Raw genomic sequence first — 55400 nt, 5'->3', positions numbered from 1 at the left:
GAGGACTCCCGGTTGTGCCGCCGCTGTCGCCGGGGTGTTTATGGGTATGCAGTACCTTACCGTTTGATGAGAGTTCACCGCCGGTGTGTTCAATGTTGCCGCGCATCGTCCCGCCCTTCTGCACTTCCAGCGTGCCGGTAGTCAGCTTGTTTGTGCAGACCACCTCCGGCGTGTCCAGAGTGACGCGGGTTGATGCTTTCACCGTGACCACCGGCACCGTGGCAGTAACAGAATCAGAAGCCGTCACGCTGGCCGTTTTAATTCCGCTTACCGTAAGCGCACTGGTTTCGGGTTCATACTCAATCACCGCCCCGTCAGGGAAACGGATATGCAGGGCATCCGCCGACGCAGACGGCGCGGGGTTATCGCCGGAATAAATCCCCGGCAGAACGAACGCCGTGTCGAGTTCACCGCCCACGGCCAGAATCAGCACCTGCTCCCCCACGGAAGGTGCCCACCATGTGCGCGAACGACCGGCACGATGGGTCAGCCACTGAAGCCAGTCAGTGCACATGCCGCCGGTCTGCACACGGCAGCGACCGGCGTTAAGGTCGGTTTCGACGACAAGGCCGGTGCGAATCATGTTGCGCAGTACGCGCGCGAGTTCCTGAATATTTGCGAGATTGTTCATAACGGGAAGGATGCCGCCGGGTCATACCGGCGGCAATGTGACGATGAGGTGTCGGGAATGGCACAACTAACGGTCGAGGTGCGCCAGAATAATCTCTTCAATCATCTGCACATCCTCACCGGTAAAGCCGAGCAGGGGACGCGCCGGATAATCAATTTTCTTACCGTCTTTCCGGTTTTCTTCCGACAGACCGAACTGATGCACACTGGCGATTTTCGGTGACTTTCCGCCGTAAAACTCCATTGATGCCTGTTCCGGGCTGGCGCGGATATGCAAAAAACGACTGGTGATAAGTTTCGCAAACATTTTTCGCTTAACGCGACCGGTCTTTTTTCTGGCGCTCTGCTGCTGGCGTGGTGCGTAGGGTGTGCCGTCCGGGGCTTTCTGTGCCATCACCCGGCGCTGCTGACTCTGCCGCAGACGTTTCGCCAGTTCGGCGCTCAGTCGCCGACGCCCTGACGGTGACAGCGATTCAATAAGTCCGGTCAGCCGGTCTTCAAAACGCTTAAACTCATTCATCCCACTTGCTCACCAGTTCGCCATTGATATACAGCTCCATCGGGCGGGTGACCGGCTCTGGCGGCGGGGGTTCCGGAATATTCTTCACATGCAGTGCGCCGTCCACCTCACTGACCAGCGTGCGCTCGGTCAGCATCAGGCTGATGCTGATATCAAAGCTGCTGTCATTGTTGATGTCTGCATAAAACGTGAAGCCCTTTTTCTGGCCTGCGTCGGTGGTCATGATGTCGGGCTGATTTTCCCGCAGCCACGCCAGCACCGGCACGATGAGCAGGTCAAAATCACCGGTAAAGTCGGTCACAATGACATTGAGCGTGTAACGCTTTTCGAATGACAACGACGCCGCCAGCGTGGAGGCAATACTCCCGTTATCCACGAATATCCGAAGCATCTCTGGACTGGTTTTCAGCACCGTGACGGCATCAGTCAGCGCCCTGCGCAGGCTGTCGGGTTTGAGCATCGTTTTCGTCCTGACAGTGTTTAATCATTTTTACCTGGCTGGCACAGCGTGCCAGCACGTTCTCAAGCTGCCGGATATCGGCACTTAAATCGCCGTTCGTCTCCGGGTCACTGCCCGGCATCGGGCAAAGACTCACTTTCGGGCAGGCGTTGTGGACAATCACTGGCGTCGGTGCAGGCGGGGCGCTGGTGCAACCGGCGCACAGCATCAGGCAGGCCAGCACCGTACCAGCGGCGAAAATCTTCGTTTTCATTGAGTAACCTCGTGATGGTTTTCTCGCGCTGTGCTTCACGCTTCGCGGCGTTTTCCAGCTCCTGACGCAGTGCCACCTGCGCCAGCTCGTTTTTGTTTGCCCTGGTGAGGGCAACATGAAGCTGATTTTTCAGCATGGTGATGGTCGTCTGCTGCCCGCTGGCGACGTTGTTCGCCCTGTCCAGCGAGGCGCGCAGTCTGGCGTTTTCATGCTTCGCCAGAAACAGCCCCGCCACCGCCAGCGATAACAACACAACCAGCACAATCATCAGCCTTGACATGGTTCCCGCCCCTCAAAACGCTGACGGCAGGCCGTACGTATCAGCCGGAAGAACAGCGACGCCACGAGGTAAATCAGCGCGGTAAAAATCCACCCGGCAGCGACCAGCGAGATAAACGTCACCACCATCACCACCAGAGCCGCCACCCGTCTGCGCCACGGCACCGGCTGCAAAAACAGCGACGTGACAATCTTCACGGCCAGCGATTCCGGCGGCAGCTCCCGCCCGTAGCGTTCCAGCACATACTCAGTGGCATACACCCCGACACCACCGGCAACCACACAGATAACCGTCTCCAGAATCGCCCAGGCGGCGACAAAATTGACGGCCACGCTCTGCGGGTAAATCAGGGACAGTGCCAGCATCAGCGCCAGCGACACGTTCAGCATCAGTGAAAGGGATAATTTCTTCATGGTGTTTACTCCATTTAAGCCGGTACGCCGCCAGCGGTACGCCAGACGGTGACCAGTTTTTCCAGTGAATGCTCACGCTGACCGTAACCGGCTCCCGGCAGGGACGCCCAGATATTGCGACAGCGTGAAATGGCGCGCTCAATGCGTCCCGCCCGGATGTCATCCAGCGCACCGCGTTCGCGGATCAACTGAATGGCGAGCCTGTCCTGTGACAACGGACTGAAATCCGGCAGGGCAAGCTGTTTGCGGTAGTGCGGCCAGAACAGGTAAAGCTGCTGATAGCGACCGGAGGCCGTGGATTTTTCACCGCGACGGTTAAACACCTTCGCCGGTCGGCCATGTGCGAACGGGTGGTCACTGTAGTCGGTGAAGATTTCCGGCTTCCCGTCCAGTCCGGTGACTATCACGTCATAGCCCCGGTGTTTCGTCAGCGGGTGATTCGCCGTTCCTTCGGACACGGCCAGCATGTCGAGAAAGGCGGCGATATTCTGATGCGTGTTAATTACCGGCATTACTGTTTCCCCCTGCCCTTAAAACGGCGCTGAATGGCAATCTCAATCACCTGATAACCGGCGATACCCAGCATGGAGCCGATGCCGCACACCGCAGGCAGTGACAGGTCAGGAAACTGCACCAGAACAACACCAGCAACCATCGAGACAAAACCACCGAGCAACATGCGCCCGATAAACAGACGCGGGGTGATGGGTTCACCACCGGCAAGCACCTTGCCGACAACAATCAGCACCCCAATCATGAAAAGCGACAGGACGCTTTTTTCTTCTGCTGTCATGCGTTACTCCCACAGATTGACAGTTTCAGCCACGGGCGCGGTCTGAACGTCGGGCAGTTCGACGGCGGTGCCGTGCGGCAGCACCGCCCCCAGTTCAGCCAGTCCCGGATTTGCGGCGAGCACGGTCTCAACCACGCCCTCAGTGCGCCCGTAATACCGGACACAGATGGCGTCGAGCGTGTCGCCCTGTAGCGCAAAGGTTTTCATCAGATTTGACTCACGATGCAGCGCGGCTTGTCCTGGATACGCGCCACCGCCCAGCGCATATCCCGCCACAGCTCATCAATGGTGCTGTCAATGCTGTCGGCCTTCTTGTCGCCTTTCGCACTGGCATCCACGCCGCGATAACGCTCATAAAGCGACGCGGTCGCCATCGCACACACGGCGCGCTCGTAGTAAAAAACTTTGATGCTTTCACCGTCGATATCGTCCGCCGGGACGTCCGCCAGACGCGTAAAACCGGCGGCAATTTTCTGTTCGCGGTACTCGTACAGCTCCGCATTTGTTTCCGCCATGCCTGACTTGATGGCCTCACGCAGACGGGCGGGGGCGACGGTCTGCTCAAGGCGCATACGTTCCCGGACGCGCTTCGGGTCGATATCGGGAAAAAAGAACGTGTTTTTAATCACCGGCTCGTCGCCTGCCGGTTGCGGGATGACCACCGTACCCTCACCGGATACAGGAGCCTCCTTTCGCGGAATAATCAGCGTCATCATGACTACCTCTGAAAAGTCGGGCGGTGGACGCCGGTGCAGTGTCAGATGATTCACCCTCACTGACCGGCGTGCCGCCCTGGTGCGGGGCGCATTCGGTTGTTAACTGGCTTTCTTTTTCGGGCGTCCACGTTTTGCCGGTGTCACGCTCCGGGTCTTACGCGGGGCGCGGGTGGCCGCTTTTGGCTGCGGCTCCGGCTTCGGTTTCAGCTCCCGCTCCAGTCGTTCAATCTCTTTTTTGACGCCTGCCTGACAGTCGAGCTGTGTCGCACGTTGCAGGTGCGCCAGCGCACCGGCGGCATCACCAGCGTCACGCAGAAACAGACCGGTGATTTTGTGCAGCTTTGCGCGCACTTCATCAGGCATGTCAGCCGTGGCGGTCAGTTCAAGGGTGTCCGTCAGCAGGCGGGTATCCACAGACTCACCGGCAGCGTGGGCGCGCATGGCCGCGAGCGCGACCTCCTCGGTGAACATGTACGGCGGGGTACGGCGGTGTTTACCCGGCATGGTCAGACCGTACCTCAGGGCATAACGGGCAATCTCCAGCGCACCGGCAATATCGCCGGTATCCAGACGCCACAGCATCACCGTCATCAGAATGTCATCCTGTGCGCCTTTGCCCTGCTCCAGCACGCCGTTCACCCACGGCAACCAGAACGGCAGCAGTTCGCGCTTTTTCGCGGCCTTCAGCTCTTTTGAATAAATCGCTTTCAGTGTGCGCTGGTCTGCGGCGAGCTTAACCAGCATCTGCTCATAGACAGTTGCATGTCGCAGCGGGGCGGCGTCCCGCTGCGCGGTCATCGCTGCCGAGACCCGCATCATGTGGCGCTGTGCGGGACTCGTCATCGTTTACGCTCCCGGCTCTGCGGTCGCCTTAGCCGGTGTGGAGAAATCACCGACCTTAATTTTTTCCACCAGACAACCGGCGGCGTAGTCTTCCACCACGTAATCAATGTTCATTGACTCGTAGTTCTCCACGCGGTCGAGTTTCGGGTTTTCCACAATCACGCGGCGATGGCTGTCATCCATGTAGTAGATGGACAGGTTTTCCAGCTTCGTGATGAGCATCGCATCCGCCGGGAAGTACGGGACGCGTACCGCCGGCAGGTTACCGATGCGTTTCTGGCTGATGATGACGTCAGCGGCCAGCATTTCGCTGTTGTCCTGCTCCTTGTTAACGATGGGGAAATACTTGTCCGCCAGTAGCTGACGACCCACAATCACCACAAGGTCAGGGTCTTCCTGATACCACGGTTCAATCAGGTTGTTGGTCGCATCCATCACCAGTGCATCGAGGCTGGCATAATCACCGCCCTTACCTACGCGGATGACCTCAGAGGTCGTGTGACCTTCCTCGTCAGTAACCTTGCTCATCACGCGCGCCGGGGCTTCATTGCGGTATTTCTGCAGCCAGCCGACTGCCACATCCTGCAGCATCGGATTGCTGCTGCGGTCAGAGGTTTCGGCACGCTTCACGCCGTTAAAACCGGCCATGATGAAATCAAGGGACTGGCGTTTGATAATGGCGTTACGGACACGGAGCTGGAAATCCTGATAACGCGCCCACAGGTCAAGCGTTTTGTAGCGGATATAAAAATCGAAGTTAATCTGGTCGCATTCGTACTTACTGGACGCCAGCTTCGAGAAGTCCTTCGGCTGACGCTCGGTGCCACCGGCGGTGTCGGTGGTGCTGGCGATGGAGCCGGTGACACCGATGCCAATTTTTTCCCCTTTCATTTCGCTGACCGGCACAATGTTGATGCGGGTCAGAAAGTCAGAGGACTCCTGCATGGTGTTCATCAGGGTCTGGGTGACCGACGGTTCAACGGTGAATTTTTTCGACACATCACCGGCGTCGATGCCGTTCAGTTCGGCAACACGGGACAGGTAAGCATTAAATTTAAAGCGGGTTTCCTGGCGCATAGTTTTTCCTGAAATTAAGGGTTAATCGTGAAGGTTTTTCCGGACTGACTGACGCCGGTCAGCAGTTCGTCATCAGGGCGTCACCGCCACCACCGGTGGCCTTGCTGCGGCGCTGCTGGGTCAGACTTTCGGTGTGGTCGAGACTGTTTTTCAGGCGGGTGAATGCCTGGCTGGTTTCATCCGCCCTGTCAGTCACCTCCTGCTTAAGTGCGGAAAAGGCGGTTTCCATCTCAGCGAGGCGCTGCTCAGTGGCGCTCAGTTTTTCCTGCACATGTTCAGCAACAGCGGTCACCGCTTCATGCACGTCATTCAGACGGGCGTCATCGCTGGCCTGTTTGCGGCCAAAAATGGATTTCACCTTTTCGGTCAGGGCGGTGAACACGGTTTCAGGCAGGTCTTCAAATTCCAGCTCAACGGGCGTTGCCACTGAAATCAGGTTTTCAGGGCTTAATTTGAAGCGGTTCAGAGGGTTGTGTTTTGCCGTGCGGCAGAATTCCAGGTATTCCGTGCCGAGGCTTGCCGGGTCATCGGTGACGGCCAGCCCCACCAGATAACATTTGCCGGTGTTGGCAAAGTTCGGCTGAATTTCCATTGAGGTATAGACCTTCTGCGCGGCCTTGTTCATCGCGATAAGGTCATCGGTCGGGGTGATTTTCGCAAACAGCGCCCATTTGCCTTTCAGCGCCGAATCGTCATCAATCTTTTCGGCCTTCAGTTCGACCACATCGCCATAACGTTTAAAAATACCGTCAGGCAGGATGCCGCGCAGATGTTCCAGGTTAATGCGGCAACCGTAGACACGCGGGTCAAAGGTTTCAGCCATTTCCTGAATATCCTGCGCACTGATGACACGCCCGTCACAGGTGTCACCCTCAACGCCGATACGAAAGAATTTTGAGACTTTTTTTGCCATTGTCAGGAGTCCTGAATAGTGATTAGAGGAGTCACATGTCGGCATCAGTTTCCCGACGATGCGCATCCTCCGCCATCAGTCCCGGATGGCTTATCACTGACACAACAGCACCTTAGCGAATCGCGGGGCGCGACTCAGTAGCCTTGCCGTGTATTCATCACGGCGAGGTATTCATGACCATCACCACAGACACCACTCTTTTACACGACCCGCGTCGTCAGGCGGCGCTGCTGTACTGGCAGGGATTTTCCGTGCCGCAGATTGCCGCCATGTTGCAGATGAAACGCCCGACGGTGCAGAGCTGGAAACAGCGCGACGGCTGGGACAGTGTTGCCCCCATCAGCCGTGTCGAAATGAGCCTGGAAGCGCGGCTGACCCAGCTCATCATCAAACCGCAGAAAACCGGCGGTGACTTCAAGGAAATTGACCTGCTGGGACGCCAGATTGAACGACTGGCACGGGTAAATCGTTACAGCCAGACCGGCAACGAGGCAGACCTTAATCCGAACGTCGCTAACCGCAACAAAGGCGGGCGGCGCAAACCGAAAAAAAATTTTTTCAGTGACGAGGCCATCGAAAAGCTGGAGCAGATTTTCTTTGAGCAGTCTTTCGACTATCAGTTGCACTGGTATCGCGCCGGGCTTGAGCACCGCATCCGCGATATCCTGAAATCCCGCCAGATTGGCGCGACGTTTTATTTTTCCCGCGAGGCGCTGCTGCGCGCCCTGAAAACCGGCCATAACCAGATTTTTCTGTCGGCCAGTAAAACGCAGGCGTATGTGTTCCGCGAATACATCATCGCCTTTGCCCGTCTGGTTGACGTTGACCTGACCGGTGACCCGATTGTCCTGGGCAATAACGGCGCAAAACTGATTTTTCTCGGCACCAACTCCAACACCGCACAGAGCCATAACGGCGACCTGTACGTCGACGAGATTTTCTGGATCCCGAATTTTCAGGTACTGCGTAAGGTGGCATCAGGTATGGCCTCACAGAGCCACCTGCGCTCGACCTATTTCTCCACCCCGTCCACGCTGGCGCACGACGCCTACCCGTTCTGGTCGGGTGAACTGTTTAACCGGGGACGCGCCAGCGCCGCCGAACGCGTGGAAATCGACGTCAGTCATAACGCCCTTGCCGGTGGGCTTCTCTGTGCGGACGGCCAGTGGCGGCAGATTGTCACCATTGAGGACGCCCTGAAAGGCGGCTGCACGCTGTTCGACATTGAGCAGCTCAAACGTGAAAACAGCGCCGACGATTTTAAAAACCTGTTCATGTGTGAATTTGTTGACGACAAGGCGTCGGTGTTCCCGTTCGAGGAGCTGCAACGCTGCATGGTCGACACGCTGGAAGAATGGGAAGACTATGCGCCGTTTGCCGCCAATCCGTTCGGCTCACGTCCGGTATGGATTGGTTACGACCCGTCACACCGTGGCGACAGCGCCGGATGCGTGGTGCTGGCACCGCCGGTGGTGGCCGGTGGCAAATTCAGAATACTTGAGCGTCACCAGTGGAAAGGCATGGACTTTGCCACTCAGGCTGAATCCATCCGCAAACTCACCGGAAAATACAACGTCGAATACATCGGTATTGATGCCACCGGCCTCGGTGTCGGCGTGTTCCAGCTCGTGCGCTCGTTCTATCCCGCCGCGCGCGATATCCGCTACACACCGGAAATGAAAACCGCAATGGTGCTCAAGGCAAAAGACGTTATCCGTCGTGGCTGTCTGGAATATGACGTCAGCGCCACCGACATCACCAGCTCGTTTATGGCTATCCGCAAGACCATGACCAGCAGCGGACGCAGCGCCACCTATGAGGCCAGCCGCAGCGAGGAAGCCAGCCACGCCGACCTCGCCTGGGCGACCATGCACGCCCTGTTAAATGAGCCACTCACCGCCGGTATCAGCACCCCGCTGACATCCACCATTCTGGAGTTTTACTGATGAGCAAGAAAAAAGGGAAAACACCGCAACCTGCGGCAAAAAAAATGACCGCCAGCGCCCCGAAAATGGAGGCATTCACCTTTGGTGAGCCGGTGCCGGTACTCGACCGCCGTGACATTCTGGATTACGTCGAATGCATCAGTAACGGCAGATGGTATGAGCCACCGGTCAGCTTTACCGGTCTGGCAAAAAGCCTGCGTGCTGCCGTGCATCACAGCTCACCGATTTACGTCAAACGTAATATTCTGGCCTCGACATTTATCCCGCATCCGTGGCTTTCTCAGCAGGATTTCAGCCGCTTTGTGCTGGATTTTCTGGTGTTCGGTAATGCGTTTCTGGAAAAGCGTTACAGCACCACCGGTAAGGTCATCAGACTGGAAACCTCACCGGCAAAATATACCCGCCGTGGTGTGGAAGAGGATGTTTACTGGTGGGTGCCGTCCTTCAACGAGCCGACACCTTTCACGCCCGGCTCCGTGTTTCACCTGCTGGAGCCGGATATTAATCAGGAGCTGTACGGCCTGCCGGAATATCTCAGCGCCCTTAATTCTGCCTGGCTGAATGAGTCGGCCACGCTGTTTCGCCGCAAGTATTACGAAAACGGCGCTCATGCCGGATACATCATGTACGTCACCGATGCCGTGCAGGATCGCAACGATATCGAAATGCTTCGCGAAAACATGGTGAAGTCAAAAGGCCGCAATAACTTTAAAAACCTGTTTCTCTATGCCCCACAGGGGAAAGCCGACGGCATTAAAATTATCCCGCTCAGTGAAGTCGCAACGAAGGACGATTTTTTTAATATCAAAAAAGCCAGCGCCGCTGACCTGCTGGACGCGCACCGCATCCCCTTTCAGTTGATGGGCGGCAAGCCGGAGAACGTCGGGTCGCTGGGTGATATTGAGAAAGTGGCAAAGGTCTTTGTCCGCAATGAGCTTATCCCGCTACAGGACAGGATCCGCGAGATAAACGGCTGGCTCGGTCAGGAGGTCATCCGCTTTAAAAACTACTCACTGGACACTGACAACGGCTGAACATCGCCGCCTGCGGGCGGCTTTTTTACAACCCGCCATCACGCCCTCACACGCTCACCACCGCACAAAACATCCCACAGACACACCAACGCCCCGGCGAACAATCTAAACGCCATCACGACGCGCTCAGACGCTGAAAAAATAAAATCAGCACCACCGCCAGCGCGCAGTGCTTCCCCCGCCTCGCCCGCCCGCTTCATGGGGCGGTTTTAATGCAGTTGCATGATTTAGCCGAATCCGCGCCATTGTTGACATTGATGTTTTGATATGGATATGGCGTAAGCATGCGAATTCATTCAAGATGATGCAAGAATGATGAAATTATGGTACAGATCGATTAGCCATAATATGCCCCACGTTGTTACATGTGGTTCATAAGAGTTATGGCTCATAGGGATTTATACAAAATATATATAGGTAATTATCATGTCAGGTGAAACTCAAAATATTTCAGCAATGGCAGAAAAAATATCTTCAGACCTATTCAAATGGTTTAAGTGGGAACTCGTTGGTCCAACCAATGAAAACTTTCAATGCATGAAAAAAGATCAACATAAAACACTAGCCGGAACACATCCAACTGATGTTGTATTTTCTTATAAAGATCCCTATTTGAATAGAACTATTTTTTTAAATACTGATTTAAAAAGCTATATTAAAGGCTCAATTACAGCAACTAAAATGCGCAATGCTTTAGTATCGCTGGCTAATTCTATTGACTGTGCTCAAGGTTGTAAAGAATGGAAGGAGCGTTATTCTTATAAAAGTGGTGCGTCAGAAGTCAGAGGCATGCTCTTTGTATACAACCATGACGGAGACTTTGACCAATCTTTTTATGATGTATTCTATCAGTCTCACAATACTGAAACTGATAAGAAGAAAAGAGGTATTAATCTTGACAATATACCGGTAAGAGCCGGTCAAAAAATACACATCATTGAACCAAGAACTATAAACTACTTGCAGTCAATAATCTGCGATTTATCACAACTAAGCCACAAAAGAGAGTTTCCACTCGGTAAAAAATATCAATTCTTTTACCCAGACCTTTCACTACATAAAGTAAGCGGTTCGCCCGAAGAACTTCCAGCAACTGTAGAATTATTGACAGGCCCATTCCTTATTATAAAACATAATGACGTCAGACATTGCAATGAAGAAACATCACAATGGGAAACCACATTTAAACATGGTTACATTATTTATTACAATGGCGAAGGAAAAAACGAGCTAGAGTTTATTTACATTCTAGACACGCTATCTAAATATCAATTACTGGATGGCAATGAAAACATAAGAATTAGAATAGTTAACCCTAACATACATAAAGATGTTCGCAGTATTTTTATGAGTGCGAAGGATAGTTATTGTCAAGAATGGGGGTTCGATGAACATAAAAAAACGATAATAGATGCTATTGATTTTCAACAGGTAGAATTTACAAAGCCTCGTTTTAGTTCGGTAGAGATTGGTTGGGAGCGACAGGCATGAAAATTGGATTATATAGTGTAAATGATAAGGCAATGTTTGACGCATTGAATCAAACTAAAGTCACTCATGAAGATATGAAAAGTCTCTTTTTTAAAAGAGGAATGATTATATCCAAAGAGACTAAACGAAAAACATTGGCTTTGGATTTTTCCAGATACTATCATGGCTATTCTGATTTTGAATTTCTTTCAAACATACTCGGCTCTGTTGGGCGGAGAGAAAAAGTATCAATTAACATTATTAATACAAATATAGATAAAAATAGTATGGAAAATACTATTAAATCTATTTGTGAAGATCTTCAAAAAGAAGGCGATATAACTAATATAAATTACACCGAGAATGGTTTTGAAGTATCAATAAAATATGTGAAACTAGATTTCAAAATGAGCGAGTTTCGCCAATCCTCATCACGTGAAGCCAAAATACAAGTTGAAATGAATGAAAGCGGTGAATTTATCACCCGTTTCCCTCAAAATGCTAAAGCAAGGGAATTCAACGAGCGCCTCGTGGAGAAGATCAAAGAAGACAACAATGAGGATCCAGCCAGTCTTGATGAAATTTCGCTCGAAACTGTTAAATCACCAGCGGAAAGAAGCAAGTTTTTTGAGCAACTAATCTCAAGCATACCTAACTACAAATGCATTGACGTATCGGATGTATACGTTACGCATCCAATTCTTGAGTCAAATAAGTCTAACGAAAATGAAGATGATTCTGATGATGACGATACAATTATTGACACAGGATATCATATCTCCAAAGCTTCACTAAAAGGGCGCAGCGTTCTTGACTCTCTCGAGTTTAAAGAGTTGTTAGGAAAAGGATTTTATATTACCAAAATCATTTGGAGTTCTGTTGTTGACACTTATAAAGACTCGGACAAATATGAATTCGAGGCTCAATTTGTCGACCCAGATAATTGCAAGTTATTCTCGTATATCGTTCGCGGTGTTTATAAGTACAAAAATATAAACGAATATGCAAATCGTCAAAATGTAGATAAAGAGAAGGAAAAACTGCTATTATTAGCACTTGAAAAAACCGCTCGCGAAATTTCAAACAGTATTATCGCCTCAAACACAATTGAGGTTGTTACTGATAAATAAAAGGAGTTGTTATGAAAACAAAATGGTTTACTGCCAACTTCCCTGCTGGACTTGATAGTTTATATCAGTCTATCATTAACACTCCTTTTGATAGTGATAAAGGCTGGGGATTTAGTATCAACTCATATGAAGAAAATGCAATATCATCTCGATACATCGAGAAAGTAGAGGTCAACGAGATAATCGTTGATCCATATGGAAACGAGACTCAATATACACAGCTAAAATATATTCAATTTAACTTTTGGCTTTACACAACAAAAGGTAAAAACTTCATCTTAATCATTGAGTCGCCTCCCAGAAGCATTAAAAACTTCATATCAAACATAATTAAATCAACACATTCTGATTTTAATGTGTCAAATCTCAACATCAAAATTGAGGACTTCATTTATTTCCTGACCCCGCACTTTGAAAAAATACAAGTGCACAAAGCAAAATTAAAAGACTTAACGTTTAGCAAGCACACATCCGGCATACTGGAACTTGAGTCATCAAGTGACGCACTTATGGAAATAAGAAACATTTTCAAAAATGCAAATTTTACAATTGATAAAGTTAAACTTAATGTTAAGGATGTGACCGGTTATGAGTCATTAGAAATTAACACAAATGGGTCCATTTCACTTTCAGAGCAAATTTTTGACAAGGTGTATCGAACCATAGAAAGGTTTGCCCTTTAAGTTAACAATACAATTCAATTCTTTTGATGTAATAAAAACGGCCTCATTAAAAATGAGGCTTATCGTTTTATTATTGTAGCCATGCCATCTGGTTTTCACCTTTTCCTCCAGCACAGTATTAATACACACCTTATATAGTTTTATCTCTTAGATATTCACACTATTTCAATCTATTACAGTTGTGAACCCTGGCCATCCATCAGCGACCGGATAAGCGAATTTTTTCCCGTCATAATTTACAGTCGCGCCACGCGCCAGCGCCTCAAGCTCCCATCGCTGCGGCCTGATACCGTTCTGAGCAAGGTCAACGCGGATACGGGTAATTTGCAATCGTTCCGACCGGGTCAGTCTGGCCGACGGTGCTATTTCATGTGGTTTTAACGGGCTTCCGTTTCTTTGCTGACGATTTGGTGTTTTCAGGCCGTGTTTTAATGCCCCCCTGAGCGTCCTCACGACCTCCGGGTCATTCCATTCGATAACACCGTCATCAACCAGATTTAGCACTGCTGCGGCGTGCTCAGAAGGTGTGGGAGCCGGTAACGAAGTATCACCACCGGAGAGCTTTCCACAGTTATTGACAGGACTCCGAGGCGCGGCGATGCCGCTTTTTAAAGTCAAAGGCTCAACGACCGGCACTTTCGGAACAATGCGCCAGTCCGTCGTTCTGGTGATATGAATATGACGCGCGCCGAGATGCGGCGCGTAAATGCCGACCACTCTCTCGACTTCTTCCTCGTACTCGTTAACTTCATCCGACGGACTACGGGCAACCCTGACAGTCTGACAATCGCGCGGAACATTTGCCCCACCCTGCGCGCTGATATACAACGCAAAATCACCACTGTCTGCGGCAGCGCGTGCAGCCTCGACGCGTTCGTCAAACTCATCAGCAATACTGACGCCACGAGGCAATTTGCGTAGTTCACGGTAAGCCCCCATTGTCGGCAGGCCAACCGTTTTAAATTGCGGGATGCGCCACGTTGACGCCCATGCGGTAACAGCCGCGGCGGTGTCTTTCAGCGGCCTGCCGGTATCGTTATCGAGCTGACCATCCAGTGCATAGCCGTCGATGTTTTTTGAAATGTATTTCGCGATATATCCCGCAGCACCTCCCCGGTTAAGGTGTTTTGCCTGAAAACGGTTTCGCGCAGCTCCTCTTTCGTCGCCATCCTCTTTGAGCGCGTAGCGACGCATGATTTCGATAATCTGGTTACGCTGGCGTGGATTACAAAAAAGCATCATATGCCAGTGCGGCGTTCCGTCGTGGTGTGGCTCGACGACTCGCAAACCGTAGACCTGTAAATCATTATCCTTGAATGCCGTGCGCATCAGGCTCCAGATACGGCAGAGATAACGCTGCGCATCCTTCGGATTAAATGCCTCATCATTCCAGCCGTGATTAAGCTGGACGGTTTTACTTTCGCCTTTTCCGACCTGACGTGTCGGGTGATACTTTGACGGCGCGGTCAGCGTGATAAACATCCCCACATCACCCTCTGCGGCGGCGTAACGCTCAATACCGGCAATGGTGTTCATCAGCTCCATCCGGCGAATTTCAGGATTAGAAATACTGCCCATCACCTTACTGATAAGGTCGATGCGTTCGCCGGTTTCCCTGTTTTCAAGGTCACACGATTTAAGAAACTCCAGATTTGCCTGACGGCGCGCACGCACATCACGAATGGCATGTTTACTGGCATAAGGAGAACGGTCTTTATTGACCTCCCCGACAGCTATCAATAACGCCTCATGCCAGCGCATACGCTGGCCTTTAAGCTGATGAGTCCACCACTCATCGTTAAACAGACGGGCAATGGCAGAATATGCCTGCCTCGTGGTCATCTGTCCTTTACGGTATTTTTTCCAGTAAAGCGGGGAAATATTGAAAGCACGTGCAGCGCCAGCAACATGACCATACAGATGCGCCTGCGCCTCATCCGTAAACAGCGATTCTTTTTCGCCATGCGCATCCACCCAGGCATCGCAGAGTTCCTCATACATCATGAAAAGCTGCGATGAGATACGGGCGGCAAACTTTTTCAGCTCCTTGTCATTCATCCCCGGCAGACGCGCATAGTGGTCACGCTCTGTCAGAAACAGCAACGACGCGTCGGTGTTCATTTCATGGCGCTGATTCACGCGCTCAATGCGCGGCCATAAACGACGCTGAAAAGTGGATGTGAGGAAATAAAACCCGTGCACCGGGCTTTTATTGCGCCGGATGTAGTCATAGCGTGAAGTAAACAGCGAGCGCAAAAAGTAAGGCAGGCGGTTAATCGTGGATAAAACACCTTGCACCTGACGCATCTCGTCACGTGTAAGGGGTCTTTCGCGCCCGACAGCCTCGCGTGGCGCGTTCCATGCATAAGCACCGGTAAACGTCTTACCGGTGCCTGCAGCAAATGCTGACGGAGGGACAAAACGCCCGGAGGCTTTAACGGCCATATGAGCCAAAAGCCTCTGAACAACGCTTGCTGAGTTGCTCAACCTGCGCGTTTAAATCAGCAAAAGACTTTGCGCTTCCGGTCAGAATATCGTGATGCATCAGGCCGGAAACGAGCTGGCTTAATTTCGGGTAATAACCAACCACCGACAGCCATTCCTGACCGGCGTTTTTACCGCTTTCAGCTCTCTTTTTCTCGTGGAGAATAAACTGAAAGCTGTCACTGGTAACGACATAATGTTCGCCAATTTCAATACGAATACTCATGCCGTTCTCCGGTAATGTTTGTTTTTTGCTTCAAAGACTGACTGACAGGAAACACAACGCGTGGCTGACGGATAGGCCGCACGACGGGCAGCAGGTATTGGCGCGTCACACTCTTCGCAAACCAGCGCAGAAGCTCCGCAATGTTTTACCCTTGCCGCGTTAATCTGACGCTCCAGTAATTCAGCCTGTTGTTCCTGAATAAAATCTACGTTGTCCGGCATTACCAGCTCCTTTTGTCGTTAAGTTTTTTAAATTCATCAGCGCAATAGCTGGCAATTTCTGTCGTTAATTTCGTCAGTTCATCCACGGAGGAGATTTGCTTGTGAAATACAGCGCGTTTAACAAGTAAATTGACCACATCAGACAGGAGATTTAATTCGTTCTGATAAATCGCGATAACAGACTCAGTTATTTCGCGTTTTTCTTTATCAAGACCAAGTTGAATAAGAGATAGATCGCCATTTTTCATAACGGTGATTTTTAAGGCGTTATTCAGTAATACAACTGAACGAGAACAGGACATCAAAGCACCTCCCCGCGAGACAATCCGATATTGTGAAATTTTTCCGACTCCTGACTGAGCAGCTCGACTATCTCTACGCGGGATAACTCCGCCTTTGTGATGTGGCGAATCATGGCGTCAAGATGAGAAGAAAAGCGCGTCGCTGCGTCGGCCTGTGCTTCGGTTCTGGCCTGTTGCAGCAGTAATGCGTATTTACCGCACTGATTTTCAGAAACTGTATGCATGACTTTCTCCAGGCAAAAAGAAGCCCCGCACAATTAAGTGCGTTAAAAACTCTGGTTAATTACTTAATGCAGATATTGCTCTGGTTTTACCGACGTCAGAATTGTCGGTGCATACTCAAACAGGCTGAATAATTCACGTAATGCACGGAATAAGGCATCACGCCAGTAACATGATTCTTCATTAATTCGCCAGTATGGCTGGTTAAATTCTTTTTCAGTCAATCCGGCATGCATAAATAAAGTACGGCGCTGACTGACAGTTAAAAAGCTAATATATGCATACTCACTTGCACCGACCTGACGGCGTTTTGAGAATGCCCCACGCAGTTCATCAATTGCACAAACCAGCCGTTCACGTTCGACGTCGTTCATTTCTTCAAAACGCATCGTTGCGTGACGCTGTTTTAACTGCGCATGGAAGCAAACCGTTAGCCGTTCGCGTTCCATCATCTGATTATAATAATCGCATGTCTCCTGCCAGCGAGGGACGGCCAGATGCTTACCAATTATCCGGCGCATAGCTGCTGGCTGTTTTTCAACGAGATTGAGCGTCATCACAGTCATTTCCAGACCCTCCGGCTTTTCAGAAAGGTCAGAGCCTTTTTTAACGGACTCTGTTTTTTGGTGCGGATAATGATTCCCTTACGCCCCTTACCGTGGGTGATGGTGAAGTCAATCGCCCTGGGGCTTTCGTTACGCAATAACTGAGCAATACAACGAGGCTCATTCATACGGTTCTCCTTAACGTGGTTCACCGAGACCTAACCACATCAACCAGCCGTCACGAATCTCTTTAGGACGGCTTTCATAAGCCAGTTTTAGTCCGTTATTCCATGCCGGAAGGTATACCCAATATTCACCAGCACGCCCCGATACTGACTGAGGGTCAGTAATCTCAATAACTGGTAATTTCCCTTTCTCAATCATGCCCCTTACAGCTCTTGGAGTTTTACCAATGAGTTTTGCAAACTCCTGATAAGGCACGGCATCAGTCACGCTTACAAGCTGTCTATTCATCTGCTACGATTCTCCCTTAGTGCTTCTAATGGCTCCTAATGGCTAATTATTGCCTAAAAGGATAACTCCAGAAGCACAATATTTCACACTATCAGCAAGAAATTACGCAATCGGAGTAATTATGTCAATAGACGTTTCGGAGAAGTTGAAGCTAATCCGTGAATCTGAAAGGTTAAACCGTAAAGAATTCAGTGAATTAACTGGTGTAGCCTACAGCTCACTTTCGAGCTATGAGAGCCGGTCAAAAAACGCTGGAGTTGAAGCCATAATGAAGGTCTTACAACATCCCAGATTTACTAAATATACTTTGTGGTTCATGACTGATCAGGTAGCTCCAGAAGCCGGGCAAATTGCGCCCGCTCTCGCACACTTTGGGCAAAACGAAACAACGTCGCCCCACTCCGGTCAAAAGACTGGTTAACAATTTATCGTGAATATATTCATCACAAGTGCCTACTATTGGTGGCTAAATTTCAGCCACCACGAAAAAAGCGATTAGTAGTAGCAAAAAAAAGTACCACTCGGAGGGTTTTCTGATGGCAATCAAAAAACTCGATGATGGTCGATATGAAGTGGACATCCGCCCTACTGGACGTAACGGAAAACGCATCCGTAGGAAGTTTGATAAGAAAAGCGAAGCTGTCGCTTTCGAAAAATACACGTTGTACAACCACCACAATAAAGAATGGCTATCAAAACCAACAGACAAACGACGTCTGTCGGAACTGACACAGATCTGGTGGGATTTAAAGGGTAAACACGAAGAGCATGGGAAATCTAATCTTGGAAAAATTGAAATCTTCACAAAAATAACGAATGACCCATGCGCATTTCAAATCACGAAATCCCTTATCAGCCAGTACTGCGCCACCCGAAGAAGTCAGGGTATTAAACCTTCGAGTATCAATCGTGATTTAACATGTATTAGCGGCATGTTTACAGCCCTGATTGAAGCGGAGTTATTCTTTGGTGAGCACCCTATCAGAGGGACAAAGAGGCTTAAGGAAGAAAAACCAGAAACAGGCTATCTCACACAGGAAGAAATTGCCTTACTGCTTGCAGCACTTGACGGCGACAACAAAAAGATTGCGATTCTTTGCCTGAGTACAGGAGCACGTTGGGGAGAAGCAGCTCGTTTGAAAGCAGAAAATATCATCCATAACCGCGTCACGTTTGTTAAAACGAAAACAAACAAACCACGCACCGTCCCGATCTCAGAGGCTGTTGCCAAAATGATCGCGGATAACAAACGAGGTTTTTTATTCCCTGATGCTGATTACCCTCGCTTCAGACGAACAATGAAAGCAATAAAACCGGATTTGCCAACGGGGCAAGCCACACATGCACTAAGGCACAGCTTTGCCACTCATTTCATGATTAATGGAGGAAGTATTATCACGCTACAACGGATACTAGGTCACACGCGGATTGAGCAAACTATGGTTTACGCTCATTTTGCGCCAGAGTACCTTCAGGACGCCATTTCTCTTAATCCGCTAAGAGGTGGTACTGAAGCCGAGAGTGTCCACACAGTGTCCACAGTAGAGTAACGTTTAAGGGCTTTCAGTGGTAATTTATGCCGCTCAAACCCGCATTGTACCGTTGAAAGCCCCTACTGGTGACACCCTAAATCTCCCTTACACGGGCTTATTTTTTTGTACCACGACTTTCATCCTGTTCTGACACCGCCTTTTCTTTTCTGCTCTACACTATCTACAGACCAATCATAAAGGCATACGACCATGGCAGATTTTCCCGCCAGCTTACTGATTCTTAACGGCAAAAGTGCTGACAATGAAACATTACGCGAAGCAATTATGCTGCTGCGTGAGGAAGGAATGACAATCCATGTGCGGGTTACCTGGGAGAAAGGTGATGCTGCGCGTTTTGTTGAGGAAGCCCGCCAGCTTGGCGTTGCAACGGTGATTGCCGGCGGTGGCGATGGCACTATTAATGAAGTCTCCACGGCGTTGATTCAGTGTGAGGGCAATGAAATTCCTGCGTTGGGGATATTGCCGCTAGGTACAGCGAACGATTTTGCCACCAGTGTGGGTATTCCTGAGGCGCTGGATAAGGCACTTAAACTGGCAATTGCTGGTAACGCTATTGCGATTGATATGGCACAGGTCAACAAACAAACCTGTTTTATCAACATGGCGACGGGCGGATTTGGTACGCGCATCACCACGGAAACACCCGAGAAATTAAAAGCCGCGCTAGGTGGCGTCTCTTACATCATTCACGGCTTAATGCGCATGGATACGCTGCAACCGGATCGCTGTGAAATCCGTGGTGAAAATTTTCACTGGCAAGGCGATGCGCTGGTTATTGGTATTGGCAACGGGCGTCAAGCCGGTGGCGGTCAACAACTGTGCCCAAATGCGCTGATCAATGATGGTTTGTTACAACTGCGTATTTTCACCGGCGATGAAATTCTTCCAGCTCTCTTCTCAACCTTAAAACCTGACGAAGAAAACCCGAATATTATTGATGGCGCTTCGGCATGGTTCGAGATACAAGCGCCGCATGAAATCACCTTTAATCTTGATGGCGAACCGTTAAGCGGACAACGTTTTCATATCGAAATACTTCCGGCAGCATTGCGTTGCCGGCTACCACCAGATTGCCCGTTATTGCGTTAATCAAATTATTCTCTCTGCATTAAGGAGAATCAGTTATGCCGGATGCGGTGTAAACACCTTATCCGGCCTACAAACTGAAAAGATGAATACTACACCGTAATTAATTTCACCCGTGTATTCTGCAATGCCAGTTTATCCACCTCTGACACGGCATCATCAGTAATAATAATGTCAATTTTTTCGATTGGCAGTACCTGATTAAATCCACGGCGGTTGAATTTCGTTGAGTCCAGTACCGCAACCACTTTATTTGCTGCGGTGACCATAGCACCGCTAATCGAATAACCTTCATTAAAGGTGGTAATGCCATTTACCGCATCGATACCGTCAGCGCCGACAAACATTAAATCGGCATTAATATCCTGCAATGAACGCTCGGCAATGGAACCATGCATTGAGCGCGTTTTATGGCGTACCGTGCCACCACAAACCACCAGCGTAATATCTTTATTTTCAGAAAGGGCAAATGCCGCCGGGAGACTGTTGGTAATCACCGTGATATTTTTGGCAGTCATTAATCCTTCGGCGATAAGCATTGTCGTACTTCCGCTGTCGAGAATAACGGTCATCCCTTCGTGGATCATTTTTACTGCTGCCTGTGCAATTCTGTTTTTCGGCGCACTGGCGAGCTGAAAGCGATCTTTAAATCCTACTTCCTGTGTCTCGGTTTCGCTATTGCCGGACATTATTTTCGCCGCACCACCATGAAAGCGCGTGACCACGCCTTTTTGTTCGAGAAAGCGCAAATCGGCACGGATTGTCGCTTCCGAGGCAGCAAATATTCCCGCCAGATCCTGAACAAGCACGGTCCCCTGTTCATTCACTAATTGGATGATCTTATTCCTTCGCTCGAATGAATTCATCGTCATTTACCCATATTCAATTGCGCATAGTGTAAACGAAGGGGGGGCATTGGTGAATGATCTGTTTTTCACAACGGTGAGCCAGCATCACGCTGGCCCACGGTTTCAGGGAATGAGTAACACCTTACCCGGCATGGTATTGCGAGCGATGTCACGCACCGCCTGAGCGAAGCTTTCAAAACCGCCACGGTGAGCGATTAATGGCTCCAGGCTTAACTTACGCTCTGCCAGCAACCGGCTCGCTGTTTCCCACTCCTGCCCAGGCCACGGGCTGGAGTAGTTCATCCAACTGCCGATAACCGTCAGCTCTTTACGCAATATTTTGCCAAACGTCGCCGACGTTAAATGCAGATCCTGATGCAACGTGCCCACCAGCGCCAGTTGTGCATGAGGCCCGGCAATCTCTACCGCCAGTTCGACAGTTTGCGGTACGCCAGCCGTCTCAAGGATAAGCTGATTAAAACGCAGTTCGCGTAAAACAGCCTGCATATGTGGCGCACTCATTTCACTGCTGTTAAATGTTTGCGTGGCACCAAAGGATTTTGCCAGTGCCAGTTTTTCTGGGCTAATGTCGATAGCCGTCACACTCTTCGCCCCCAGCGCACTGCCGCACTGGATCGCCAGCAGGCCGATAGTTCCGGCACCAATAATAATGACGTTTTTATTTTCACAGCCTTGCGCCAAATGGAAAGCGTGCAGGCCGACGGTAATTGGTTCAATAAAAGCGCCATCCTGAATCGGCATTTCCTCCGGTAGTGCGAAGACATTTTTTCGATTCACCACAATATATTCTGCCAATCCCCCGTTGCGCCGTGATCCAATAAAATCATATTTCGCACACTGGGAATAAAAGCCTTTCAGACATTCCGGACATTGAAAACAGGGTAATAACGGCACACAGGCGACCGCATCGCCAGGTTGTAAATCATTTACCCCACTCCCCACAGCATCAACAAAACCACTAAATTCATGCCCTAATGTTATGGGGTAATAATGTGCACCATTTTTAAATATCCGGGGCAAATCGGAACCACATAATCCCGAACTGGCAATTTTAATTCGCACATCATCCTGATGATGAATTTCGGGTAACTCGTGCTCTTCCACGCGGACAATACCATCAGTATCATTAACAACTGATTTCATAAAAACTCCTGGGTGATAAAGGGGGATATTCTCCCCCTTGGGTATAATTTATTGTGCGACAGCAGCTTTATCTTTGTTAATAACACCGCGCGCCCGACGCCAGGTCATAAAAATACCGGTGAGATAAATAGCGCCGATAATAATGAAACCGGGGATATTCTGCGGGGAGAAAACCTGAATCAGTAACCAGGTAATCGGTGAGCCGCCCTGATCCATCGAAGCCACCATGCCTCCGGCTTTTAACGCGCCCGCATTGGCAGCCAGTTGGGTATGCAGGCCAATAGTTTGCGTCGCAATCCACAGGGTGATGCTCATAATGATGATGCCAGAGATCAGGGTGCGGAACAGGTTTCCACGATGCACCGCGACCGCCATCGCCACAAAGAAGCCGATGGTGGCAAGGTCGCCAAACGGCAGCACCTGATTACCCGGCACACAAACGGCAATCAATATAGTGAGCGGGATAAAAATCAGGCTTGCCGACACCACAGCCGTATGCCCCAGCAGCAACGCCGGATCAAGCCCAATCAAAAACTCCTGACCGCCGAACTTCGCCTGTAAACGGCTACGCGCCTGCTTCGCGATGGGTGTTAAACCATCCATGATGGGCTTGATCACCCGTGGCATCAGCAGCATCACCGCTGCCGTTTTTACTGCCAGTTGCAATACACCTTTGACATCGTAACCGGCAAGAATGCCGATAATCAGTCCCATCACAAAACCCACGGTGACCGGTTCGCCAAAAGGGCCAAATTTGCGCTGAATATCGTCGGCGCTAAATTTAATCCGGTTAATACCAGGGATTTTTTCGATAATGGCATCGACCAGCACCGCAATCGGCCCCATATACGCCGATGTGCCGTGCGGAATGGCAATGCCTTCCAGCTCAAAGAAATCACGGGTATCGCGTGCAAACCAGTCGCCCAGCTTATAAACAAACGCTGCGTGAATCACCACACCCGCGATGCCAATCATCCATGAACCCGTCGCCAGATGCAGCAACGCGCCGGTGAAGGTCATATGCCAGATATTCCAGATATCGACATTCACTACCCGCGTCATACGCGTGAGCAGCATTGCCACGTTAACCAGAATCGCAATCGGAATAGCCACCAGCGCAATTTGCGACGCCCAGGTCATTGGAGATGATCCCGGCCAGCCGACATCGACCACATGCAGATTTAAGTCGAAATTTTCCGCCATCGCTTTCGCCGCCGGGCCAATGGAATCCAGCATTAAGCCAATCACCAGACCGATGCCAACAAAGCCAATCCCGATATGCAGACCCGCTTTAAAGCAATCGCCTGCTTTCATGCCTAATATTTTTGAAAAAATAATAATGACAATCGGCAACATGACCGTAGGGCCAAGGTCGAGAATATAACGCATGACTTCTGAAAACATAGGTCACCCCTGTAAGATAGTCAGAATTTTATTTTGTAATGCTTCGATCCCTACACCAGAAACAAAAGGCATACCGTGAACTAACGGAATATCACCAAAACTGCGGTCAACTTTGGCAGTCGTACAAATCAGATGGACACCATCCATATAAGTTTCTATTTCATTAACCCGACACTGGATTAATTCAACAGGGATATTATGGCTCTGACACAGCTCTTTAATTTCTTCCGCCGCCATCGTAGAAGTCGCAACCGCGCCTCCGCAAGCGACAATAATCTTGCGTTTCATAAATAGTCCTTTTTATTAGTACAGAGGGATTTTATTCATTTGAATCTAAAACAGATGTTTTGAAATATTCCATTAATTGCACTTCAGGAATGCTGATAAGCGTTTCGACCACATCGGGTTGTTGCAGCTTGCCAAATAAACGGCGTAAAAGTTTCAGTTGCTGCTGTGGATTTTCTACAATCAGGGCGATGATTAATGAAACCGCCACTTCATTATCATCATCTGCTTGCTGAAAATTGATTTTATCCACGAGTCTTAACAGATAAATGGCTGACGTTTTTGCATGAATCGCCTCGCAGTGCGGTATTGCAATGGCGTGCTGTTCCAGCATGATCCCGGTGGGGAACTCCGCTTCTCTGCCAATTAATGCCTGCGGCCAGGAGTCATGAACAACGCCTCGCGCGACCATTTCGTTGCCAATATGGGTTAGTGCTTCGCGGCGATTGGCAAAAGAAATATCGCTACGAACAAATAGCTTTGTCATATTACATCCTTATTATTTTGCACAACCGTAACGATAGGCGCGCAGAACATCAAAAATTTTATCCATAATAAGCTGATGTGGTATCGCCTTGAGTTCCTCACTCTGGATGCGTTCAAATTGCTTTGGTAAATACTGACTAATTATACCCAGTGGAATTTCGACACCGTCAAGGTTAGCTATCATCATCTCGACGCTATTTTTAATTCGGCTATGCGGCCAGTAATAACGGATACGATCAGAAAGGCTATAACGAATATCCAGTAAAGAATCGTTAAATCCAGTACGGTAATATTTTTTCCAGTATTGCGGTTCGTCGAGCATGACTTCTTCAATCACGTCAAGACAACTGCTGCGATTTTTCGGCGCGATAAGTTCCCGCTCAATTTGCGCCAGAGCAAATATCGCCTCGCGTAAAGCAAAGGTTAATGCTGGCCCTACTTTCAAAATGGCAAAGTGATCGCGTACTAATTCCCGATACGCCGCCCGGGTCTGGTAATCGGTGGAATGTGCTTCATAAACCATTCTGGTGTTTTCTATCCATTGCGCCAGCGCCTGCGCTTCTTGCGGCTGATAATGGATAATATTGCTGTGATCAAATTCCACGCCAGGCTGTATCACTATCGCAATCACGCGCGTTAACGCCTCTGTCAGGCCACGGGCAATAAACGCTTTTTGATGTGTACGTAAAGTATTGGCGGCATCTTCTACCCTTGTGATGTGCACCGACTGAATGGCGCTGGCCTCACCGCCCGGAACCGGAACTTCGGTGCCAATCACATAAGTCAGTTGTTCACGCTGGCAATCTGTCGCCACGCTTTCCGCAGCAAAGCAAAGTACAGCGGCACGTTCAGCAACCGTTTCTGGCACTAACGGTACAGGATCACCCGCACAGGACATTGACGCATCAAGATGAATTTTACTGAAACCGGCACGAACATATGCCTTTACCAGTTCGACGGATTTTTCCATCGCCGCATCCGCATTTTCTTGCTGCCAGCAGTTTGGCCCCAGATGATCACCGCCAAGAATAATGCGCTCGCGCGCAAACCCAACTCTATCGGCAATCGCAAAAACAAATTCGCGAAAATCTGCCGGTGTCATTCCGGTATAACCGCCAAATTGATTGACCTGGTTTGACGTTGCTTCAATCAGCACTTTGCGTGTGCTGTTGAGATCGAAAGCCAGCGCCGCTTCAATAACCAACGGATGCGCCGAACAGACTGAACAAATTCCGATATGTTCACCGGCTTTATGCCGGGCAATTAACGTTTTCATGGTTTTTCCTTGTTAAATGGCAGATGCGTTATGCCCTGCCTTCGCAGCCGCAATCGGCAATCACTTTGCGCACCACATCGCGCATTGCGAATTTTGCCGACTGTAAATAATCCCGGGGATCGGTCGCTTCGGGGTGCTCGGTCAGATAACGTTTTAACGCCTGCGAGAAGGCATTTTTCAGCTCCGTCGCGACATTGATTTTGCAAATTCCCAGGTTAATGCTTTGACGAATGTCCGCAGAAGACAGTCCCGACGCACCATGCAGTACCAGCGGTAGCGCAACCTGCTGACGAATGGCCTCAAGGCGGGAGAAATCCAGCGCCGGAGCACTGGCATACATACCGTGAGCGGTGCCGATGGCGACCGCCAGGGAATCAATCCCGGTTGCCTCGGCATATTCACGCGCCTGTACGGGGTTGGTGTACAACGCATCGGCTTCATTGACTTGCACATCATCTTCCTGGCCGCCAAGTTGCCCCAGCTCCGCTTCGACGCTGACATCAAAGCGATGGCAAAAATCCACCACCTCTTTGACCCGTGAAATATTTTGCGCATAAGGCAAATGCGAGGCGTCAATCATTACTGAGCGCACGCCGGAGCGCACTTTCTGAGCGATATCTTCAAACTTTGTGTGATGGTCAAGGTGAATCGCCAGCGGATGGTGATACTGCTTCGCCATCGCGCTAACCAGCGCCAGTAAGTTTTCTGTTCCGGCATGGTTAAATGTACCTGGCGTTCCGGCGATGATGACCGGCGCATTCAGGCTGGCTGCGCTTTCCACCACCACCTGCATCGTTTCGAGATTGTGAATATTGAATGCCGGAACCGCGTAGCCGCCGCGCTGCGCGTTGTTCAGCATCTGCTTTGTCGATACCACGTACATTTTCACATCCTGTCGTTTTCTTTCGATTTCAAAATATAATGAAATTATTTGTTTTTAAATGTCGAGATAACGATCACAAAAACGACAAAATGAAAATTAATCCAGCAATAACAGACAAAAAAAAGGCCTCCCGTGGGGAAGCCGTAACAAAGTGCGAGTGGTTTTATGCCGGATGCGGCGTGAACGCCTTATCCGACCTACGGGGTAGTGCTGTGTGTAGGCATGATAATACGCTTCTGCGTCGCATCAGGCATAGGTTGCCAGATGCGGCGTGAACGCCTTTTCCGGCCTACGGGGCAGTGCTGTTCGTTTAAAACGTATCAGGCGATAGTAATTTTGCTATCAAGATAAACGTCCTGCACGGCGTTAATCAGTTTCACGCCGTCGGCCATCGATTTCTTGAACGCTTTACGTCCGAGGATCAGCCCCATTCCGCCTGCGCGTTTGTTGATAACCGCAGTACGCACCGCATCGCTAAGGTCAGTTTCACCGCCCGCAGCACCACCGGAGTTAATCAACCCTGCGCGCCCCATATAGCAGTTAGCTAACTGATAACGCACCAGATCAATCGGGTTTTCGCTGGTCAGCTTGCTGTACACGCGATCGTCGGTGTAGCCGTAATTAATCGCTTTATAGCCACCGTTATTTTCCGCCATTTTCTGTTTGACGATGTCCGCGCCAATGGTCGCCGCCAGATGGTTCGCCTGACCGGTCAGGTCGGCGGAAACGTGGTAATCAACGCCCTCTTTCTTAAAGGCGGAATTACGCAAATAGGCCCACAGCACGGTCACCATGCCCAGTTCATGCGCACGTTCAAAGGCCGCAGAAATTTCTTCAATCTGGCGACGTGACTCTTCTGAGCCAAAATAAATGGTTGCACCAACCGCCACCGCGCCCATATTGAACGCCTGCTCTACGCTGGCATATAGCGTTTGATCGTAGGTGTTCGGGTAACTTAGCGTCTCGTTATGGTTGAGTTTGACGAGGAACGGAATGCGGTGCGCGTAACGCCGCGATACCGATGCCAGCACGCCGTAGGTTGACGCCACACAGTTACAGCCCGCTTCAATCGCCAGTTCAACAATATTTTTCGGGTCAAAGTAGAGCGGGTTAGCGGCAAATGAAGCTCCGGCAGAGTGCTCGACGCCCTGATCAACCGGCAAAATGGAAAGGTATCCCGTTCCCGCCAGACGCCCGGTGTTGTACAGCGTCTGCATATTACGTAACACCGCTGGCGGGCGATTATTGTCAATCATCACGCGATCTACGTAGTCATGTCCGGGGAGATAAAGCTGGTCAGAAGGAATAGTCATACAACGATGCTGTAAAAGGTTGTCGGCATCTTTGCCAAGCAACTGCGCAATATCTGTCATTACTATGCTCCCGTAAATTCCGATTGGATATCGGCTATGGATTGTCCTGGCCCGCCTTTGCGGGCAATCATAATCCTGGTCGTTACGGGCTATTTTTTCCATTCTCAGGATGTTTTTTCAGCGTTTTCTGTTGGCTCGATTCATCAAAAAAAGTGTTACAGCGGTCAAGTTTTCATCGCAAAGGTATTTAAAAGGTATTATTAGGTGGTATTGTCAGCGCGTACCTTACATTACCTGTCATGAAGGAATTAAAAGATGAAAACAACAGCAAAGCTGTCGTTCATGATGTTTGTTGAATGGTTTATCTGGGGCGCGTGGTTTGTGCCATTGTGGTTGTGGTTAAGTAAAAGCGGTTTTAGCGCCGGAGAGATTGGCTGGTCGTATGCCTGTACTGCCATTGCGGCGATCCTGTCGCCGATTCTGGTTGGCTCCATCACTGACCGCTTTTTCTCGGCGCAGAAAGTGCTGGCGGTATTGATGTTCGCTGGTGCGGTGCTGATGTATTTCGCCGCGCAACAGACCACTTTTGCCGGGTTCTTCCCGTTACTGCTGGCCTACTCGCTAACCTATATGCCGACCATTGCGCTGACTAACAGTATCGCTTTTGCCAACGTGCCGGATGTGGAGCGTGATTTCCCGCGCATTCGTGTGATGGGCACTATCGGCTGGATTGCCTCTGGTCTGGCATGTGGATTCTTGCCGCAAATGCTGGGGTATGCCGATATCTCACCGACTAACATCCCGCTGCTGATTACCGCCGGAAGTTCTGCTCTGCTCGGTGTGTTTGCGTTTTTCCTGCCCGACACGCCGCCAAAAAGCACCGGCAAAATGGACATTAAAGTCATGCTCGGCCTGGATGCGCTGATCCTGCTGCGCGATAAAAACTTCCTCGTCTTTTTCTTCTGTTCATTCCTGTTTGCGATGCCACTGGCGTTCTATTACATCTTTGCCAACGGTTATCTGACCGAAGTCGGCATGAAAAACGCCACCGGCTGGATGACGCTCGGCCAGTTCTCTGAAATCTTCTTTATGCTGGCATTGCCGTTTTTCACTAAACGCTTTGGTATCAAAAAGGTATTATTGCTTGGTCTGGTCACTGCCGCAATTCGCTATGGCTTCTTTATTTACGGCAGTGCGGATGAATATTTCACCTACGCGCTATTATTCCTCGGCATTTTGCTGCACGGCGTAAGTTACGATTTTTACTACGTTACCGCCTACATCTATGTCGATAAAAAAGCCCCCGTGCATATGCGTACCGCCGCGCAGGGGCTGATCACACTCTGCTGCCAGGGCTTCGGCAGTTTGCTCGGTTATCGTCTTGGCGGCGTGATGATGGAAAAGATGTTCGCTTATCAGGAGCCGGTAAACGGACTGACTTTCAACTGGGCTGGAATGTGGACTTTCGGCGCGGTGATGATTGCCATTATCGCCGTGCTGTTCATGATTTTTTTCCGCGAATCAGACAACGAAATTACGGCTATCAAGGTCGATGATCGCGATATTGCGTTGACACAAGAGGAAGCAAAATGAAAACAGAACGTATTCTCGGTGCTCTTTATGGGCAGGCGTTAGGGGATGCGATGGGGATGCCCTCCGAGCTTTGGCCACGCAGCCGCGTTAAAGCACACTTTGGCTGGATTGACCGTTTTCTGCCTGGACCAAAGGAGAATAACGCGGCCTGTTATTTTAACCGCGCCGAATTCACCGATGATACCTCGATGGCGCTGTGTCTGGCGGATGCGCTGCTGGAACGTGAAGGCGAGATAGACCCGGATCTGATTGGGCGTAATATTCTCGACTGGGCGCTGCGTTTCGACGCTTTCAACAAAAACGTGCTTGGCCCGACCTCAAAAATTGCGCTTAACGCCATTCGCGACGGAAAGCCCGTTGCTGAACTGGAAAACAATGGCGTGACCAACGGTGCCGCGATGCGCGTCTCACCATTGGGTTGTTTACTTCCGGCGCGCAATGTTGATTCCTTTATTGATGATGTGGCGCTGGCATCCAGCCCGACCCACAAATCCGATCTGGCGGTTGCAGGCGCGGTAGTCATCGCATGGGCGATTTCTCGTGCCATTGACGGAGAAAGCTGGTCAGCGATTGTTGATTCACTGCCTTCGATTGCGCGACATGCTCAACAAAAACGCATCACCACGTTCAGCGCCTCACTGGCGGCGCGTCTGGAGATTGCGCTGAAGATTGTTCGTCACGCCGACGGCACCGAATCCGCCAGCGAACAGCTTTACCAGGTGGTTGGCGCGGGCACCAGCACTATCGAGTCCGTTCCATGCACCATTGCGCTGGTTGAACTGGCACAAACCGATCCTAACCGCTGCGCCGTCCTGTGCGCCAATCTTGGCGGCGACACAGACACCATCGGTGCTATGGCGACGGCAATTTGTGGCGCGCTGCATGGCGTTAATGCTATCGATCCGGCATTAAAGGCGGAGCTGGATGCGGTAAATCAGCTTGATTTCAACCATTACGCCACGGAGCTGGCGAAGTATCGCCAACAACGGGAGGCGGTATGAGCGGCGCTCGATTACACACGCAGCTGCCTGAATTAACCACGCGTCAGCCGGTTATGGTAATTGGCGCGGCGGTCATTGATGTGATCGCCGACGCTTACGCCCTGCCCTGGCGCGGGTGCGATATCGAACTGAAACAGCAGAGCGTAAATGTTGGCGGCTGTGCGTTGAACATTGCCGTAGCGTTAAAGCGCCTCGGTATCGAAGCGGGTAACGCCCTGCCGCTCGGTCAGGGGGTGTGGGCGGAGATTATTCGCAACCGGATGGCAAAAGAGGGATTAATCAGCCTGATCGATAACGCCGAAGGTGATAACGGCTGGTGTCTGGCGCTGGTTGAGCCGGATGGCGAACGCACTTTTATGTCGTTCAGCGGTGTGGAAAATCAGTGGAATCACCAGTGGCTGGCGCGACTAACCGTTGCACCTGGTAGCCTGCTCTATTTTTCTGGTTATCAACTGGCCTCGCCCTGCGGCGAATTGTTAGTGGATTGGCTGGAGGGACTGCAAGACGTGACGCCGTTTATTGATTTTGGCCCTCGTATTGGCGATATCCCGGATGCATTACTGGCGCGGATCATGGCTTGTCGACCGCTGGTGTCGCTTAATCGCCAGGAGGCTGAGATTGCTGCCGAACGTTTTGCTTTATCCGCAGATATAACAACACTTGGCAAGCAGTGGCAGGAGAAATTTTCCGCGCCATTGATCGTTCGTCTGGATAAAGAAGGTGCCTGGTATTTCAGCAACGGCGCTTCTGGCTGCGTTCCGGCATTTCCAACGCAAGTTGTAGACACCATTGGGGCGGGCGACAGTCATGCAGGTGGCGTACTTGCCGGGCTGGCCTCCGGTTTACCGCTGGCAGACGCAGTGCTGCTGGGTAATGCGGTGGCATCGTGGGTTGTCGGACATCGCGGCGGTGATTGCGCGCCAACGCGCGAGGAACTACTCCTCGCAAACAAAAACGTATAGATCGCTGCGACAGTGACTGATGCTGTACTCAATAGGCCGTTGCTGTTGGTCAAGCGCCACTTGCTTGATCACCAGCACCGGTATTTTGCTATCTAACTGAATATGTGACTGAAACTCGGCATCCGGCATTCGGGCGCTAACGCGGGAACGGGTACGCTTTGGAAAAATATGCTGACTGCGAAAGTAGTCATAAAGAGAAATACCGATAGCATCAACATCATGAATTAAATGCGCAGGAACCCACGACTCCTCAATCGATACCGCTTCTTCATCCACGTAGCGAATGCGCTTAAGCAAGAAGACATCACTTCCTGCTTCAACCGCCAGCTGCTGCGCGACTTCTTCAGGGCACTCTACCACTCGCTTGTTAACCCACAGCGTGTCGGGCTTTTTACCGCGCAACACCACCTGCTGCGAAAAGCCTCGCGCTTCTTTTAACGAGTATTCGAAGATGTTGTTGATCTGCGTGCCGTAACCACGCGAACGCGTCACCACGCCCTCTTCTTCCAGCGCCTGCATCGCCTTGCGCACCGTAATGCGCGAAACGCCGGTTAACTGACTTAAATCGCGTTCGCCGGGCAAAATATTGCCATGCTCCAGAACCCCGCTACGCACGGCATTTTTTACCGTTTCGGCAAACTTAATATAAAGCGGCGTGTTGTCCGCCGCTAAAATACGTTCATTCAGTTGGGCAATAAGCTGGGTATGCGCTTGTTCCATTTGTCTTTTTCCTGCCGGGGAGTCTTGTGGGAGTATATCACTGCTTCTTATTTAAGGCGTTTCTTTAATCCCATCAACGAATGCCTGCAACTCCTCCGCCGTGCCATTAAACACATTAAAATCCACCGAACCATTAATGCCATCTACCTGTCCACGGTCGGAATGCTGCCAGAAGCGCCAGGCCATTCCGTCATTGTCCGGACGACGTTGATAATAGTGAGCCACCCACCACGGATATTCATTGAAATGGCCCGCCAGATTCGTGTGATAAAACGTCGCGCCAGCATAAATAATCGGCTTTTTTCCCGTGCTTTTTTCGACCATTTTTAGCCACTGACTGACCCGTTTGCGTAATTCTTTTGCCGATAATTTTCCTCGCTCTTCTACGTCCAGCACGGCAGGGAAATCGCCGTGGGCAAAATCCACCGTTTGCAGAAATAATCTGGCCTGAACTGAAGCGGATACCGACGGAGAAAAATAGTGATACGCCCCACGCAGCAGGCCATTTTCACAGCTTCTTTGCCAGTTGCGCGAAAAATACGGGTCAACCAGCTTTTCGCCTTCCGTAGCCTTAATAAAAGCAAACTGTAAGCGGATACCGTTGTCGCGCATTTTTGCAACACGCTGCCAGTCGATCCGCTCCTGCCAGCGTGAAACATCAATACCATGAATGGTGTAACTGGCAGGTATGCGAATAGCGAAAGATTTAACCGGGCGATAACCGTAGAAGTGGATGTAGTCTTTGATCTGAATTGCTGTCGAATAGAAAAAATTCACCGTCTGGCGGGGATAAATCGCCACGATGGAAATTAGCCCCAAAGCGCATAACAAGGCGGTGAATTTTTTGCGACTGACGATTTTTAGCTGCATTGGTTTCATCCCTGAATTTCAGCACAAAAAAAGCTGACAATAACCAAAGCAGCTATAGTACGGCGCTTACCACCAGGCGTGGAAGTGGTGAACCGGACCAATCCCGTGACCGACTTCCAGCGTGTCGGCCTGGGCTAACGCTGCCGACAGCCAGCTTTTTGCCTCCTGTACGGTGTCGCCCCAGTTTGTATGGCGCGGACGCAACGCCGCCAGTGCCGCAGAGAGCGTACAACCGGTGCCGTGGGTGTTTTTGGTCATAATGCGCGGTGCGGTAAAACGTTGTTCACCGTCGCGGGTAAACAGCCAGTCCGGGCTTTGTTCATCATCCAGATGACCGCCTTTCATTAGCACAGCGCCACAGCCCATCGCCAATAATTCACGTCCCTGCTCCAGCATTTCCTGTTCATTACGCGCGTGTGGCGCATCGAGCAAAGCAGCTGCTTCCGGCAAGTTCGGTGTTATTAATGAAACCTGTGGCAATAATCGACTGCGCAGCGTAGCAACCGCCGAAGGTGAAAGCAGCGGGTCGCCGCTTTTTGCCAGCATGACGGTATCCAGCACCACGTTTTGGATCTGATAACGTTGCAACCGTTCCGCCACCGCTTCAACGATATCGGTTTCTGCCAACATGCCGATTTTGGTGGTGTCGATTCGCACATCGCTGAACACCGAATCGAGTTGGGCGGCGACAAAATCAGGATCAATGCGATACACCGACTGTACGCCACGGGTATTTTGCGCCACCAGTGCAGTAATAACTGAGCAACCATAAGCGCCAAGTGCCGAGAAGGTTTTAAGATCGGCCTGAATCCCCGCACCACCGCTCGGATCTGTACCAGCAATGGTCAGAGCGTTAATCCGTTTCATGCCTGCACCTCCTGCGTCAGCTGCCAGAGCGCATCAAGGAAATGTGGAACAAAACTGCCCGGCCCTTCGCTTCTGACGACTGCGCGTTCTCCGGCTTGTTTCATCCAGTGACAGGCAGATGCAACATTTTCCAGCGTATCGCCCGGTAATGCACAGCTCGCAGCGACAACTGCCGATAATGCGCAGCCAGTTCCCACCACTTTGGTCATTAACGGGTCACCGCCGTGAATACCAACGGTGCGACGACCATTAGTAACATAATCCACCTCGCCAGTGACCACGACGATTGCGCCGGTTTCCCGTGCCAGAGTTTGTGCGGCGGGCAACGCATTGGCTGCTGCGTCAGTGGTATCCACACCACGACCACCATTAGCGATGCCTGCTAATGCCATGATTTCCGAAGCATTACCGCGTATGGCGCTTGGTTTAAGAGACAGGAGTTTCAGACAAAAACGGCGGCGATAATCGAGTGCACCAACCGCGACCGGGTCAAGTGTCCAGGGTGTTTGGGAGCGTGTTGCCTGTTCTACGGCGGCACGCATCGCCTGTGCGCGTGGCTGCGTCAGTGTACCAACGTTAATCAGTAAAGCACTGGCAATTGCCGCAAACTGACTGGCCTCTTCGGTTTCGATAACCATCGCTGGCGATGCGCCGAGCGCCAGTAAAGTATTGGCAGTAAAGGTTTGCACCACATCATTAGTCATGCAATGCACAAGGGGGGAATATTGGTGAAAAAGGTGTAACACGGGCGCTGATTGCGCCGGACTCAGCAGGTCGACTTGCATAATTTGCTCCTGCCATAACGTGAAGAAGCAATGACCTGATGGTCTGTGACTTCCCTACGCTGGCATTATCCAGATCAGGTGATACGGGTATTTCTCAGCCTTCACGCAGAAGGGCACCCCGAGTCGTTTGGTTGCGATAATAAATCGCAGAGGAGGATGGTAATGTCCGGCGCGCGCGTTGTAAACGAGGAAAAACGGCAGTATTACAATAACGTCACGAAACTATTTTATATACGAATCCAGCACCTTAAGGACAACATCCAGGTCTTCTTCACGCTTTAGTTCATCGCCCTGGTGAACAATGTGTTCCGTCAGATGACCTTTAATCACTTCCCGCATCAGGCCGTTTACCGCGCCACGAATGGCGGCAATCTGTTGTAGAACGGCAGCACATTCATGCGGTTCGTCGAGCATTTTCTTAAGCGCGACGACCTGTCCCTGAATCTTACTGGCGCGCGCTTTCAGTTTCTGTTTGTCGCGGATGGTATGAGACATAACAACACCTGGTTAACAAGATAATGAAAAATCATAGCACTATTAATCTACTGGGGGGTAGTATCATGTACTGGGGGGGAGTAGAATCTCTGCATCCATTTAATACTAAGAATTATTATCATGACTGAATTTACCACTCTTCTTCAGCAAGGAAACGCCTGGTTCTTCATCCCCAGCGCCATCTTACTCGGTGCACTTCATGGTCTGGAGCCTGGGCACTCAAAAACGATGATGGCGGCGTTTATCATCGCCATTAAAGGTACGATTAAACAGGCGGTGATGCTTGGACTGGCAGCAACCATTTCGCATACTGCGGTAGTCTGGTTGATTGCCTTTGGCGGGATGGTGATCAGCAAACGCTTTACTGCGCAGTCGGCGGAACCGTGGCTACAGTTAATTTCTGCGGTCATCATTCTCGGCACCGCATTATGGATGTTCTGGCGCACATGGCGCGGTGAACGAAACTGGCTTGAGAATATGCACGGGCATGATCATGATCACGAGCACCACCATCATGACCATGATCACGAACATCATCACCATCACGGACATGGCGAGAATGTCGAATATCAGGACGCCCATGAGCTGGCTCACGCAAATGACATTAAACGACGCTTTGATGGCAGGGATGTCACGAACTGGCAGATTTTACTGTTTGGCTTGACTGGCGGACTGATCCCCTGCCCTGCAGCGATAACTGTGCTGCTGATTTGTATTCAACTGAAAGCCCTCACTCTGGGAGCAACTCTGGTCGTTAGTTTCAGTATTGGCCTTGCGTTAACGCTGGTCACCGTGGGCGTTGGCGCGGCAATCAGTGTCCAGCAAGTGGCAAAACGCTGGAGCGGATTTAACACACTAGCCCAAAAAGCCCCCTATTTTTCCAGCTTGTTAATTGGCTTAGTCGGAGTGTATATGGGCGTGCATGGCTTTATGGGCATAATGCGATAACTCAATCCTTTGGGCTTGCATGTTATCTTCAGCCCAGGATGATTCTTAAATCAGCTATTTCCGCTGACTCTTCGCCCGATGAGGATGCTTTTACAGCATCCTTTCATTTACACTTTTTACGAAATCATGGGATCACTAACAAAATATCGCTTGTCGGTTATATTGTATGACAGGAAAGATATGCGACTGATTTTGCTGATCCCCAACGTGGAGAGTATATGACCATAAGAAATAAGTTATTGTTGGGTGCGCTGTTGCTGGCAACCAGCGTAGCGTGGGCCGCACCGGTCACTGCGGGTTCGACCAATGCCTCTGGAATTTCAAAGTATGAGTTGAGCAGTTTCATCGCTGACTTCAAGCATTTCAAACCAGGCGATACCGTTCCAGAGATGTACCGCACCGATGAGTACAATATTAAGCAGTGGCAGTTACGTAACCTGCCTGCCCCTGACGCCGGAACCCACTGGACCTATATGGGTGGCGCATATGTGTTGATCAACGACACTGATGGTAAAATCATTAAAGCCTACGACGGCGAAATATTCTACCATCGCTAAAAAAAGCCCCCTCATCATGAGGGGGAAATGCAGACACCTTGTTATTTTTTATTATTAGCCACTTGCTCGTCTTACTTGTTATTAGTCGTATTTCACGTTGATCAAGGCAGTAGCCTCCAGTGCGCCAGATTTAACTTTATTTTTATCATATACATAGTAACTGGCTGTTACCGGAATTAAGACTGTTGTATCTGTAATTTTTGACTTCGCCGCAATTTCCTTTAAATTTGTGTATCCTTTACTGCTGTCAGTGATATTTAAAAGTGTGACAGGTGAACCATTACTTTCAAGAATAAATCCTACGCCATTATCTTCCGCACCTTTCAGTATCGTGTTACTGCTGGTTAACAAATCAGAACTTGATAAATACACCTGCATTTTCCGTGATGTTTGATTTTGTTGACCTAATAAATTTTTACAACGCAGAATAATATCCCCTTTCTTACTATTTATTGTTGTTTTGTTACCTGTGACTGGTAATTGTGAAACGGGAATACTCTCTAAAGTAATTAATAAATCATCAGGTTTGCAGGTCGTTGTTATCGGGTTGTATGACAATGCCAGATTAAAGGAATAGACACCTGCATTTTGTGCCAATGCATTTCTGTAGCTATTCACACATGCATCCCACGACTTTCCTCCTAGCAAACACAGTAAAAATTGCACTGCAGCACTTCCACGCGTTGTTGATGAAGCACTGGATAATGTCGCGACACCATTAATCATCACTGCTCCGCCGCCCCCTGCAGAAACATTCACTTTCGCGTTACTGGCTGCCGATGTCACCGTTACTGAATAACCACTGGTGAAACTGGTCTGGTTATTTGATAATGTGATGCTGTTTTTGTTAGTCCATTCAAAATGTAAATTTAATTTAATGGTATCGTTATAAAGTCCAACAACAATATCCGACGGACTCATGGGGTTGATGGTATTCGTACTCACGCATGACGAGTCATTAAAATTATGCTCATATGTCGCCGTTTGTGTTTGAGTTAGCGCAAAATCTCCCTGAACAACCAAATTATGCTGCGCTGACAACTCTCCATAACATGCCGCATAGCTCACAGGAATAGCCATCATCATTAATATAAATAACATTATGCGATTTTTCATAGAACCACCTGACTATTACTGGCAAATATAATTTTTACTTTCATCAATCTCTTTACCGAAGGTGATTATGCATGAAAGTCCTTGTTGCTTATTAATTGCCACATTAACCGATGGCGGTACTTCATTGGTGCGAATAAATAACTGACTTCCCTGGCCGACAACGCCAATGTTATGACCATGGATATCATTGACTTCATAACCAAACGTTAATGGTTGCCCATCCGCTCTTAACGCTTTTATAAACCATGGCTTGCGCTGATCGGTATCAAAATTAACCAATACAACCGCGCCGCGATAAGGGGCGGCAATTTTCCGGTTGCCACGTAATTCTGCTTCGCTATCGCTTTGCGACACATCCAGCATCAGGTGATTTTCCCGATAAGACGTCATTCCGTCGTATACCACCACCCCATTACGATTTGTAGTGCGATATTTTTGTCCATTAACATAAGCATCTTTAATTCCTGGTGCATACATCACAGCAAACGTTTCAGAAAGACGATTCGCCAGATTCACACCACCAGACCAGGCGACAATGCCCCCTGAAACACTGGCTCCAGCCTGTCGATAAATACTCGACTGACTATAACTGCCATTCACTGTCACCATCGGCGCGTTCCAGGTTAAATTCGCCCCAGCTGTCGTTTCGTTCCCCTGATGCTGATGACTCAAGTTGGCACCATAGTTAAACTGATCGCGGCTCCCAACCGTTCCCGATATTCCTGTATTGTTTGAGGCAAAACCCTGATCGTCAAAGGTCGTTGAGTTAGACATATATATTTGCCGCCGTGGTGTCGTGACATCATCACCCCAATCAAAGGGAATCGATATAAAAATATTAAAGCGTTTTTCTTCATGATGATTCTCGTCATAAGCCTGACTTGCTGCGAGGGTATAGCTTATCCGTTGCAAGTTATTGGAGTAACTCAACTGATAATCTTTGCTGCTGCCGCTACGCCCCCAGTAATCTCGCCATAATGTGCTTAATGACACAGAACCCCAGCCTTCTGGCAATGACTGACTCATATTGGCGGAAAAGCTATTTTTGCGCCCAAAATCATTCTGGTAATAATCTGCAATGTCATAGGCATCATTTTTATCGCGACGATAATTATCTTTATTATTTGCCCAGACATAATCATTAAACGTCCGGTAATCGCGCGAAGAATAACGCCAGGCTGCCAGGCCAAAACGCGTCGATGTTTGAGTCACAAATTTGTTGTAGGCTATCTGATAACTTTGTCCGTCAAAAATATCGCCATTATCTTGCTTACTATGAGATTTTGTTGCATCGACAGAAATCGCGCCAATGCGTGTATTCCAGCCAGTCCCAAGAGTAAATGCGTAGTAATTATTGGCAATCATCGTGCCGCCATACAGCGTTAATAAATTATTAAAGCCATACTGGTAACCGACCTGAACAAAATCGCTTTGCTTATTTGCTCCTTCAATATGGCTACGACCCGCCGCAAAATCATATTTCGACACGCCCGGTTGCAACATATTTGGCACCGCCGAATAAGGCACCAGGTACGTGGTAACCGAACCGTCAGCCTCTTTCACGCTAACATCAAGATCCGCTCCACCACCGGCCAATTGCAAATCAGTAATCGAAAATGGGCCAGGTGGAACCTCCTTCTGATAAACAATAAAACCGTTTTGTTCAATGGTTACCAGCGCGTTACTCTGCGCAATCCCCTGCACTCGTGGGGTAAAATTTTGTTTCGAGTCAGGCAACATCTGCATATCACGAAAAAGTCGCACGCCACTGAAGCGAACAGAGTCAAAAATATCGCTTGAGGTGTACATATCACCGACACGCAGCGTGCCGAGAATTTGTGCAAACCCGCGTTCCAGATATAGGGTATTGCTTTTCCACTCCCCAGGATTGTTATCCGTTTTGCTGAAACTGGCATCAGAATGCAGTTGCCACCCCAGCAGATTTAATCTACTGCTAAAACGAACATAACTACTCTTGTTATTACCCGACGCTTTATAGTCGCTGTAATACTGGCTCATATAATAAGAGGTATAAAAAGCATTAATACCCCGTTCCCAGTTTTCCGGCGGGACATAACCACTTTCCAGTTCATCAACCCAGGCTTGCGGAACGCTGAAATCTAAACGAAAAACACCGATATTCCAGGCATAACTCCCACCCTGAACAAGTTGCTCTAATGTTAAACATTGCTTACTACTGGCGAAGTTATCGGTATTAATACCTAACCGCTTGATAATTTCTCTCGCCAGGCATGTTTCTTCGGGGTTATCTTTAACGATAATCTCATATTTCCCACGCCATTGTTTATTGACATAAATATCGATGTCATATTGGCCCGGTAAAGGTTGATTATCATCAAGGCGAATATGAGCAACCTGTTGGTCTTTCATTCCCCCCATCATAAAATGGGTATCAAAGGTTTCTTCCGCTGCATACGCTTCAATGCCGAGCAATAACGCTACGATTGCTGATGCGAGTGGGGTTATTCTCAACACGGGCAGCTCCTGCAATTAAATTTTGTCGCTAATATAGTTGCCATCATCATCAATAATGGTCAAATACCAGCTATTCGCATTATTAGTTTTGACGTTTACACTCTGGCTTTCTAATGGCGCAATCATGATGGTTTCATAATTGACTTTGACATTATTCGCTTTTACATCGGAAATCGTCACCCAGTTCGGCGAATCATTTTTTATCATCAGCCCATTGCCGCTACGATTTACCAGCAATTTCTTAAACGTTGCTTTATTAACCGGAGCAATACCCGCCGGTCGGTAAAACAATTTGATTCTGTTTTGCATCGCAAACTTCAGTGCATTCTTGCCTTCTTGTTCTGGACTATTTGGTGGAATATCCAGAACATTCAGATAAAAAATGCTCTCTTTATTACTGGGCAACTTATTCGGCATGATTTTAATTTTTACTTGCTGTCCGGAGTTAGCCCCTATTTTTGCCACTGGTGGCGTTAGCATGAAAGGAACCTGAATCTTTTCCGGCGGCAGTGATGTGTCGCCATCATCAATCCACGCCTGAAGTAATGAAGATCGGTTTCCCTGATTCATCAACTGCACCATCACTTCTTTATTTTCAGCCGGGTAAATAATTCGCGTCCCGTAGATGACAATTCCGGCATGTGCAGGAAGAACCATAGAAGAAATGAGTAAAGCTAATAACCCTTTCATCTTAATGCCTCTTAAAATTAAAAGGCCGCCATGGAGATAGCGGCCATGTTTATTTCCTGGAGAAACTTGAAAAATTATTTAATTATTAATCCTGCGCCACACGCATAACTAAAGAAGAGACCACATCACCTGATTGCACTGAGTCTTCTGTCAGTTTCAGGTATTTTGCTTTAAACGGAATCGCATACTGACCATCCGCTGTTTTATAACTCTCAATATTAAAAGGCGCTGAAACATCCAGGACATCGCTGTTATCGCCTAAATAGAGATAATAACCCACGGTATCGTTGCTACTGGCTATCGCTTTATCGTTACCAGTTATTTTATCATTGGTGATCAACGAGAGTTTTACACCAGCAACTTCTTTCGGGCAGCTAATTTTTAACATGCTGCTGGTTACACCGACAGCATCATCATAGGTTGAATATTTCGCTTTACCTTCAAAGACAGTGGTCGGAACAGTTGGCATATTAATACTTACTGAATCACCACCCGCTTCGAATTTACACGGAGACTCTGCAATATTCCCTTTAATAGTTAATGTTCCGGTATCAACGTCTGCAGCAAATACGCCAGCACTCATAAAAAAAGAAGAAAAGACAGCGGTAGCAATAATTGAATGTTTCATAATAGGTTCCTTAATATAGTTTATTTTGATTGTTAAGACTCTGTATCTCGTGGAAACAAATTTCTCACATCAAAAAAGTTACCGCAATGTAAACATATTGTTTTATTGATTTAAAACAAGTTAACCATTGCAATATAATTACAACAAATACTTAAGGGAATTAAATATTTACCACATCTATTAATTGACATAATTTACTGTTAACCACATTCTTAAAATAAATAAAAAAGCCTAAATCATTCATGGGAATGATTTAGGCTTTCCAAATATTATTAAAAGAGTGTTGCCTGATTAATCGTAGCGATTTAATACGATTCGACGTTTGCTATCGTTGCCCGCTGTAACCAGCTCTGTAGTGACGCCTTTTACCGGCGAAGAAATCCGATGACGGGTATCAACGCTTTGCGATACCTGACCGCAATGCTGTTGGGGCTGGCTATTAACAATATCCATACTGCATGTTGGGGGGCTGATCCTGCCATTAATCGTTAATGCGGCAGTCTCTGAAGAGAACGCGGGAGAAGCCAATCCATAGGCAAGAAAAATGATTCCTGACAGCCAATACTTATTCATTGAACGTTATCCCTGTAGTAAAGGTTATGCCTGGATAGATTGAGTGCATAACAAACTATAGCTGTACATCCGCTACACAGCCACGAAGGATGATAAAGAGGCTTTACCTGTACGATCAATCTACTTTGTACAGTTTAGGACTAAGATCCACTGAATATTCGCAGCATTAAAAAAGTGTTCATTTAAAGCCACAAAATAAATACACCGCATCAATGTATCATTTCTGCGGTGTATGACGAACAACCAGAAAGGCTAATGCACGTTAGACCGCGCGGAAGGAGATCTCACCTGGAATAACTTCACCTTGCCAGTAGAGCTGAGCAGCAACCCGGTCAGCCAGTTGGCGGTAGATAGTAGTAAATTCGCTCTCCGGACGGCTGATAACGGTAGGTGTTCCTTTGTCGAGATCTTCACGCAGGCTAATGTGTAACGGCATTTGCCCCAACAACTGCGTATGGTATTTCTCAGCCAGTTTCTCTGCCCCACCAGTGCCGAAAATCGGCTCATGATGACCACAGTTACTGCAAATATGGACGCTCATGTTCTCGACAATACCCAGTACCGGAACTTCGACTTTCTCGAACATCACGATACCTTTTTTCGCATCAATCAGCGCGATGTCCTGTGGCGTGGTGACCACTACTGCACCAGTTACTGGAATGTTTTGCGCCAGTGTCAATTGAATGTCACCGGTGCCTGGCGGCATGTCGAGCACCAGATAATCCAGATCCGGCCATAAGGTTTCCTGCAACATCTGCATTAACGCCTTGCTCGCCATCGGGCCACGCCACACCATCGCGTTGTCGTCAGTGACCAGATAACCAATTGAATTGGTTGCCAGGCCATGAGACATAATCGGTGCCATATGAGTCCCGTCTGGCGAGGTCGGACGCTGATTTTCTGCCCCCAGCATGGTTGGGATAGACGGACCATAAATGTCGGCATCCAGAATGCCGACTTTCGCTCCTTCCGCCGCCAGCGCCAGCGCCAGGTTTACCGCCGTGGAGGATTTACCCACGCCACCTTTGCCGGAACTGACCGCGATAATGTTCTTCACGCCGTTAATTCCCGGCTGATTCTTCACGCGTTTCAGCGTGGCAATGTTATGCGACAGTTTCCAGTCGATAGCTTTTGCCCCGGTGATACGCAGCAATTCGGCGCTACATTGCTCTTTTAACTCTTCGAACGCGCTATGCCAGACGAACGGCATAACCAGCTCCACATGCAGCGTGTCGTCCATCCAGGCAACATGATGCAACGCTTTCAGCGTGGTAAGGTTATGCTTCAGGGTTGGGTGCTGAAAATTAGCCAGTGTCCCGGCGACCATTGCGCGCAAGGCTTCTGGTGATTTGGCCTGGGATTGTTCGTTCATCCCGACTCCTTATTTATATAGATAAACCATCAGCTAAATAGTTTACCTGAAGAAAATAGATAAGTACTTACTTAACATTTTCCCATTTGGTACTATCTAACCCCTTTTCACTACTAAGAAGTAATGCCTACTATGACTCAAGTCGCGAAGAAAATTCTGGTGACGTGCGCACTGCCGTACGCTAACGGCTCTATCCACCTCGGCCATATGCTGGAGCACATCCAGGCTGATGTCTGGGTCCGTTACCAGCGAATGCGCGGCCACGAGGTCAACTTCATCTGCGCCGACGATGCCCACGGTACGCCGATCATGCTGAAAGCCCAGCAGCTTGGTATTACTCCGGAGCAGATGATTGGCGAAATGAGTCAGGAGCATCAGACTGATTTCGCAGGCTTTAATATCAGCTACGACAACTATCACTCGACGCACAGCGAAGAGAACCGTCAGTTGTCTGAGCTTATCTATACTCGCCTGAAAGAGAACGGTTTTATTAAAAACCGCACCATCTCTCAGTTGTACGACCCGGAAAAAGGTATGTTCCTGCCGGATCGTTTTGTGAAAGGCACCTGCCCGAAATGTAAAGCGCCAGATCAATACGGCGATAACTGTGAAGTCTGCGGCGCGACCTACAGCCCGACTGAACTGATCGAGCCGAAATCTGTGGTTTCTGGTGCTACGCCGGTGATGCGTGATTCCGAACACTTCTTCTTTGATCTGCCCTCTTTCAGCGAAATGTTGCAGGCATGGACCCGCAGCGGCGCGTTGCAGGAGCAGGTGGCAAACAAAATGCAGGAGTGGTTTGAATCCGGCCTGCAACAGTGGGATATCTCCCGCGATGCGCCTTACTTCGGTTTTGAAATTCCGAACGCACCAGGCAAATACTTCTACGTCTGGCTGGACGCGCCGATTGGTTACATGGGTTCCTTCAAGAATCTGTGCGACAAGCGCGGCGATACCGTAAGCTTCGATGAATACTGGAAGAAAGATTCCGTCGCCGAGCTGTACCACTTCATCGGTAAAGATATTGTTTACTTCCACAGCCTGTTCTGGCCTGCCATGCTGGAAGGCAGCAACTTCCGCAAGCCGACCAACCTGTTTGTTCACGGCTATGTGACGGTGAACGGCGCGAAGATGTCCAAGTCTCGTGGCACCTTTATTAAGGCCAGCACCTGGCTGAATCATTTTGACGCTGACAGCCTGCGTTACTACTACACTGCGAAACTCTCTTCACGTATTGATGATATCGACCTGAATCTGGAAGATTTCGTTCAGCGCGTGAATGCCGATATCGTCAACAAAGTGGTTAACCTGGCCTCCCGTAACGCGGGCTTTATCAACAAGCGTTTTGACGGCGTGTTGGCAAGCGAACTGGCTGACCCTGAACTGTACAAAACCTTTACCGATGCCGCTGAAGTTATTGGCGAAGCGTGGGAAAGCCGCGAATTTGGTAAAGCTGTGCGCGAAATCATGGCGCTGGCTGACCTGGCTAACCGCTATGTTGACGAGCAGGCTCCGTGGGTGGTGGCGAAACAGGAAGGCCGCGATGCTGACCTGCAAGCGATTTGCTCAATGGGCATAAACCTGTTCCGCGTGCTGATGACTTACCTGAAGCCGGTACTGCCGAAACTGACTGAACGTGCGGAAGCATTCCTCAATACGGAACTGACCTGGGATGGTATTCAGCAACCGCTGCTGGGCCATAAAGTGAATCCGTTCAAGGCACTGTATAACCGTATCGATATGAAACAGGTGGAAGCACTGGTGGAAGCATCCAAAGAAGAAGTGAAAGCAACTGCCGCGCCAGTTACTGGCCCGCTGGCTGATGATCCGATTCAGGAAACCATCACCTTTGACGACTTCGCCAAAGTTGACCTGCGCGTGGCGCTGATTGAAAACGCAGAGTTTGTTGAGGGTTCTGACAAGCTGCTGCGCCTGACGCTGGATCTGGGTGGCGAAAAACGCAATGTCTTCTCCGGCATTCGTTCTGCTTACCCGGATCCGCAGGCACTGATTGGTCGTCACACCATTATGGTGGCTAACCTGGCACCACGTAAAATGCGCTTCGGTATCTCCGAAGGCATGGTGATGGCTGCCGGTCCTGGCGGGAAAGATATCTTCCTGTTAAGCCCAGATGCCGGTGCTAAACCTGGTCATCAAGTGAAATAACTCCCTTCAAGGCGCTGCATCAACAGCGCCTTTTCTTTATAAATTCCTAAAGTTGTTTTCTCGCCTTTTTGTCGCTCTGTAACCTGCGCAAATGCTGTTAGCATCTGTATTAAACTGGATAAAATTACAGGGATGCAGAATGAGACACTTTATCTATCAGGACGAGAAATCACATAATTATTCAACTGCTCCATAACGGTTGACGCTATCAGGAACAGAGCGCCATTAGTCAGGCTGATTTGCTGGCGAACGAACTCACCGTAATCGGTTTTTATCGGCTGGCGCATGTGTTGAAGCAATTACGCAATTCGGAAAGCGAGACACTGGCAGAAGTATTGAATAATTGTGTTTTACTCTGCGAACAGTTGTTACTGATGCTTGAGCAACAAGGAGGAAAAAATGCTTTTTATTAAGAGATCTACTCCATTTCCGGACTGCTCAAGACGAGGTATAAAGAATATTCTATAGCGCCCTGGTGAGAGTCACCAGTTTTCTGATCTTGATAAAATGGAGTTTTACATGAAGGCTTTCAACAAGCTGTTTTCCCTCGTTGTTGCATCTGTTCTGGTTTTCTCTCTCGCTGGCTGTGGTGACAAAGAAGAATCAAAGAAATTTAGTGCCAATCTGAACGGTACTGAAATTGCCATTACCTATGTCTACAAAGGCGACAAGGTGCTTAAGCAATCTTCAGAAACCAAAATTCAGTTTGCAACCATCGGTGCAGCTAACAAAGAAGAGGCGGCTAAAAAGCTTGAGCCGTTAAGTGCAAAATATAAAAACATTGCTGGCGTTGAAGAAAAATTAACCTTTACTGATACTTACGCGCAGGAAAACGTGACTATCGATATGGAAAAAGTTGATTTTAAAGCCCTGCAGGGTATTTCCGGCATTAACATTTCTGCTGACGATGCCAAAAAAGGTATCACTATGGCGCAAATGGAACTGGTGATGAAAGCCGCTGGCTTTAAAGAAGTGAAATAATCTGCCGGAGGCCATGCTCTCTGCATGGCCTCCAGACCTGTCTTAGTTTTTCTTCACATGCTGGCGCGCAGCCAGTCCACGCAGAAAATAACGCAAGAATTGATCGCCGCATTCGCGGAAGTTTTTATGATCCGGTGCGCGCATCATCGCAGTAATTTCCGGCATAGAAACGCGGAACTGCTGTTCGGTGAGGATCGCCAGGATGTCATCGGTTTTCAGTGAAAACGCGATGCGCAATTTTTTCAGCACAATATTGTTATTAATACGACGTTCCGGCTCCAGTGCCGGTGCAGACTCATCCCTGCCGCGTTTTTCGTAAATCAGACCATTCAGGAATGAGGACAAAATAATGTCCGGACAACGTTGAAAACCTTCTTCATCTTCTTTACGCAACCAGATGGCAATCTGTTCGGCAGTGGTTTCGACATTGCCCAGCGCCAGAATGCGCACCAGGTCGTTATTATTGGCTTTTAAAATGTAGCGCACGCTGCGCAGAATATCGTTACTTAGCATGAGGCCTTCAGGTGTTGATGAGGCAAAAAGCCATTTTAGCAGTCTTTTACAGGCCAATCGCCTCTTTTAAGCTTTTCAGATAACGGCGGCTGACCGGCACGGTTAAGCCATTACGCAAAATCAACTCGGCCTGACCATTATCTTCCAGGCGAATCTCCTGCAAATGCGCGAGGTTAACCAGATACTGACGATGGCAGCGTAGTAGTGGTGTACGACTCTCCAGGGTGCGTAATGTCAGTTCAGTAAAGCCCTCTTTCCCTTCGTGACTGGTGACGTAAACACCGCTCATCCTACTGCTGACAAACGCTACATCTTTCATTTGCAGTAAATAAATCCGACTATGCCCCGTACAAGGAATAAATTTCAGCGCCTGCTGATTTTCCGGTAACAGCGAAACATCCTGCTTGCTCCGCTCCTGACGCAGACGAGCCAGCGTTTTCTCCAGCCGCGCTTCATCAATCGGCTTCAGCAGATAATCAAAGGCATGTTCTTCAAAGGCTTTAATGGCGTATTCGTCAAACGCGGTGAGAAAAACGATATACGGACGATGTTCCGGGTCGAGCATCCCCACCATTTCCAGACCGCTGATGCGTGGCATCTGAATGTCGAGAAACAGCACATCCGGGCGCAGTTTATGCACCGCGCCAATCCCTTCCACGGCGTTTGAGCACTCGCCGACAATTTCAATATCGCTCTGCTCCTGCAAAAATACGCGCAGGTTTTCCCGTGCTAATGGTTCATCATCGACAATTAAGACTTTAATCATGCCTCGTCCCTCCATGGCAGTCGTAACGTTATTCGGGTGTAACTATCAGGCTCACAGGCGACGCTTATCCCATAGTCATCGCCAAACCGCTCACGTAAACGCTTATCCACCAGATTCATCCCCAGCCCACTGGCATTGGTTGCCGGTTGATACAAACCGGCATTATCTTCGATCTCCAGCATCAAATGTTGCCCTTCACGCCTTGCGCTAATTGCCACTCGCCCTGTATCCAGCAGTTGTGAGGTTCCATGTTTAATAGCGTTTTCCACTATTGGTTGCAGGGTAAACGCGGGCAACTGCTGCCGGGATAATTCCTCCGGAATAGCAATGTTGACCTGCAACCGTGACTGGAAGCGCGCCTTTTCAATTTGCAGATAAGCATTCACGTGTTCAATTTCGTCGGCGAGAGTAACAAACTCCGAAGGCCGCTTTAAGTTTTTGCGGAAAAAAGTGGAAAGATACTGCACTAGTTGACTGGCCTGTTCGCTGTCGCGGCGGATAACGGCTTTAATGGTGTTAAGCGCATTGAACAGGAAATGGGGATTCACCTGGGCGTGAAGCAGTTTAATTTCTGACTGCGTGAGCATCGCTTTTTGCCGCTCATATTGCCCGGCGAGGATCTGCGCCGAAAGCAATTGCGCAATCCCTTCCCCCAGCGTGCGGTTGATTGAGCTGAACAAACGGTTTTTCGCTTCATACAATTTGATGGTGCCCATCACCCGCTGATTCTCACCACGCAACGGAATCACCAGCGTCGAACCCAGTTTGCATTGCGGATGCAAAGAGCAACGGTAAGGCACTTCGTTGCCATCGGCGTAGACCACTTCGCCGGTTTCAATCGCTTTTAAGGTGTAAGTCGAAGAAATCGGTTTGCCGGGTAAATGGTGATCGTCACCAATTCCGGTAAAGGCCAGCAATTTCTCTCGATCGGTAATCGCGACTGCACCAATATCCAGCTCCTGATACAGCACCTGTGCCACTTTCATGCTGTTCACTTCGTTAAACCCCTGGCGCAAAATGCCTTCCGTCGAGGCCGCTACTTTCAGCGCAGTGGCAGAAAAAGCTGAAGTGTATTTTTCAAACATCGCGCGTTTATCGAGCAATATACGCATAAACAGCGCCGCGCCGACGGTATTGGTGACCATCATTGGCGCAGCAATATTACTCACCAGACGCACCGCATCTTCATAAGGTCGGGCGATTGCCAGGATGATCAGCATTTGCACCATTTCAGCGACGAACGTGACGGCACCGGCGGTAATGGGGTTAAAGACTTTATCAGTGCGCCCGCGACGGATCAGGATGCTGTGTACCAGGCCGCCGAGCAATCCTTCAACGATGGTCGAAATCATGCAGCTTAGCGCAGTCATGCCCCCCATTGAGTATCGATGTAACCCGCCGGTCAGACCAACCAGCCCACCGACGACCGGACCGCCGAGTAAGCCGCCCATCACCGCGCCAATCGCCCGCGTATTAGCAATCGAATCGTCGATGTGCAACCCGAACCAGGTGCCCATAATGCAGAAAATGGAAAAGACGATGTAGCAGAGAAATTTATGCGGCAGACGAACCGTGACCTGCATTAATGGTATGAATAATGGCGTTTTACTCATTAACCACGCAATGACTAAAAAAACGCACATCTGCTGAAGCAGCAGCAACACCAGATTAAAATCGTACATACCCGCAAACCACACTTCCCTTTAAAACGCGTAACATACATTGCCTGCGTTTAACTTTCTTTGAACTCTTGCAGAAAAATGAGAATTCGTGAGTACGATCACTCAAAATCACCTGGCAAAAATAAAATCACCCTAACGATGAACTAAAAACGGACAAAACTACCTGGTTCGCAAATCTGCGTCTAAAGTTAAACCGGGACCTCGCGAGCAAGGGTGAGAGGATGGCGCTTTACACAATTGGTGAAGTGGCGTTGCTTTGTGATATCAATCCTGTCACGTTACGCGCGTGGCAGAGGCGTTACGGATTGTTGAAACCGCAGCGCACAGACGGCGGTCATCGCCTGTTCAACGATGCCGATATCGACCGGATCCGCGAGATCAAACGCTGGATCGATAACGGTGTGCAGGTCAGCAAAGTTAAAATGCTACTCAGTAATGAGAATGTTGATGTGCAAAACGGCTGGCGCGATCAGCAAGAAACTCTGCTTAATTACCTGCAAAGTGGCAATCTACAAAGTCTGCGAATGTGGATCAAAGAACGTGGTCAGGATTACCCCGCCCAGACGCTCACCACACATCTGTTCATTCCTCTGCGCCGACGTCTTCAGTGTCAGCAACCAACTCTCCAGGCGTTACTGGCGATCCTCGACGGTGTACTGATCAACTACATCGCCATTTGTCTGGCTTCGGCACGTAAAAAACAGGGTAAAGATGCGCTGGTGGTTGGCTGGAATATTCAGGATACCACGCGGCTGTGGCTGGAGGGTTGGATTGCCAGCCAGCAAGGATGGCGCATTGATGTCCTCGCCCATTCCCTCAACCAGCTCCGCCCGGAACTGTTTGAAGGCCGCACGCTATTGGTGTGGTGCGGTGAAAACCAGTCTCCCGCCCAGCAGCAGCAGCTCACCAACTGGCAGGAACAAGGCCATGATATTTTCCCACTCGGCATTTAATGATTCGTTAACAAATGCGCTTTACTGTACAATCCTTTCGTTAACATAAGGAGTGCATTATGCGCATAGCGAAAATTGGGGTTATCACCCTGTTCCTGTTGATGGCGTTAGGCGGTATCGGTGGCGTCATGCTCGCAGGTTATACCTTTATTTTGCGTGCTGGCTGAGTAGCTGCACCAACCGTTCAAACAGGCGGTCTACGATGATCGCCGCCAGTGCCACCAGCAACGCCCCCTGAATCACATAAGCAGTGTTAAATCCGCTAAGTCCGATAATGATGGGCGTACCCAGCGTGCTGGCTCCTACCGTTGAGGCAATGGTCGCCGTACCAATATTGATAATCACTGAAGTCCGCACGCCAGCCAGAATCACTGGCGCTGCCAGCGGTAACTCCACTTTACGCAATCGCTGACTCCGGCTCATTCCCATCCCTTTGGCAACGTCTGTCACGCTGGCATCAATCGCTCCCAGTCCGGCAAGTGTCGCCTGTAAGATAGGTAATACGCCGTAAAGGATCAAAGCAATAATCGCCGGTTGCTGACCAAACCCCATCACCGGAACAGCAATCGCCAGCACAGCTACGGGCGGAAAAGTCTGCCCAACGGCGGCAATGGTTTCGACCATCGGGCGAAACTCCGCGCCCCACGGGCGAGTGACAGCAATTCCGGCACCAGTACCAATGATCACGGCAAACAAACTTGAGATCCCCACTAGCCAGAAATGAGCCAGCGCCAGGGCAGCAAAACTTTCCTGCTGATAAACAGGCCGAGGTAATTGTGGAAATAAAGCACCAAACAACGGCTGGCTATAGGGTAGCCAGAAAATCAGCCCCACAAACAGAGCAATAAGCCAGAACAGCGGATCGCGCATTATTTTCATACGATTACGCCTCCACCAGCAGATCCTGAAAATGTAATGTGCCGCAAGGTTTACCTTGAGCGTCAACCACCGGCAACACTTCACAACCACGAGCGACAAACAATGAGAGCGCATCACGTAGCGTCATCTCTTCTGCCAGCGCCTCACCTTCAGCGCGTTCGTTGCGGCGCACATAATCAGTCACACTACGTAACGAAAGCAGGCGCACACCCAGTTCACTATGCCCAAAAAACTGGCGGACAAAATCATTCGCTGGACGAGTCAGCATCGTCAGCGGATTGCCCTGCTGCACCACTTCACCATGATCCATCAACACCAGATGTTCTGCCAGCCGTAGCGCCTCATCAATATCATGAGTGACCAGCACAATGGTGCGCCCCAGCAAACGGTGAATGCGCGTCATCTCTTGTTGCAACGCGCCGCGCGTCACCGGATCCAGCGCGCCAAACGGTTCATCCATCAGCAAAACTTGCGGATCGGCAGCCAGCGCACGAGCAACGCCGACTCGCTGCTGCTGACCACCAGAAAGTTGATGTGGATAACGCTCGCGTAAATTCGCCTCCAGCCCCAACAGCGCCATTAATTCGTCGATACGATCGTCAATCCGCGCCCGCGACCATTTTTGTAATTGCGGCACGGTGGCAATGTTTTGCGCCACGCTCCAGTGGGGAAATAAACCTATCGACTGGATGGCGTATCCCATCCGGCGGCGCAACTCCAGCACTGGCAGCGAGCGAATTTCTTCTCCGGCAAAGCGGATCACTCCGCTGTCATGCTCCACCAGGCGATTAATCATTTTCAGGGTGGTGGATTTGCCGGAGCCAGATGTGCCAATCAGCACCGAAAAACTCCCTTCCTGAAAATTGAGATTGAGATCGTTAACGGCTTTTTGTGCGCCGAACAGTTTGCTGACATGGCTAAATTCAATCATTACGTTTCACCTTCAGCAGTGCGATAAGCAAATCGAACAGCGCGTCGGTAAGCACCGCCAGTACAATCACCGGGATCACCCCCAGCAATACTAAATCAATGGCACTGCTTAACAGCCCCTGGAAAACCAGCGCACCAAAACCGCCTGCGCCGATTAACGCCGCAATCACCGCCATGCCGACGGTTTGCACCATCACCACCCGCAGGCTGCGCAGAAATACCGGTAACGCCAGCGGTAACTGCACATACCAAAAACTCTGCGTCCCGCTCATGCCCATCGCTGTGGCGCTCTCCTGCACGTCGCGCGGGATCTGATTCAAGCCCACTACCACGCCGCGCACTAACGGCAGTAACGCGTAGAGCACCAGCGCAATCAGTGCGGGTGTCATTCCGGTTCCTGCTATGCCGATCGTCCCCAGCCACGGAAAGGCAGTCACCAGTCCGGCAAGCGGAGCAATCAGCAGGCCAAAGAGCGCCACCGAAGGCACGGTCTGAATGACATTGAGCAGAGAAAAAATCGCCCCCTGCCGCGCGGTGGAAAAGTAGCACCAGACGCCCAGCGGCACGCCAATCACCAGCGCCGGCAGTACCGAGCCAAACAGCAGGGTCAGATGCTGTGCCAGCGCGTCATCAAACACATCCTGACGGTTGGCGTATTCTTTCATTAGCGAGAGATCGTTAAGCGCGCCGGAGTACAGCAACCACAGCGGAATGATGGCAATCTGCATATGCAACAACCAGCGCCACAGCGGATGCGTGGAGATTCGGCGGATGGCATCACTACAGGCCAGCAGTGCCAGCGCCACAGCCAACCAGAAACCACTGCCGAGGCTGGTACGCGCCAGCACACTGCCATTTTGCACCAGTTGTGTCGCTGCCTTTCCCGCGCCCCACACCAGCAATACGAAGACGAATTGCGCAAGGATGAGTGCAAAAATGCTGCCTTTTCTACCGGGAATAAAACAGGCAGTCAGCCAGGCGCAACCAACGCCCACCAGCATCCAGATCGTTTGCGGCCACAGTTGCCAGAGATGACGCCCTTCACCCGAGACTAAACGATTAGGCGCGTAACTGATAAACGGCAGCGCCGCTGCGATTGCCGTCAGCAACAGCAGCAGCGCCAGAACAGGATTAATACGTAGATAAGTCACGGGAAATTACTTCGTCCACCCTTTTTGTTTCAGGTAGTCGGCAGCCACTTTTTTGGCATCCAGTCCTTCCACTGCAATGCTGGCATTCAGTTGCTGCAATGTTTTTTCATCGAGGCTGGCGAAGACTGGCTGTAGCCACTGTGCCATTTGCGGATACTCCTTCAACACCGATTCACGCACCACTGGTGCAGGCGCGTAGATAGGTTGCACGCCTTGCGGATCGCTTAAGGTTTGCAGCCCCAGCGCCGCGACCGGACCGTCAGTGCCGTAAGCCATTGCGGCATTAACGCCAGAAGTTTGCTGGGCAGCGGCTTTAATCGTTACCGCCGTGTCGCCGCCAGCCAGTGACAGTAACTGATCCTGACCGAGCTTAAAGTCATAGGCTTTTTCAAAAGCGGGTAAGGCATCGGCGCGTTCGATAAACTCTGCCGAGGCCGCAAGTTTGAAGTTGCCCCCCTCTTTCAAATAACGACTGAGATCGGCAAGCGAAGTGAGTTTGTTTTTCTCTGCCACATCCTGACGCACGGCGATGGTCCAGGTGTTATTCGCAGGCGCGGGCGTCAGCCAGATTAACTTGTTTTGCTCTGCATCGAGTTTCTTGACTTTCTCATAGCCCTGTCCGGCATTTTTCCACGCTGCATCGTTTTCATCTTTAAAGAAGAAAGCGCCATTGCCGGTATATTCCGGATAGATATCCAGTTCACCGGAAGTAATCGCCCCGCGCACCACAGGAGTCGTTCCGAGTTGCACTTTATTGACCGTCGGTACGCCGTGGCTTTCGAGTACCTGCAAGATGATGTTGCCGAGTAGCGCGCCTTCGGTATCGATTTTTGAACCGACTTTAACGGGGGAAGCCGCGTGCAGCGGCAGGCTCACGGCTGCCAACATAACCAGTGAACCTGCCCAGACCTTTGAGAGTGGCATGATGCTTTCCTCATTCTTTTACTGTTGTTTTCAGCGAATTAAGAGAAAAGCATAGTTGATAATGGCGGGGTTAGCCTGACTGGGCGGATTCAGTTGCAGAATCAGATAAATACTTAAGAGGCATATTCGGTCCGGCGTTTCCTGCCGGATGCGGCGCAAGCGCCTTATCCGGCCTACAGCGGGTGAAAAATCAACAAGTTGTAACCATTCTGTAGACCTGATAAGCGCAGCGCATCAGGCAAAGGGCGCAAACGTCGCGCCCTTACTAAAGCATTACAGCAACTCAAACTCGCCTTTCTTAACGCGTGCGGAATCAGTGCCGATAAAGACATTGAACTTGCCAGGCTCGGCGTCATATTTCATCTGTTGATTCCAGAACTTCAGCGCCTCGATATCGATCGGGAAGCTGACGGTCTGAGTTTCGCCCGGTTTGAGGGTGATTTTCTCAAAACCTTTCAACTGCTTCACCGGACGGCTCATAGAAGCGGTCACATCCTGCAAATACATCTGAACCACCGTCGCCCCTTCGCGTTTGCCGGTATTCGTCACCTGCACGCTGGCGGTCACTTTGCCGTCACGCTTCATGGTCGGGGCAGAGAGTTTCACATCAGAGACGGTGAACGTGGTATAGCTCAGACCATAACCGAACGGGTACAGCGCCCCGTTAGCTTCATCAAAATAACGCGAAGTGTATTTGTTCGGCTTGTCGGCATTATACGGGCGACCGGTATTCAGATGGCTGTAGTACACAGGGATCTGCCCGACAGAACGCGGGAAGGACATCGGCAGCTTGCCGGACGGGTTGTAATCGCCAAACAATACATCGGCAATCGCATTCCCCCCTTCCGT

65 protein-coding genes, 1 pseudogene and 1 riboswitch (2 of these 67 only partly in view) are annotated in these 55400 nt (G+C 49.8%); of the genes and pseudogenes, 18 read left to right on the top strand and 48 right to left on the bottom strand.

Annotated elements, in window-relative coordinates:
• The 13 genes from LG381_RS12415 to LG381_RS12355 all read right to left on the bottom strand — a co-directional run.
• Positions 1 to 631, bottom strand: the 5' portion of a protein-coding gene (locus LG381_RS12415; protein ID WP_021560392.1) for a phage baseplate assembly protein V. Its footprint begins 5 nt before the window's first position; 631 of the gene's 636 nt are visible here — the first part of the coding sequence; the start codon lies at positions 629 to 631; its stop codon lies off the left edge, out of view.
• 66 nt (positions 632 to 697) lie between these two features.
• Positions 698 to 1150, bottom strand: a complete 453-nt coding sequence (locus LG381_RS12410) for a phage virion morphogenesis protein (protein ID WP_001001780.1) — start codon at positions 1148 to 1150, stop codon at positions 698 to 700.
• Positions 1143 to 1610, bottom strand: a complete 468-nt coding sequence (locus LG381_RS12405; RefSeq protein ID WP_000917169.1) for a phage tail protein — start codon at positions 1608 to 1610, stop codon at positions 1143 to 1145. The genes LG381_RS12410 and LG381_RS12405 overlap by 8 nt, the downstream gene beginning before the upstream one ends.
• Positions 1573 to 1818, bottom strand: coding sequence for an Rz1-like lysis system protein LysC (lysC, locus tag LG381_RS12400; protein ID WP_231793234.1), 246 nt, complete (start codon positions 1816 to 1818; stop codon positions 1573 to 1575). Before lysC ends, LG381_RS12405 begins: the two co-directional genes overlap by 38 nt.
• Entirely contained in the window at positions 1718 to 2143 is a 426-nt protein-coding gene (lysB, locus tag LG381_RS12395; RefSeq protein WP_225762470.1) for an Rz-like lysis system protein LysB, read from the bottom strand. The genes lysC and lysB overlap by 101 nt, the downstream gene beginning before the upstream one ends.
• Positions 2131 to 2556 (bottom strand): DNZ54_00345 family protein, encoded by a 426-nt coding sequence (locus LG381_RS12390; RefSeq protein ID WP_225762469.1) that lies wholly within the window; start codon positions 2554 to 2556, stop codon positions 2131 to 2133. Before LG381_RS12390 ends, lysB begins: the two co-directional genes overlap by 13 nt.
• A gap of 14 nt (positions 2557 to 2570) precedes the next feature.
• Positions 2571 to 3068: a glycoside hydrolase family 104 protein gene (locus LG381_RS12385; protein WP_225762468.1), complete on the bottom strand. Its 498-nt coding sequence runs from the start codon at positions 3066 to 3068 to the stop codon at positions 2571 to 2573.
• Complete coding sequence (locus LG381_RS12380; protein WP_000123124.1) at positions 3068 to 3349, bottom strand: phage holin family protein; 282 nt, start codon at positions 3347 to 3349, stop codon at positions 3068 to 3070. Before LG381_RS12380 ends, LG381_RS12385 begins: the two co-directional genes overlap by 1 nt.
• Before the next feature lie 3 nt (positions 3350 to 3352).
• Positions 3353 to 3556: a tail protein X gene (locus LG381_RS12375; protein WP_000846409.1), complete on the bottom strand. Its 204-nt coding sequence runs from the start codon at positions 3554 to 3556 to the stop codon at positions 3353 to 3355.
• Complete coding sequence (locus tag LG381_RS12370; protein ID WP_000988633.1) at positions 3556 to 4065, bottom strand: head completion/stabilization protein; 510 nt, start codon at positions 4063 to 4065, stop codon at positions 3556 to 3558. Before LG381_RS12370 ends, LG381_RS12375 begins: the two co-directional genes overlap by 1 nt.
• A gap of 99 nt (positions 4066 to 4164) precedes the next feature.
• On the bottom strand, positions 4165 to 4908 hold the full coding sequence (locus tag LG381_RS12365) for a terminase endonuclease subunit (RefSeq protein WP_225762467.1): 744 nt from the start codon (positions 4906 to 4908) through the stop codon (positions 4165 to 4167).
• Between the two features lie 3 nt (positions 4909 to 4911).
• Positions 4912 to 5985 (bottom strand): phage major capsid protein, P2 family, encoded by a 1074-nt coding sequence (locus tag LG381_RS12360; RefSeq protein ID WP_097757189.1) that lies wholly within the window; start codon positions 5983 to 5985, stop codon positions 4912 to 4914.
• Between the two features lie 58 nt (positions 5986 to 6043).
• Positions 6044 to 6898, bottom strand: coding sequence for a GPO family capsid scaffolding protein (locus LG381_RS12355; RefSeq protein ID WP_001085975.1), 855 nt, complete (start codon positions 6896 to 6898; stop codon positions 6044 to 6046).
• Positions 6899 to 7071: 173 nt separating this feature from the next.
• On the opposite strand from LG381_RS12355, the gene LG381_RS12350 reads away from it, so the two are divergent.
• The 5 genes from LG381_RS12350 to LG381_RS12330 all read left to right on the top strand — a co-directional run bounded on the left by LG381_RS12350 (position 7072) and on the right by LG381_RS12330 (position 13161).
• Positions 7072 to 8844, top strand: a complete 1773-nt coding sequence (locus LG381_RS12350; protein WP_049144282.1) for a terminase ATPase subunit family protein — start codon at positions 7072 to 7074, stop codon at positions 8842 to 8844.
• Entirely contained in the window at positions 8844 to 9878 is a 1035-nt protein-coding gene (locus LG381_RS12345) for a phage portal protein (protein WP_000038166.1), read from the top strand. Before LG381_RS12350 ends, LG381_RS12345 begins: the two co-directional genes overlap by 1 nt.
• Positions 9879 to 10304: 426 nt before the next feature.
• Complete coding sequence (locus LG381_RS12340; protein WP_097314640.1) at positions 10305 to 11369, top strand: hypothetical protein; 1065 nt, start codon at positions 10305 to 10307, stop codon at positions 11367 to 11369.
• The gene (locus LG381_RS12335) at positions 11366 to 12478 is read left to right on the top strand and encodes a hypothetical protein (RefSeq protein ID WP_001398851.1); all 1113 of its coding nucleotides are present in this window, start codon (positions 11366 to 11368) and stop codon (positions 12476 to 12478) included. Before LG381_RS12340 ends, LG381_RS12335 begins: the two co-directional genes overlap by 4 nt.
• 11 nt (positions 12479 to 12489) lie before the next feature.
• Positions 12490 to 13161 carry a hypothetical protein gene (locus tag LG381_RS12330; RefSeq protein ID WP_032238998.1) on the top strand — a complete coding sequence of 224 codons (672 nt, stop codon included), beginning with the start codon at positions 12490 to 12492 and terminating at the stop codon, positions 13159 to 13161.
• A gap of 165 nt (positions 13162 to 13326) precedes the next feature.
• Here the strand turns inward: LG381_RS12330 and LG381_RS12325 are convergent, their stop codons facing one another.
• The 8 genes from LG381_RS12325 to LG381_RS12290 all read right to left on the bottom strand — a co-directional run bounded on the left by LG381_RS12325 (position 13327) and on the right by LG381_RS12290 (position 17635).
• The gene (locus LG381_RS12325) at positions 13327 to 15606 is read right to left on the bottom strand and encodes a replication endonuclease (protein WP_225762466.1); all 2280 of its coding nucleotides are present in this window, start codon (positions 15604 to 15606) and stop codon (positions 13327 to 13329) included.
• Positions 15596 to 15871: a DUF5405 family protein gene (locus tag LG381_RS12320; protein WP_024214852.1), complete on the bottom strand. Its 276-nt coding sequence runs from the start codon at positions 15869 to 15871 to the stop codon at positions 15596 to 15598. The genes LG381_RS12325 and LG381_RS12320 overlap by 11 nt, the downstream gene beginning before the upstream one ends.
• The gene (locus tag LG381_RS12315; RefSeq protein WP_001113264.1) at positions 15868 to 16092 is read right to left on the bottom strand and encodes a TraR/DksA C4-type zinc finger protein; all 225 of its coding nucleotides are present in this window, start codon (positions 16090 to 16092) and stop codon (positions 15868 to 15870) included. Before LG381_RS12315 ends, LG381_RS12320 begins: the two co-directional genes overlap by 4 nt.
• The gene (locus LG381_RS12310; protein ID WP_001277966.1) at positions 16092 to 16394 is read right to left on the bottom strand and encodes a DUF5405 family protein; all 303 of its coding nucleotides are present in this window, start codon (positions 16392 to 16394) and stop codon (positions 16092 to 16094) included. The genes LG381_RS12315 and LG381_RS12310 overlap by 1 nt, the downstream gene beginning before the upstream one ends.
• Positions 16394 to 16618 (bottom strand): DUF2732 family protein, encoded by a 225-nt coding sequence (locus LG381_RS12305; RefSeq protein WP_000557703.1) that lies wholly within the window; start codon positions 16616 to 16618, stop codon positions 16394 to 16396. The genes LG381_RS12310 and LG381_RS12305 overlap by 1 nt, the downstream gene beginning before the upstream one ends.
• A 63-nt stretch (positions 16619 to 16681) precedes the next feature.
• Complete coding sequence (locus LG381_RS12300; RefSeq protein ID WP_000217677.1) at positions 16682 to 17182, bottom strand: hypothetical protein; 501 nt, start codon at positions 17180 to 17182, stop codon at positions 16682 to 16684.
• The gene (locus LG381_RS12295) at positions 17179 to 17349 is read right to left on the bottom strand and encodes a hypothetical protein (RefSeq protein ID WP_001005162.1); all 171 of its coding nucleotides are present in this window, start codon (positions 17347 to 17349) and stop codon (positions 17179 to 17181) included. The genes LG381_RS12300 and LG381_RS12295 overlap by 4 nt, the downstream gene beginning before the upstream one ends.
• Positions 17350 to 17359: 10 nt before the next feature.
• A complete protein-coding gene (locus tag LG381_RS12290; protein ID WP_001081582.1) occupies positions 17360 to 17635 on the bottom strand; it encodes a regulatory phage cox family protein in 276 nt (91 codons plus the stop codon).
• A gap of 121 nt (positions 17636 to 17756) precedes the next feature.
• On the opposite strand from LG381_RS12290, the gene LG381_RS12285 reads away from it, so the two are divergent.
• The 3 genes from LG381_RS12285 (at position 17757) to yegS (ending at position 20277) form a co-directional block, all read left to right on the top strand.
• On the top strand, positions 17757 to 18056 hold the full coding sequence (locus LG381_RS12285; protein WP_000020919.1) for a helix-turn-helix domain-containing protein: 300 nt from the start codon (positions 17757 to 17759) through the stop codon (positions 18054 to 18056).
• A gap of 115 nt (positions 18057 to 18171) precedes the next feature.
• A complete protein-coding gene (locus LG381_RS12280) occupies positions 18172 to 19185 on the top strand; it encodes a site-specific integrase (protein ID WP_000985261.1) in 1014 nt (337 codons plus the stop codon).
• 192 nt (positions 19186 to 19377) lie between these two features.
• Entirely contained in the window at positions 19378 to 20277 is a 900-nt protein-coding gene (gene yegS, locus LG381_RS12275) for a lipid kinase YegS (RefSeq protein WP_105289980.1), read from the top strand.
• A gap of 89 nt (positions 20278 to 20366) precedes the next feature.
• Here yegS and LG381_RS12270 read toward each other — a convergent pair whose 3' ends face one another.
• From LG381_RS12270 to fbaB, 8 genes are all read right to left on the bottom strand, one after another.
• Positions 20367 to 21140: a DeoR/GlpR family DNA-binding transcription regulator gene (locus tag LG381_RS12270; protein ID WP_010347143.1), complete on the bottom strand. Its 774-nt coding sequence runs from the start codon at positions 21138 to 21140 to the stop codon at positions 20367 to 20369.
• Between the two features lie 105 nt (positions 21141 to 21245).
• Positions 21246 to 22286: a galactitol-1-phosphate 5-dehydrogenase gene (gene gatD / locus LG381_RS12265; protein ID WP_225762465.1), complete on the bottom strand. Its 1041-nt coding sequence runs from the start codon at positions 22284 to 22286 to the stop codon at positions 21246 to 21248.
• A 48-nt stretch (positions 22287 to 22334) separates the two neighbouring features.
• Complete coding sequence (locus tag LG381_RS12260; protein WP_000490656.1) at positions 22335 to 23690, bottom strand: PTS galactitol transporter subunit IIC; 1356 nt, start codon at positions 23688 to 23690, stop codon at positions 22335 to 22337.
• Between the two features lie 3 nt (positions 23691 to 23693).
• The gene (gene gatB / locus LG381_RS12255; protein ID WP_000823282.1) at positions 23694 to 23978 is read right to left on the bottom strand and encodes a PTS galactitol transporter subunit IIB; all 285 of its coding nucleotides are present in this window, start codon (positions 23976 to 23978) and stop codon (positions 23694 to 23696) included.
• Positions 23979 to 24009: 31 nt separating this feature from the next.
• Positions 24010 to 24462, bottom strand: coding sequence for a PTS galactitol transporter subunit IIA (gene gatA / locus LG381_RS12250; RefSeq protein ID WP_225762464.1), 453 nt, complete (start codon positions 24460 to 24462; stop codon positions 24010 to 24012).
• 12 nt (positions 24463 to 24474) lie between these two features.
• Entirely contained in the window at positions 24475 to 25737 is a 1263-nt protein-coding gene (gene gatZ / locus LG381_RS12245; RefSeq protein WP_225762463.1) for a tagatose-bisphosphate aldolase subunit GatZ, read from the bottom strand.
• Positions 25738 to 25765: 28 nt separating this feature from the next.
• Positions 25766 to 26620, bottom strand: a complete 855-nt coding sequence (locus LG381_RS12240; RefSeq protein ID WP_000289781.1) for a tagatose bisphosphate family class II aldolase — start codon at positions 26618 to 26620, stop codon at positions 25766 to 25768.
• Between the two features lie 320 nt (positions 26621 to 26940).
• Positions 26941 to 27993 (bottom strand): class I fructose-bisphosphate aldolase, encoded by a 1053-nt coding sequence (gene fbaB, locus LG381_RS12235; RefSeq protein ID WP_000129560.1) that lies wholly within the window; start codon positions 27991 to 27993, stop codon positions 26941 to 26943.
• A 255-nt stretch (positions 27994 to 28248) separates the two neighbouring features.
• On the opposite strand from fbaB, the gene LG381_RS12230 reads away from it, so the two are divergent.
• The 3 genes from LG381_RS12230 to LG381_RS12220 are packed head-to-tail and all read left to right on the top strand — an operon-like array spanning position 28249 to position 31489.
• Positions 28249 to 29526 (top strand): nucleoside permease, encoded by a 1278-nt coding sequence (locus tag LG381_RS12230; protein ID WP_105289972.1) that lies wholly within the window; start codon positions 28249 to 28251, stop codon positions 29524 to 29526.
• Entirely contained in the window at positions 29523 to 30527 is a 1005-nt protein-coding gene (locus tag LG381_RS12225; protein ID WP_225762462.1) for an ADP-ribosylglycohydrolase family protein, read from the top strand. The genes LG381_RS12230 and LG381_RS12225 overlap by 4 nt, the downstream gene beginning before the upstream one ends.
• Complete coding sequence (locus LG381_RS12220; RefSeq protein ID WP_225762461.1) at positions 30524 to 31489, top strand: carbohydrate kinase family protein; 966 nt, start codon at positions 30524 to 30526, stop codon at positions 31487 to 31489. The genes LG381_RS12225 and LG381_RS12220 overlap by 4 nt, the downstream gene beginning before the upstream one ends.
• Here the strand turns inward: LG381_RS12220 and LG381_RS12215 are convergent.
• The 5 genes from LG381_RS12215 to rcnR form a co-directional block, all read right to left on the bottom strand.
• A complete protein-coding gene (locus LG381_RS12215) occupies positions 31463 to 32209 on the bottom strand; it encodes a GntR family transcriptional regulator (protein ID WP_000434025.1) in 747 nt (248 codons plus the stop codon). The genes LG381_RS12220 and LG381_RS12215 overlap by 27 nt on opposite strands.
• A gap of 51 nt (positions 32210 to 32260) precedes the next feature.
• Positions 32261 to 33079: a glycoside hydrolase family 25 protein gene (locus LG381_RS12210; protein WP_225762460.1), complete on the bottom strand. Its 819-nt coding sequence runs from the start codon at positions 33077 to 33079 to the stop codon at positions 32261 to 32263.
• Positions 33080 to 33145: 66 nt separating this feature from the next.
• Entirely contained in the window at positions 33146 to 33946 is an 801-nt protein-coding gene (gene thiD, locus LG381_RS12205) for a bifunctional hydroxymethylpyrimidine kinase/phosphomethylpyrimidine kinase (protein ID WP_000822251.1), read from the bottom strand.
• Complete coding sequence (gene thiM / locus LG381_RS12200; RefSeq protein WP_085460887.1) at positions 33943 to 34731, bottom strand: hydroxyethylthiazole kinase; 789 nt, start codon at positions 34729 to 34731, stop codon at positions 33943 to 33945. Before thiM ends, thiD begins: the two co-directional genes overlap by 4 nt.
• A gap of 34 nt (positions 34732 to 34765) precedes the next feature.
• Positions 34766 to 34862, bottom strand: a riboswitch (TPP riboswitch).
• 91 nt (positions 34863 to 34953) lie between these two features.
• Positions 34954 to 35226 (bottom strand): Ni(II)/Co(II)-binding transcriptional repressor RcnR, encoded by a 273-nt coding sequence (gene rcnR / locus LG381_RS12195; RefSeq protein ID WP_000019944.1) that lies wholly within the window; start codon positions 35224 to 35226, stop codon positions 34954 to 34956.
• A gap of 120 nt (positions 35227 to 35346) precedes the next feature.
• Between rcnR and LG381_RS12190 the strand changes: the two genes are divergently transcribed.
• On the top strand, positions 35347 to 36174 hold the full coding sequence (locus tag LG381_RS12190) for a nickel/cobalt efflux protein RcnA (RefSeq protein WP_032225663.1): 828 nt from the start codon (positions 35347 to 35349) through the stop codon (positions 36172 to 36174).
• 218 nt (positions 36175 to 36392) lie between these two features.
• Positions 36393 to 36731: a Ni(II)/Co(II) efflux transporter accessory subunit RcnB gene (rcnB, locus tag LG381_RS12185; RefSeq protein ID WP_000155513.1), complete on the top strand. Its 339-nt coding sequence runs from the start codon at positions 36393 to 36395 to the stop codon at positions 36729 to 36731.
• Positions 36732 to 36812: 81 nt separating this feature from the next.
• Here rcnB and LG381_RS12180 read toward each other — a convergent pair whose 3' ends face one another.
• The 6 genes from LG381_RS12180 to apbC all read right to left on the bottom strand — a co-directional run bounded on the left by LG381_RS12180 (position 36813) and on the right by apbC (position 43606).
• Positions 36813 to 37847 (bottom strand): putative fimbrial-like adhesin protein, encoded by a 1035-nt coding sequence (locus LG381_RS12180; protein WP_000797247.1) that lies wholly within the window; start codon positions 37845 to 37847, stop codon positions 36813 to 36815.
• Between the two features lie 15 nt (positions 37848 to 37862).
• A complete protein-coding gene (locus tag LG381_RS12175; protein ID WP_225762459.1) occupies positions 37863 to 40343 on the bottom strand; it encodes a fimbrial biogenesis outer membrane usher protein in 2481 nt (826 codons plus the stop codon).
• A gap of 15 nt (positions 40344 to 40358) precedes the next feature.
• On the bottom strand, positions 40359 to 41033 hold the full coding sequence (locus tag LG381_RS12170; protein WP_225762458.1) for a fimbria/pilus periplasmic chaperone: 675 nt from the start codon (positions 41031 to 41033) through the stop codon (positions 40359 to 40361).
• A gap of 85 nt (positions 41034 to 41118) precedes the next feature.
• The gene (locus LG381_RS12165) at positions 41119 to 41661 is read right to left on the bottom strand and encodes a fimbrial protein (protein ID WP_000682827.1); all 543 of its coding nucleotides are present in this window, start codon (positions 41659 to 41661) and stop codon (positions 41119 to 41121) included.
• A 291-nt stretch (positions 41662 to 41952) separates the two neighbouring features.
• On the bottom strand, positions 41953 to 42234 hold the full coding sequence (locus LG381_RS12160) for a YehE family protein (RefSeq protein ID WP_032225669.1): 282 nt from the start codon (positions 42232 to 42234) through the stop codon (positions 41953 to 41955).
• Positions 42235 to 42496: 262 nt separating this feature from the next.
• Complete coding sequence (gene apbC / locus LG381_RS12155) at positions 42497 to 43606, bottom strand: iron-sulfur cluster carrier protein ApbC (protein ID WP_001005449.1); 1110 nt, start codon at positions 43604 to 43606, stop codon at positions 42497 to 42499.
• A gap of 132 nt (positions 43607 to 43738) precedes the next feature.
• On the opposite strand from apbC, the gene metG reads away from it, so the two are divergent.
• From metG to LG381_RS12140, 3 genes and pseudogenes are all read left to right on the top strand, one after another.
• Positions 43739 to 45772 (top strand): methionine--tRNA ligase, encoded by a 2034-nt coding sequence (metG, locus tag LG381_RS12150; protein WP_010347178.1) that lies wholly within the window; start codon positions 43739 to 43741, stop codon positions 45770 to 45772.
• A gap of 173 nt (positions 45773 to 45945) precedes the next feature.
• Positions 45946 to 46185: pseudogene (locus tag LG381_RS12145) on the top strand (hypothetical protein); the annotation flags it as partial.
• 106 nt (positions 46186 to 46291) lie between these two features.
• Positions 46292 to 46753 (top strand): YehR family lipoprotein, encoded by a 462-nt coding sequence (locus tag LG381_RS12140; RefSeq protein WP_010347181.1) that lies wholly within the window; start codon positions 46292 to 46294, stop codon positions 46751 to 46753.
• 42 nt (positions 46754 to 46795) lie between these two features.
• Here LG381_RS12140 and LG381_RS12135 read toward each other — a convergent pair whose 3' ends face one another.
• The 3 genes from LG381_RS12135 to btsS are packed head-to-tail and all read right to left on the bottom strand — an operon-like array spanning position 46796 to position 49714.
• Positions 46796 to 47266: a DUF1456 family protein gene (locus LG381_RS12135; protein ID WP_010347183.1), complete on the bottom strand. Its 471-nt coding sequence runs from the start codon at positions 47264 to 47266 to the stop codon at positions 46796 to 46798.
• Between the two features lie 46 nt (positions 47267 to 47312).
• Complete coding sequence (btsR, locus tag LG381_RS12130; RefSeq protein WP_000598641.1) at positions 47313 to 48032, bottom strand: two-component system response regulator BtsR; 720 nt, start codon at positions 48030 to 48032, stop codon at positions 47313 to 47315.
• The gene (btsS, locus tag LG381_RS12125; RefSeq protein WP_010347186.1) at positions 48029 to 49714 is read right to left on the bottom strand and encodes a two-component regulatory system sensor histidine kinase BtsS; all 1686 of its coding nucleotides are present in this window, start codon (positions 49712 to 49714) and stop codon (positions 48029 to 48031) included. Before btsS ends, btsR begins: the two co-directional genes overlap by 4 nt.
• 221 nt (positions 49715 to 49935) lie before the next feature.
• Here btsS and mlrA point away from each other — a divergent pair, with 221 nt between their 5' ends.
• Both mlrA and LG381_RS12115 read left to right on the top strand, forming a co-directional pair.
• Positions 49936 to 50667 carry an HTH-type transcriptional regulator MlrA gene (mlrA, locus tag LG381_RS12120; RefSeq protein WP_001240389.1) on the top strand — a complete coding sequence of 244 codons (732 nt, stop codon included), beginning with the start codon at positions 49936 to 49938 and terminating at the stop codon, positions 50665 to 50667.
• A 59-nt stretch (positions 50668 to 50726) separates the two neighbouring features.
• On the top strand, positions 50727 to 50834 hold the full coding sequence (locus tag LG381_RS12115; protein ID WP_001216965.1) for a protein YohO: 108 nt from the start codon (positions 50727 to 50729) through the stop codon (positions 50832 to 50834).
• On the opposite strand, the gene yehW is transcribed toward LG381_RS12115, so the two are convergent.
• From yehW to bglX, 5 genes are all read right to left on the bottom strand, one after another.
• Positions 50815 to 51546, bottom strand: coding sequence for a glycine betaine ABC transporter permease YehW (yehW, locus tag LG381_RS12110; RefSeq protein WP_000700017.1), 732 nt, complete (start codon positions 51544 to 51546; stop codon positions 50815 to 50817). The genes LG381_RS12115 and yehW overlap by 20 nt on opposite strands.
• 4 nt (positions 51547 to 51550) lie before the next feature.
• Positions 51551 to 52477 (bottom strand): glycine betaine ABC transporter ATP binding protein YehX, encoded by a 927-nt coding sequence (yehX, locus tag LG381_RS12105; protein ID WP_137326307.1) that lies wholly within the window; start codon positions 52475 to 52477, stop codon positions 51551 to 51553.
• The gene (gene yehY / locus LG381_RS12100; protein ID WP_225762457.1) at positions 52470 to 53627 is read right to left on the bottom strand and encodes a glycine betaine ABC transporter permease YehY; all 1158 of its coding nucleotides are present in this window, start codon (positions 53625 to 53627) and stop codon (positions 52470 to 52472) included. The genes yehX and yehY overlap by 8 nt, the downstream gene beginning before the upstream one ends.
• A gap of 6 nt (positions 53628 to 53633) precedes the next feature.
• A complete protein-coding gene (gene osmF, locus LG381_RS12095) occupies positions 53634 to 54551 on the bottom strand; it encodes an ABC transporter substrate-binding protein (protein ID WP_225762456.1) in 918 nt (305 codons plus the stop codon).
• 273 nt (positions 54552 to 54824) lie between these two features.
• Positions 54825 to 55400, bottom strand: the end of a protein-coding gene (gene bglX / locus LG381_RS12090) for a beta-glucosidase BglX (RefSeq protein ID WP_000871482.1). Its footprint extends 1722 nt past the window's final position; only the last 576 of its 2298 coding nucleotides appear in the window; the start codon falls outside the window, past its right edge; it ends in the stop codon at positions 54825 to 54827.

This window comes from Escherichia sp. Marseille-Q3837 (assembly GCF_916618735.1).
GTDB lineage: Bacteria > Pseudomonadota > Gammaproteobacteria > Enterobacterales > Enterobacteriaceae > Escherichia > Escherichia ruysiae.
This window is presented reverse-complemented; position numbering and strand designations above follow the sequence as displayed.

Coding starts and splice junctions, on each gene's coding strand:
- LG381_RS12295 (WP_001005162.1), bottom strand. CDS start 17,349: ATGAATGAGCCTCGTTGTATTGCTCAGTTATTGCGTAACGAAAGCCCC.
- LG381_RS12310 (WP_001277966.1), bottom strand. CDS start 16,394: ATGTCCTGTTCTCGTTCAGTTGTATTACTGAATAACGCCTTAAAAATC.
- LG381_RS12180 (WP_000797247.1), bottom strand. CDS start 37,847: ATGAAAAATCGCATAATGTTATTTATATTAATGATGATGGCTATTCCT.
- LG381_RS12355 (WP_001085975.1), bottom strand. CDS start 6,898: ATGGCAAAAAAAGTCTCAAAATTCTTTCGTATCGGCGTTGAGGGTGAC.
- LG381_RS12170 (WP_225762458.1), bottom strand. CDS start 41,033: ATGAAAGGGTTATTAGCTTTACTCATTTCTTCTATGGTTCTTCCTGCA.
- LG381_RS12340 (WP_097314640.1), top strand. CDS start 10,305: ATGTCAGGTGAAACTCAAAATATTTCAGCAATGGCAGAAAAAATATCT.
- metG (WP_010347178.1), top strand. CDS start 43,739: ATGACTCAAGTCGCGAAGAAAATTCTGGTGACGTGCGCACTGCCGTAC.
- LG381_RS12220 (WP_225762461.1), top strand. CDS start 30,524: ATGAGCGGCGCTCGATTACACACGCAGCTGCCTGAATTAACCACGCGT.
- thiM (WP_085460887.1), bottom strand. CDS start 34,731: ATGCAAGTCGACCTGCTGAGTCCGGCGCAATCAGCGCCCGTGTTACAC.
- LG381_RS12270 (WP_010347143.1), bottom strand. CDS start 21,140: ATGAATTCATTCGAGCGAAGGAATAAGATCATCCAATTAGTGAATGAA.
- apbC (WP_001005449.1), bottom strand. CDS start 43,606: ATGAACGAACAATCCCAGGCCAAATCACCAGAAGCCTTGCGCGCAATG.
- LG381_RS12370 (WP_000988633.1), bottom strand. CDS start 4,065: ATGATGACGCTGATTATTCCGCGAAAGGAGGCTCCTGTATCCGGTGAG.
- rcnB (WP_000155513.1), top strand. CDS start 36,393: ATGACCATAAGAAATAAGTTATTGTTGGGTGCGCTGTTGCTGGCAACC.
- LG381_RS12350 (WP_049144282.1), top strand. CDS start 7,072: ATGACCATCACCACAGACACCACTCTTTTACACGACCCGCGTCGTCAG.
- gatD (WP_225762465.1), bottom strand. CDS start 22,286: ATGAAATCAGTTGTTAATGATACTGATGGTATTGTCCGCGTGGAAGAG.
- yegS (WP_105289980.1), top strand. CDS start 19,378: ATGGCAGATTTTCCCGCCAGCTTACTGATTCTTAACGGCAAAAGTGCT.
- LG381_RS12285 (WP_000020919.1), top strand. CDS start 17,757: ATGTCAATAGACGTTTCGGAGAAGTTGAAGCTAATCCGTGAATCTGAA.
- LG381_RS12165 (WP_000682827.1), bottom strand. CDS start 41,661: ATGAAACATTCAATTATTGCTACCGCTGTCTTTTCTTCTTTTTTTATG.
- lysC (WP_231793234.1), bottom strand. CDS start 1,818: ATGCTGTGCGCCGGTTGCACCAGCGCCCCGCCTGCACCGACGCCAGTG.
- LG381_RS12240 (WP_000289781.1), bottom strand. CDS start 26,620: ATGTACGTGGTATCGACAAAGCAGATGCTGAACAACGCGCAGCGCGGC.
- LG381_RS12380 (WP_000123124.1), bottom strand. CDS start 3,349: ATGACAGCAGAAGAAAAAAGCGTCCTGTCGCTTTTCATGATTGGGGTG.
- osmF (WP_225762456.1), bottom strand. CDS start 54,551: ATGCCACTCTCAAAGGTCTGGGCAGGTTCACTGGTTATGTTGGCAGCC.
- btsR (WP_000598641.1), bottom strand. CDS start 48,032: ATGATTAAAGTCTTAATTGTCGATGATGAACCATTAGCACGGGAAAAC.
- LG381_RS12300 (WP_000217677.1), bottom strand. CDS start 17,182: ATGACTGTGATGACGCTCAATCTCGTTGAAAAACAGCCAGCAGCTATG.
- LG381_RS12215 (WP_000434025.1), bottom strand. CDS start 32,209: ATGGAACAAGCGCATACCCAGCTTATTGCCCAACTGAATGAACGTATT.
- LG381_RS12390 (WP_225762469.1), bottom strand. CDS start 2,556: ATGAAGAAATTATCCCTTTCACTGATGCTGAACGTGTCGCTGGCGCTG.
- LG381_RS12360 (WP_097757189.1), bottom strand. CDS start 5,985: ATGCGCCAGGAAACCCGCTTTAAATTTAATGCTTACCTGTCCCGTGTT.
- gatA (WP_225762464.1), bottom strand. CDS start 24,462: ATGACAAAGCTATTTGTTCGTAGCGATATTTCTTTTGCCAATCGCCGC.
- LG381_RS12135 (WP_010347183.1), bottom strand. CDS start 47,266: ATGCTAAGTAACGATATTCTGCGCAGCGTGCGCTACATTTTAAAAGCC.
- LG381_RS12160 (WP_032225669.1), bottom strand. CDS start 42,234: ATGAATAAGTATTGGCTGTCAGGAATCATTTTTCTTGCCTATGGATTG.
- LG381_RS12315 (WP_001113264.1), bottom strand. CDS start 16,092: ATGCCGGACAACGTAGATTTTATTCAGGAACAACAGGCTGAATTACTG.
- LG381_RS12290 (WP_001081582.1), bottom strand. CDS start 17,635: ATGAATAGACAGCTTGTAAGCGTGACTGATGCCGTGCCTTATCAGGAG.
- LG381_RS12115 (WP_001216965.1), top strand. CDS start 50,727: ATGCGCATAGCGAAAATTGGGGTTATCACCCTGTTCCTGTTGATGGCG.
- LG381_RS12140 (WP_010347181.1), top strand. CDS start 46,292: ATGAAGGCTTTCAACAAGCTGTTTTCCCTCGTTGTTGCATCTGTTCTG.
- fbaB (WP_000129560.1), bottom strand. CDS start 27,993: ATGACAGATATTGCGCAGTTGCTTGGCAAAGATGCCGACAACCTTTTA.
- LG381_RS12210 (WP_225762460.1), bottom strand. CDS start 33,079: ATGCAGCTAAAAATCGTCAGTCGCAAAAAATTCACCGCCTTGTTATGC.
- yehX (WP_137326307.1), bottom strand. CDS start 52,477: ATGATTGAATTTAGCCATGTCAGCAAACTGTTCGGCGCACAAAAAGCC.
- mlrA (WP_001240389.1), top strand. CDS start 49,936: ATGGCGCTTTACACAATTGGTGAAGTGGCGTTGCTTTGTGATATCAAT.
- LG381_RS12385 (WP_225762468.1), bottom strand. CDS start 3,068: ATGCCGGTAATTAACACGCATCAGAATATCGCCGCCTTTCTCGACATG.
- LG381_RS12225 (WP_225762462.1), top strand. CDS start 29,523: ATGAAAACAGAACGTATTCTCGGTGCTCTTTATGGGCAGGCGTTAGGG.
- LG381_RS12280 (WP_000985261.1), top strand. CDS start 18,172: ATGGCAATCAAAAAACTCGATGATGGTCGATATGAAGTGGACATCCGC.
- gatZ (WP_225762463.1), bottom strand. CDS start 25,737: ATGAAAACGTTAATTGCCCGGCATAAAGCCGGTGAACATATCGGAATT.
- LG381_RS12230 (WP_105289972.1), top strand. CDS start 28,249: ATGAAAACAACAGCAAAGCTGTCGTTCATGATGTTTGTTGAATGGTTT.
- thiD (WP_000822251.1), bottom strand. CDS start 33,946: ATGAAACGGATTAACGCTCTGACCATTGCTGGTACAGATCCGAGCGGT.
- LG381_RS12320 (WP_024214852.1), bottom strand. CDS start 15,871: ATGAGTATTCGTATTGAAATTGGCGAACATTATGTCGTTACCAGTGAC.
- btsS (WP_010347186.1), bottom strand. CDS start 49,714: ATGTACGATTTTAATCTGGTGTTGCTGCTGCTTCAGCAGATGTGCGTT.
- rcnR (WP_000019944.1), bottom strand. CDS start 35,226: ATGTCTCATACCATCCGCGACAAACAGAAACTGAAAGCGCGCGCCAGT.
- LG381_RS12335 (WP_001398851.1), top strand. CDS start 11,366: ATGAAAATTGGATTATATAGTGTAAATGATAAGGCAATGTTTGACGCA.
- LG381_RS12260 (WP_000490656.1), bottom strand. CDS start 23,690: ATGTTTTCAGAAGTCATGCGTTATATTCTCGACCTTGGCCCTACGGTC.
- LG381_RS12410 (WP_001001780.1), bottom strand. CDS start 1,150: ATGAATGAGTTTAAGCGTTTTGAAGACCGGCTGACCGGACTTATTGAA.
- LG381_RS12405 (WP_000917169.1), bottom strand. CDS start 1,610: ATGCTCAAACCCGACAGCCTGCGCAGGGCGCTGACTGATGCCGTCACG.
- LG381_RS12345 (WP_000038166.1), top strand. CDS start 8,844: ATGAGCAAGAAAAAAGGGAAAACACCGCAACCTGCGGCAAAAAAAATG.
- LG381_RS12190 (WP_032225663.1), top strand. CDS start 35,347: ATGACTGAATTTACCACTCTTCTTCAGCAAGGAAACGCCTGGTTCTTC.
- LG381_RS12305 (WP_000557703.1), bottom strand. CDS start 16,618: ATGCATACAGTTTCTGAAAATCAGTGCGGTAAATACGCATTACTGCTG.
- LG381_RS12375 (WP_000846409.1), bottom strand. CDS start 3,556: ATGAAAACCTTTGCGCTACAGGGCGACACGCTCGACGCCATCTGTGTC.
- LG381_RS12330 (WP_032238998.1), top strand. CDS start 12,490: ATGAAAACAAAATGGTTTACTGCCAACTTCCCTGCTGGACTTGATAGT.
- yehW (WP_000700017.1), bottom strand. CDS start 51,546: ATGAAAATAATGCGCGATCCGCTGTTCTGGCTTATTGCTCTGTTTGTG.
- lysB (WP_225762470.1), bottom strand. CDS start 2,143: ATGTCAAGGCTGATGATTGTGCTGGTTGTGTTGTTATCGCTGGCGGTG.
- LG381_RS12325 (WP_225762466.1), bottom strand. CDS start 15,606: ATGGCCGTTAAAGCCTCCGGGCGTTTTGTCCCTCCGTCAGCATTTGCT.
- gatB (WP_000823282.1), bottom strand. CDS start 23,978: ATGAAACGCAAGATTATTGTCGCTTGCGGAGGCGCGGTTGCGACTTCT.
- LG381_RS12365 (WP_225762467.1), bottom strand. CDS start 4,908: ATGACGAGTCCCGCACAGCGCCACATGATGCGGGTCTCGGCAGCGATG.